Origin of the sequence: Streptomyces sp. AHU1 (genome assembly GCF_045343905.1) — a bacterium.
Classification (GTDB): domain Bacteria; phylum Actinomycetota; class Actinomycetes; order Streptomycetales; family Streptomycetaceae; genus Streptomyces; species Streptomyces triticiradicis.
The window spans coordinates 284,932-341,799 of record NZ_CP174283.1; the positions used below are offsets into that span (position 1 = coordinate 284,932).

47 protein-coding genes and 6 pseudogenes (1 of these 53 only partly in view) are annotated in these 56,868 nt (G+C 70.5%); 23 read left to right on the forward strand and 30 right to left on the reverse strand.

All coding sequences use genetic code 11. The annotated features are described in order from the left end of the window. From ACICHK_RS01350 to ACICHK_RS01360, 3 genes are all read right to left on the reverse strand, one after another. Positions 1–422, reverse strand: the 5' portion of a protein-coding gene (locus ACICHK_RS01350; protein ID WP_406835141.1) for an oxidoreductase. It extends 457 nt beyond the left edge of the window; the window shows 422 of its 879 coding nt (coding positions 1–422); it begins with the start codon at positions 420–422; its stop codon lies off the left edge, out of view. A gap of 1 nt (position 423) precedes the next feature. Further along, a complete protein-coding gene (locus ACICHK_RS01355; RefSeq protein ID WP_406835143.1) occupies positions 424–1,242 on the reverse strand; it encodes an FAD/NAD(P)-binding protein in 819 nt (272 codons plus the stop codon). A gap of 61 nt (positions 1,243–1,303) precedes the next feature. After that, positions 1,304–2,488 (reverse strand): 4Fe-4S dicluster domain-containing protein, encoded by a 1,185-nt coding sequence (locus tag ACICHK_RS01360; protein WP_406835144.1) that lies wholly within the window; start codon positions 2,486–2,488, stop codon positions 1,304–1,306. A 298-nt stretch (positions 2,489–2,786) separates the two neighbouring features. Here ACICHK_RS01360 and acsA point away from each other — a divergent pair, with 298 nt between their 5' ends. The 5 genes from acsA to ACICHK_RS01385 are packed head-to-tail and all read left to right on the forward strand — an operon-like array spanning position 2,787 to position 8,556. Further along, on the forward strand, positions 2,787–4,619 hold the full coding sequence (gene acsA, locus ACICHK_RS01365; protein ID WP_406835145.1) for an acetate--CoA ligase: 1,833 nt from the start codon (positions 2,787–2,789) through the stop codon (positions 4,617–4,619). Next, positions 4,616–5,641 carry a pyruvate dehydrogenase (acetyl-transferring) E1 component subunit alpha gene (gene pdhA / locus ACICHK_RS01370; protein WP_406835146.1) on the forward strand — a complete coding sequence of 342 codons (1,026 nt, stop codon included), beginning with the start codon at positions 4,616–4,618 and terminating at the stop codon, positions 5,639–5,641. Before acsA ends, pdhA begins: the two co-directional genes overlap by 4 nt. Further along, positions 5,638–6,720, forward strand: a complete 1,083-nt coding sequence (locus ACICHK_RS01375; RefSeq protein ID WP_406835147.1) for an alpha-ketoacid dehydrogenase subunit beta — start codon at positions 5,638–5,640, stop codon at positions 6,718–6,720. The genes pdhA and ACICHK_RS01375 overlap by 4 nt, the downstream gene beginning before the upstream one ends. A 1-nt stretch (position 6,721) precedes the next feature. After that, on the forward strand, positions 6,722–8,287 hold the full coding sequence (locus ACICHK_RS01380; protein ID WP_406835148.1) for a 2-oxo acid dehydrogenase subunit E2: 1,566 nt from the start codon (positions 6,722–6,724) through the stop codon (positions 8,285–8,287). 5 nt (positions 8,288–8,292) lie between these two features. Continuing rightward, positions 8,293–8,556, forward strand: a complete 264-nt coding sequence (locus tag ACICHK_RS01385; RefSeq protein WP_406835149.1) for an acyl carrier protein — start codon at positions 8,293–8,295, stop codon at positions 8,554–8,556. Positions 8,557–8,601: 45 nt separating this feature from the next. On the opposite strand, the gene ACICHK_RS01390 is transcribed toward ACICHK_RS01385, so the two are convergent. Together ACICHK_RS01390 and ACICHK_RS01395 are read right to left on the reverse strand one after the other, a co-directional pair. Next, complete coding sequence (locus ACICHK_RS01390; protein ID WP_406835150.1) at positions 8,602–9,630, reverse strand: alcohol dehydrogenase catalytic domain-containing protein; 1,029 nt, start codon at positions 9,628–9,630, stop codon at positions 8,602–8,604. Positions 9,631–9,704: 74 nt separating this feature from the next. Further along, positions 9,705–10,980 (reverse strand): annotated as a pseudogene (locus ACICHK_RS01395) (AAA family ATPase). A gap of 424 nt (positions 10,981–11,404) precedes the next feature. Between ACICHK_RS01395 and ACICHK_RS01400 the strand changes: the two are divergent. From ACICHK_RS01400 to ACICHK_RS01440, 9 genes and pseudogenes are all read left to right on the forward strand, one after another. Further along, positions 11,405–11,763, forward strand: a pseudogene (locus ACICHK_RS01400) (universal stress protein); the annotation flags it as partial. Positions 11,764–12,101: 338 nt separating this feature from the next. Beyond that, positions 12,102–12,762, forward strand: a pseudogene (locus tag ACICHK_RS01405) (helix-turn-helix domain-containing protein); the annotation flags it as partial. A gap of 240 nt (positions 12,763–13,002) precedes the next feature. Next, the gene (locus ACICHK_RS01410; RefSeq protein ID WP_406835151.1) at positions 13,003–13,878 is read left to right on the forward strand and encodes a universal stress protein; all 876 of its coding nucleotides are present in this window, start codon (positions 13,003–13,005) and stop codon (positions 13,876–13,878) included. Between the two features lie 56 nt (positions 13,879–13,934). Further along, positions 13,935–16,346: a glycoside hydrolase family 65 protein gene (locus ACICHK_RS01415; protein ID WP_406835153.1), complete on the forward strand. Its 2,412-nt coding sequence runs from the start codon at positions 13,935–13,937 to the stop codon at positions 16,344–16,346. 268 nt (positions 16,347–16,614) lie between these two features. Next, positions 16,615–17,073 carry a Crp/Fnr family transcriptional regulator gene (locus ACICHK_RS01420; protein ID WP_406835155.1) on the forward strand — a complete coding sequence of 153 codons (459 nt, stop codon included), beginning with the start codon at positions 16,615–16,617 and terminating at the stop codon, positions 17,071–17,073. A gap of 26 nt (positions 17,074–17,099) precedes the next feature. Further along, positions 17,100–17,753, forward strand: a complete 654-nt coding sequence (locus ACICHK_RS01425) for a CBS domain-containing protein (RefSeq protein ID WP_406841134.1) — start codon at positions 17,100–17,102, stop codon at positions 17,751–17,753. Positions 17,754–17,914: 161 nt separating this feature from the next. After that, positions 17,915–18,367 carry an OsmC family protein gene (locus ACICHK_RS01430; RefSeq protein WP_406835156.1) on the forward strand — a complete coding sequence of 151 codons (453 nt, stop codon included), beginning with the start codon at positions 17,915–17,917 and terminating at the stop codon, positions 18,365–18,367. Between the two features lie 174 nt (positions 18,368–18,541). Continuing rightward, positions 18,542–18,826, forward strand: a complete 285-nt coding sequence (locus ACICHK_RS01435) for an SHOCT domain-containing protein (RefSeq protein WP_406835158.1) — start codon at positions 18,542–18,544, stop codon at positions 18,824–18,826. 170 nt (positions 18,827–18,996) lie between these two features. Continuing rightward, positions 18,997–19,896, forward strand: a pseudogene (locus ACICHK_RS01440) (nitroreductase). 6 nt (positions 19,897–19,902) lie between these two features. On the opposite strand, the gene ACICHK_RS01445 reads toward ACICHK_RS01440, so the two are convergent. From ACICHK_RS01445 to ACICHK_RS01485, 9 genes are all read right to left on the reverse strand, one after another. Further along, positions 19,903–22,266, reverse strand: coding sequence for a heavy metal translocating P-type ATPase (locus ACICHK_RS01445; RefSeq protein ID WP_406835159.1), 2,364 nt, complete (start codon positions 22,264–22,266; stop codon positions 19,903–19,905). 200 nt (positions 22,267–22,466) lie between these two features. Then, positions 22,467–23,363 carry a universal stress protein gene (locus ACICHK_RS01450; RefSeq protein WP_406835161.1) on the reverse strand — a complete coding sequence of 299 codons (897 nt, stop codon included), beginning with the start codon at positions 23,361–23,363 and terminating at the stop codon, positions 22,467–22,469. Positions 23,364–23,440: 77 nt separating this feature from the next. Continuing rightward, positions 23,441–24,343: a universal stress protein gene (locus ACICHK_RS01455; protein WP_406835162.1), complete on the reverse strand. Its 903-nt coding sequence runs from the start codon at positions 24,341–24,343 to the stop codon at positions 23,441–23,443. Between the two features lie 124 nt (positions 24,344–24,467). Continuing rightward, complete coding sequence (locus ACICHK_RS01460) at positions 24,468–25,349, reverse strand: universal stress protein (protein WP_406835163.1); 882 nt, start codon at positions 25,347–25,349, stop codon at positions 24,468–24,470. A 413-nt stretch (positions 25,350–25,762) separates the two neighbouring features. Then, positions 25,763–26,185, reverse strand: a complete 423-nt coding sequence (locus tag ACICHK_RS01465) for an Hsp20/alpha crystallin family protein (protein ID WP_406835164.1) — start codon at positions 26,183–26,185, stop codon at positions 25,763–25,765. A gap of 423 nt (positions 26,186–26,608) precedes the next feature. Continuing rightward, complete coding sequence (locus ACICHK_RS01470) at positions 26,609–26,803, reverse strand: hypothetical protein (RefSeq protein WP_406835165.1); 195 nt, start codon at positions 26,801–26,803, stop codon at positions 26,609–26,611. Between the two features lie 136 nt (positions 26,804–26,939). Continuing rightward, positions 26,940–27,332 carry an MBL fold metallo-hydrolase RNA specificity domain-containing protein gene (locus ACICHK_RS01475; protein ID WP_406835166.1) on the reverse strand — a complete coding sequence of 131 codons (393 nt, stop codon included), beginning with the start codon at positions 27,330–27,332 and terminating at the stop codon, positions 26,940–26,942. Positions 27,333–27,882: 550 nt separating this feature from the next. Beyond that, entirely contained in the window at positions 27,883–28,593 is a 711-nt protein-coding gene (locus ACICHK_RS01480) for a CBS domain-containing protein (RefSeq protein WP_406835167.1), read from the reverse strand. Between the two features lie 393 nt (positions 28,594–28,986). Further along, the gene (locus ACICHK_RS01485; RefSeq protein ID WP_406835169.1) at positions 28,987–30,705 is read right to left on the reverse strand and encodes a GAF domain-containing protein; all 1,719 of its coding nucleotides are present in this window, start codon (positions 30,703–30,705) and stop codon (positions 28,987–28,989) included. A gap of 462 nt (positions 30,706–31,167) precedes the next feature. Between ACICHK_RS01485 and ACICHK_RS01490 the strand changes: the two genes are divergently transcribed. Continuing rightward, a complete protein-coding gene (locus ACICHK_RS01490) occupies positions 31,168–31,488 on the forward strand; it encodes a hypothetical protein (RefSeq protein WP_406835170.1) in 321 nt (106 codons plus the stop codon). A 194-nt stretch (positions 31,489–31,682) separates the two neighbouring features. Next, entirely contained in the window at positions 31,683–33,254 is a 1,572-nt protein-coding gene (locus ACICHK_RS01495) for an oleate hydratase (RefSeq protein ID WP_406835172.1), read from the forward strand. A 233-nt stretch (positions 33,255–33,487) separates the two neighbouring features. Here ACICHK_RS01495 and ACICHK_RS01500 read toward each other — a convergent pair whose 3' ends face one another. From ACICHK_RS01500 to ACICHK_RS01520, 5 genes are all read right to left on the reverse strand, one after another. Then, positions 33,488–34,318, reverse strand: a complete 831-nt coding sequence (locus ACICHK_RS01500) for a universal stress protein (RefSeq protein WP_406835173.1) — start codon at positions 34,316–34,318, stop codon at positions 33,488–33,490. Between the two features lie 217 nt (positions 34,319–34,535). Next, positions 34,536–34,955 carry a pyridoxamine 5'-phosphate oxidase family protein gene (locus ACICHK_RS01505; protein WP_406835175.1) on the reverse strand — a complete coding sequence of 140 codons (420 nt, stop codon included), beginning with the start codon at positions 34,953–34,955 and terminating at the stop codon, positions 34,536–34,538. Between the two features lie 112 nt (positions 34,956–35,067). After that, entirely contained in the window at positions 35,068–35,742 is a 675-nt protein-coding gene (locus tag ACICHK_RS01510; protein WP_406835176.1) for a helix-turn-helix domain-containing protein, read from the reverse strand. A gap of 19 nt (positions 35,743–35,761) precedes the next feature. After that, complete coding sequence (locus tag ACICHK_RS01515) at positions 35,762–36,832, reverse strand: zinc-dependent alcohol dehydrogenase family protein (RefSeq protein WP_406835177.1); 1,071 nt, start codon at positions 36,830–36,832, stop codon at positions 35,762–35,764. 183 nt (positions 36,833–37,015) lie between these two features. Continuing rightward, on the reverse strand, positions 37,016–38,005 hold the full coding sequence (locus ACICHK_RS01520; protein WP_406841135.1) for an Acg family FMN-binding oxidoreductase: 990 nt from the start codon (positions 38,003–38,005) through the stop codon (positions 37,016–37,018). 255 nt (positions 38,006–38,260) lie between these two features. Here ACICHK_RS01520 and ACICHK_RS01525 point away from each other — a divergent pair, with 255 nt between their 5' ends. Next, on the forward strand, positions 38,261–38,842 hold the full coding sequence (locus ACICHK_RS01525) for a hypothetical protein (protein ID WP_406835178.1): 582 nt from the start codon (positions 38,261–38,263) through the stop codon (positions 38,840–38,842). Between the two features lie 234 nt (positions 38,843–39,076). Here the strand turns inward: ACICHK_RS01525 and ACICHK_RS01530 are convergent, their stop codons facing one another. The 8 genes and pseudogenes from ACICHK_RS01530 to ACICHK_RS01565 form a co-directional block, all read right to left on the reverse strand. After that, positions 39,077–39,574: a flavodoxin domain-containing protein gene (locus tag ACICHK_RS01530; protein ID WP_406835180.1), complete on the reverse strand. Its 498-nt coding sequence runs from the start codon at positions 39,572–39,574 to the stop codon at positions 39,077–39,079. A 16-nt stretch (positions 39,575–39,590) separates the two neighbouring features. After that, positions 39,591–40,328: a CBS domain-containing protein gene (locus ACICHK_RS01535; protein ID WP_406835181.1), complete on the reverse strand. Its 738-nt coding sequence runs from the start codon at positions 40,326–40,328 to the stop codon at positions 39,591–39,593. Positions 40,329–40,340: 12 nt separating this feature from the next. Continuing rightward, a complete protein-coding gene (locus tag ACICHK_RS01540) occupies positions 40,341–43,085 on the reverse strand; it encodes a GNAT family N-acetyltransferase (RefSeq protein WP_406835183.1) in 2,745 nt (914 codons plus the stop codon). Between the two features lie 151 nt (positions 43,086–43,236). After that, positions 43,237–44,250 carry a type I glyceraldehyde-3-phosphate dehydrogenase gene (gap, locus tag ACICHK_RS01545; protein WP_406835184.1) on the reverse strand — a complete coding sequence of 338 codons (1,014 nt, stop codon included), beginning with the start codon at positions 44,248–44,250 and terminating at the stop codon, positions 43,237–43,239. A gap of 33 nt (positions 44,251–44,283) precedes the next feature. Continuing rightward, entirely contained in the window at positions 44,284–46,668 is a 2,385-nt protein-coding gene (locus tag ACICHK_RS01550; RefSeq protein ID WP_406835186.1) for a phosphoketolase, read from the reverse strand. 139 nt (positions 46,669–46,807) lie between these two features. Next, positions 46,808–47,529 (reverse strand): annotated as a pseudogene (locus tag ACICHK_RS01555) (universal stress protein). Positions 47,530–47,552: 23 nt separating this feature from the next. Next, positions 47,553–48,458 carry a universal stress protein gene (locus tag ACICHK_RS01560; RefSeq protein WP_406835187.1) on the reverse strand — a complete coding sequence of 302 codons (906 nt, stop codon included), beginning with the start codon at positions 48,456–48,458 and terminating at the stop codon, positions 47,553–47,555. 150 nt (positions 48,459–48,608) lie between these two features. Next, positions 48,609–49,229, reverse strand: coding sequence for a hypothetical protein (locus ACICHK_RS01565; RefSeq protein ID WP_406835189.1), 621 nt, complete (start codon positions 49,227–49,229; stop codon positions 48,609–48,611). A gap of 171 nt (positions 49,230–49,400) precedes the next feature. On the opposite strand from ACICHK_RS01565, the pseudogene ACICHK_RS01570 reads away from it, so the two are divergent. Beyond that, a pseudogene (locus ACICHK_RS01570) lies at positions 49,401–50,443 on the forward strand (SulP family inorganic anion transporter); the annotation flags it as partial. Between the two features lie 324 nt (positions 50,444–50,767). Continuing rightward, positions 50,768–51,472 (forward strand): response regulator, encoded by a 705-nt coding sequence (locus tag ACICHK_RS01575; protein WP_406835190.1) that lies wholly within the window; start codon positions 50,768–50,770, stop codon positions 51,470–51,472. 59 nt (positions 51,473–51,531) lie between these two features. Here ACICHK_RS01575 and ACICHK_RS01580 read toward each other — a convergent pair whose 3' ends face one another. After that, positions 51,532–51,675: a universal stress protein gene (locus ACICHK_RS01580; protein ID WP_406835192.1), complete on the reverse strand. Its 144-nt coding sequence runs from the start codon at positions 51,673–51,675 to the stop codon at positions 51,532–51,534. Between the two features lie 336 nt (positions 51,676–52,011). Between ACICHK_RS01580 and ACICHK_RS01585 the strand changes: the two genes are divergently transcribed. From ACICHK_RS01585 to ACICHK_RS01595, 3 genes are all read left to right on the forward strand, one after another. Further along, positions 52,012–52,449, forward strand: coding sequence for a hypothetical protein (locus ACICHK_RS01585; protein WP_406835194.1), 438 nt, complete (start codon positions 52,012–52,014; stop codon positions 52,447–52,449). A 108-nt stretch (positions 52,450–52,557) separates the two neighbouring features. Further along, positions 52,558–53,775 carry an NADH-ubiquinone oxidoreductase-F iron-sulfur binding region domain-containing protein gene (locus tag ACICHK_RS01590; RefSeq protein WP_406841136.1) on the forward strand — a complete coding sequence of 406 codons (1,218 nt, stop codon included), beginning with the start codon at positions 52,558–52,560 and terminating at the stop codon, positions 53,773–53,775. Next, complete coding sequence (locus tag ACICHK_RS01595) at positions 53,772–53,984, forward strand: ferredoxin (protein WP_406835195.1); 213 nt, start codon at positions 53,772–53,774, stop codon at positions 53,982–53,984. Before ACICHK_RS01590 ends, ACICHK_RS01595 begins: the two co-directional genes overlap by 4 nt. A 216-nt stretch (positions 53,985–54,200) precedes the next feature. Here the strand turns inward: ACICHK_RS01595 and ACICHK_RS01600 are convergent, their stop codons facing one another. Beyond that, positions 54,201–55,109 (reverse strand): universal stress protein, encoded by a 909-nt coding sequence (locus ACICHK_RS01600; protein WP_406835197.1) that lies wholly within the window; start codon positions 55,107–55,109, stop codon positions 54,201–54,203. A gap of 180 nt (positions 55,110–55,289) precedes the next feature. On the opposite strand from ACICHK_RS01600, the gene ACICHK_RS01605 reads away from it, so the two are divergent. Continuing rightward, positions 55,290–55,520: a hypothetical protein gene (locus ACICHK_RS01605; RefSeq protein WP_406835198.1), complete on the forward strand. Its 231-nt coding sequence runs from the start codon at positions 55,290–55,292 to the stop codon at positions 55,518–55,520. Positions 55,521–55,602: 82 nt separating this feature from the next. Here the strand turns inward: ACICHK_RS01605 and ACICHK_RS01610 are convergent, their stop codons facing one another. Further along, positions 55,603–56,706, reverse strand: a complete 1,104-nt coding sequence (locus tag ACICHK_RS01610; RefSeq protein WP_406835200.1) for an ABC transporter ATP-binding protein — start codon at positions 56,704–56,706, stop codon at positions 55,603–55,605. Positions 56,707–56,868 lie beyond the last annotated feature (162 nt).

A 56,868-nucleotide genomic window follows, 5' to 3' on the forward strand; every position in this document is an offset into this window, starting at 1 on the left:
GTCGAGGTCTCCAGCGTGGAGATGTACTCGGGGCGGGCGTAGACCGCGGCGAGGAACTCGTCGACGTCGGCGAAGTTGCGCAGCGCCTGGATGCCGCCCGCGGTGGCGCAGGCTCCGATGGTCACCAGATACCGGGACACGCGGCGGATGTGCTGGATCCGTTCGGCGTCCTCGGTGGTGGTGACGGACCCTTCGACCAGGGAGAGGTCGTACGGTCCCCGGCCTTCCAGCCGCGCGCGCTCTCCGTCGGAGCCCTCGACCGGGGACATCTCCAGGAAGTGGTCGATCCGCACGCGGTCGGCGAGAGCAAGGAGTTCGTCCTCACAGTCGAGCAGGGTCAGCTGGCAGCCGTCGCAGGAGGCGAACTTCCAGACGGCGAGCGTCGGCCGCGTATCGGTGCCTGTTCCCGGATCGCTGGTCATGTCACAACTCCCTCACCTGGAGCAGACGTGCCACGCGGTCGTAGCCGACGACCGGCCCGTCCCGGCACAGCAGGAGCGGGCCGAGCTGGCAATGGCCGCAATGACCGGTGGCGCAGCGCATGTTGCGTTCCAGGGACAGCTGCACGCGGTGCGGCGCCAGGCCCCGGACCAGGAGGTCGCGGGCGGTGTGACGCATCATCACCTCGGGCCCGCACACGAGCGCACAGCTGCGTTCGGGCCGCAGTTCGAGGCGGTCCAGGAGCGTGGTCACCACGCCCACGTCACCGCGCCAGCCCGCTTCGTGGCGGTCGACGGTCACCTCCACCCGGGCCGGCCCGCGCCAGCTCTCGATCTCGTCCCGGAAGACAAGGTCGGCGGGGGTACGTGCGCCCACCAGGACGACGACCCGGCCGTACGCGTCCGGCCGGCCCAGAACCTCGTGCACAACCGGCCGCAGCGGAGCCAGCCCGATGCCTCCAGCGATCACCAGCACGTCGTACCCGGCAGCCGCTTCCAGGTCCCAGCCCGATCCGTACGGCCCGCTGAGCCCGACGGTGTCGCCTGGGCATAGCAGGTACAACGCGGCCGAGGCCGCGCCGACCGCGCGCACGGTGTGCACGAGACCCCCGTGACGGCCGCGCAGGCAGCTGACCGAGATGGGCACCTCACCGACCCCGAACGCGTAGATCATCGCGAACTGCCCCGGCACGAAGGGCGGGAGTTCCCGTCCCGCCGGTACCAGTTCGATCGACCGGGTGTCGGCGGTCTCGGCCTGTGTATCGGCGACGCGATACGGCAGCGGGGGCAGCACGGCGGTCATGACCGCCTGCTTTCCGGCAGCCGTGCGGTCGAGCGGGAGGCCTGGGACACGGGTACGCCGGTCACGTCACCGCCTCCTGCGATGCCGGTGGGTCAGGACTAGTCCAGTCATGCAGGGCGGCGGCCTCCTCGGTGATGTCGATGCCGACCGGGCACCACACGATGCAGCGGCCGCAGCCCACACAGCCGGACGAGCCGAACTGATCGTGCCAGGTGCCGAGTTTGTGAGTCATCCACTGCCGGTAGCGGCTGCGCGTGGAGGCACGGACCGGTCCACCGTGCAACTGGGAGAAGTCGAGGTCGAAGCACGAATCCCACAGCCGCCACCGCTCCGCGTGGTCGCCGGTGAGGTCAGTGACGTCCTCCGTGGTCGTGCAGAAGCAGGTGGGGCACACCATGGTGCAGTTGCCGCAGGTCAGGCACCGCCCGGCGACGTCGTCCCAGCGGGGCGCGTCGAGCGTTCCGGCCATCAGCTCCCGCAGATCGGCCTCGGGCATGGTCCGCCCCATGCGGTCCGCGGCAGCCGTGACGGCGATGCGAGCCGTTTCCCGGGAATCCGGGTCGGCCGGACGCGCGGGCAGCTCCGCCAGGATCTCCGCGCCTTCCCGGCTACCGCTGCGGACCCAGAAGCGGTGCCCGTCGTCACCGGCCACTTCGGTCATCACCAGGTCGTAGCCGGGACCGGAGGCGGGCCCGGTGCCCATCGACACGCAGAAGCACGTGGCGCCCGGCTCCGTGCACTCGACGACGATCAGCAGTGCTCCGGAGCGCCGCTCCTCGTACACGAGGTCTTTGTACACCCCACCGGTCAGGACCCGGTCCTGCATGGCGATGGCCCGCAGATCACAGGGCCGCACGCCCAGGAAGGCATACCGAGGAGGCTCATCCCGGTCGGCCGTGAGGACCAGCTCCCCCTCCACCCGGTCGGCGCTCCACTGCCGCACCCGTGGTGGATGCAGGAACTGTTTCCACGACTGGGGCCCCGCCGCGTTCGCGAAGGCGGCGCCGTCAGGACGTTCCTTCAGCCGGTACCGCCCGGCCGCCAGCTCCACGCCCCATCCGTACGGCAACTCGTCGGCCGAACGCAGCTCCGCCAGTACGATCGCGCCGTCCCGCACCGTGGGCCCGACCACGATGAACCCGCGCCGGATCAGCACGTCGACGAGCACGGCCATCCCGTCCTTGCCCATCACCTGCCCGTCCGACTCGGCAGGAGGGGAGGAGTCCATCTCGGCGTCCGACCTCATCACCGATCTCCTTCAGCATCACGGACGACAGGTGGGATATTTCACCCTTAACCCCATTACCGCAGCATTTCGGCTGAGGCGGCGCACCGACAGAGCCATGCGGGGAAGGGCCAGGGGCCATTGGGCCCTGGTGTTCTCCGGTGCCGGCAGCGGCGGTCCCTGACGGACCTGCCTCGTCTCGATCGAGCGGTTGCCAGGCACCTGGGCCGACCGGCGACCCGCCAGGGCCATTGGACCCAGTGCGAACAGGCCGGCGCAGACGGATGGTCGAAGAGAGCCCGACGAAAGGAGGGCCGACATGCCGTGGGAGACCATTCGAAAGGACGCCCCGCCTCGAATCGCCCCTAACCTGGGCGAATACGCCAAAGAGTGTGCGGACTTCTCGTGGTCCAGCGCACGGGCCGGGCTGGAGGGGCTGCCCGGCGGACGGGGACTGAACATCGCGCACGAGGCCGTGGACCGTCACGCGGCATCAGAGCGCGCGACGGCGATCGCGTTGCGCTGTGTGGGGCGGGACGACTCCGTGACCTGCGTGACCTACGCGGACCTGGCCCGTTCCACGGCACGGTTCGCCAATGTGCTCCGTACCCTCGGTATCGGACACGGCGACCGCGTGGTGACACTGCTGGGCCGGTGCCCCGAGCTGTTCACCGTCGTCCTCGGCACGCTCAAGAACACCAGCGTCCTGTGCCCGCTGTTCTCCGCGTTCGGACCGGACCCCGTGACCCAGCGGGTGACGCTGAGCGACGCGCAGGTGCTGGTCACCACTGCGGACCTGTACCGCAAGAAGGTCGCCGGACGACGACCCGCACTGGCCGCGCTGCGCCATGTGCTGATCGTCGGCGAGGGCGCGGACGAACTGCCCGGCGCGGTGTCCCTCACCGCGCTCATGGCCGACGCGGACGACACCTTCACCATTCCGCCGACCTCCCCCCACGACATGGCCCTGCTGCACTTCACGAGCGGCACGACAGGCATCCCCAAGGGCGCGGTGCACGTGCACGAGGCCGCCGTCGCCCACTACGTCTCCGCGCTGTACGCCCTCGACCTCCACCAGGACGACGTCTTCTGGTGCACCGCGGACCCGGGCTGGGTCACCGGCATGTCCTACGGGATCATCGCACCGCTCATGCACGGGGTGACGGTCGTGGTGGACGAGGGCGACTACGACGCCCGCCGCTGGTACCGGATCCTCGCCGAGCAGCGGGTGAACGTCTGGTACACGGCACCGACGGCCCTGCGCATGCTGATGCGGACGACGCCGAGGACCGGACCCTACGACCTGCCCCGCTCCTTCGACCTGAGCGCGCTGCGGTTCATCGCGTCGGTGGGCGAGCCCCTCAACCCGGAGGCGGTGATCTGGGGACGTGATGTGCTCGGACTGCCGGTGCACGACAACTGGTGGCAGACGGAGACCGGCGCCATCATGATCGCCAACTTCGCCGCCTGCGACATCCGCCCCGGCTCGATGGGGCGTCCGCTGCCCGGTATCGAGGCAGCTGTTCTCCAGCGCGGCGAAGACGGCCGGGCCGAGGTCACCGACGGGCATGTCACCGTGCTGGAGGAGCCCGGCCTGGAGGGCGAGCTGGCGCTCCGGCCCGGCTGGCCCTCCATGTTCCGCGGATATCTGCACGACGAGCCGCGCACCGCGGCGGCCTTCGCGGACGGCTGGTACCTCACCGGCGACCTGGTCCGACGGGACGCGGACGGCTGGTACTGGTTCGTCGGGCGGGCCGACGACGTCATCAAGTCCGCGGGGCACCTCATCGGGCCCTTCGAGGTCGAGAGCGCCCTGATGGAGCATCCCGCGGTCGCCGAGTCCGGGGTGATCGGCCGGCCCGACCCCGTCGCCGGGAACATCGTCAAGGCGTTCGTCACGCTGAGGCCCGGCTTCGACGCGAGCACCACGATGCGTCAGGAACTGCTGGCCTTCGCCAGGCGTCGGCTCGGCCCCGCCGTGGCACCCCGCGAGATCGCCTTCGACCAGCATCTGCCGCACACACGCAGCGGCAAGGTCATGCGCCGCCTGCTGCGGGCACGCGAACTCGGCCTCCCCGAGGGCGACGTCTCGACCCTGGAGGACTCCACCCGGGAGGTTTCCTCCCCTGCGAGGACGGAGCAGTCGGCATGAGCACCACCCGCAGCCCGCGCGCCCGGCGGCCCGTCTCCCGGCAGAGCCGTGCGCTCGCGCACCGCATGGCCCTCCTGGAGTCCATGCTCCGCGTCCGCCGATTCGAGGAACGCTGCGTGGAGCTGTACAGCGCCGCACGGATCCGGGGTTTCATGCACCTGTACATCGGTGAGGAAGCCGTCGCCGTCGGCGTCAACGAGGCGCTCACGGACGACGACGCGGTGGTGTCGACGTACCGTGAACACGGGCACGCACTCGCCCGCGGTGTTCCGGCCGAGGCGATCATGGCGGAGATGTTCGGCAAAGCCACCGGCTGCAGCGGCGGCCGTGGCGGCTCGATGCACCTGTTCGACGCCGGCCGACGCTTCTACGGCGGCAACGCGATCGTCGGTGGCGGGCTTCCGCTCGCGGCCGGCCTCGCCCTCGCCGACCGCATGACCGGCCGTAACCGGGTCACCTGCTGTTTCTTCGGCGACGGCGCCTTCGCCGAAGGCGAGTTCCACGAGACCGCCAACCTCGCCGCGCTCTGGGGACTGCCCCTGCTGCTGGTCTGTGAGAACAACTTGTACGCGATGGGCACGGCCCTGGCACGCCACCAGGCCCAGACCGACCTCGCGCTGCGTGCCGCCGGATACGGCATGGTCTCCTGGTCCGTCGACGGGATGGACGTCTTCGCCGTCGAGGACGCGGCCCGTCGAGCGGCCGAGGGAGTGCGCGCCGGAGCCGGACCGCACTTCCTGGAGATGCGCACGTTCCGCTTCCGCGCCCACTCCATGTACGACTCCGACCGTTACCGCGACAAGGCCGAGATCGAGCGCTGGAAGGAACGCGACCCGGTCGAGGGACTCGCCCGGCGGATGGAGACGGCCGAAGAACTTTCCGACAAGACCCGCACGGACCTGGAGGACCGCCTGATCGCCGAGATCGACGGCGCCGTCGAGGCCGCCGAACAGGCTCCCGAAGAGCCCGTCGAAGATCTGCTGAAGTACGTCACCAGCCCGGTGGAGGCGAGCCGGCCATGACCGCGACCCACACTCGTACCGCCAAGCCCACCACCGCGCCGTCCGACCGGAAGACGACCTATCGGGAGGCGATGCGCGAGGCGATGCGCGAGGCGATGCGCACCGACGAGCGGGTGTTCCTCATGGGCGAGGATGTCGGCCGGTACGGCGGCTGCTTCGGCGTCAGCCTCGGCCTGCTGGAGGAGTTCGGACCCGAACGGGTCCGGGACGCCCCACTGTCGGAGTCCGCGTTCGTCGGCGCCGGCATCGGAGCCGCTCTGGCGGACATGCGGCCGATCGTCGAGATCATGACGGTCAACTTCAGTCTGCTGGCCCTGGACCAGATCCTCAACAACGCCGCGACCCTGCTGCACATGTCGGGCGGCCAGTTGCCCGTACCCATCGTGATCCGCATGACCACGGGTGCGGGACGGCAGCTCGCGGCCCAGCACTCGCACAGCCTGGAGGGCTGGTACGCACACATCCCCGGCCTGCGCGTCCTGGCCCCGGCGACCCTCACCGACGCCCGGTACATGCTGGCCCCCGCACTCGCCGACCCCGACCCCGTCCTGATCTTCGAGCACGGGAGTCTCTACAACGTGTCCGGCGACCTGCCCGCCGATGCGGGGCCGGTCGACATCGACCGCGCGGCGCTCCGCAGGCCCGGGACGGACGTCTCCCTGATCACCTACGGTGGCTCGCTGCCCAAGGCACTGGCCGCCGCCGACGACCTCGAGACCGACGGCGTCAGCGCGGAGGTCGTCGACCTGCGTACTCTGCGCCCGCTGGACGACGTCACCATCGGCGACTCGGTCGCCCGTACGCACCGCGCCGTCGTCATCGATGAGGGCTGGCGGACCGGCAGCCTCGCCGCGGAGATCTCCGCACGCCTCACCGAGCAGCACTTCTACGACCTCGACGCTCCCGTGGAGCGGGTGTGCAGCGCCGAAGTGCCCATCCCGTACGCCCGCAGACTGGAGGAGGCAGCGCTGCCGCAGGTCGACGGGATCGTCACGGCCGCCCGCCGCGCCGTCGGCGGACCCGTTCCGACCGGAGCCGACGAGCCCGCACGGCAGCCGGTCACCGAAGGGGCGGACTGATATGACCGCGTTCACCATGCCCTCCCTCGGCGCCGACATGGACGAGGGACTGCTGCAGGAATGGCTCGTGAGCCCTGGGGACCACGTTCACAAGGGTGACGTCGTGGCGGTCGTGGAGACCGACAAGGCCGCCATCGAGGTCGAGTGCTTCGAGTCGGGCACCGTGGGTCGACTGCTCGTCCCGCCCGGGACCCGCGTGCCGGTGGGAGCACCACTCGCGATGATCGAGGACGACGCCGCGCCCGGTGCGCCGACGGGCGCTCCGCTCGCGCCGAAGGCGGCTGGTGCCGAGACAGCGCCGGCATCGGCACCCGAGCCGGTCGAAAAACCTGTCACCCACGAGCCGCCCGAACGCGCGACAGCCGATCGAGAACCGACCGCGCGGCACGAACGCCCGAAACCTCGGCGGAAGGCGGTTCGGAAGGGCGATCTCGCCCCGGAGCCCGAACCCACGGAATCCCGGGAAAGGGCGACGGAGCATCCCACCCATGCGGCACGCCCCCCGGCGCGCCCGGCGCCGGAGCCGTCCGCCGAGGCCGGCTCGGCCTTCGGGGCAGGACCACTCGTGCGGCACCTCGCGGTGCTCCGCGGCGTGGACCTGACCACACTGCACGGCACCGGCCGCGGCGGACGCATCACCCGTACCGACGTGGAGCACGCCGCGCCTCCCGTCGCAACCCGGCCGCGAGTCACCCCGTACGCGCGACGGCTCGCCCGTGACCTCGGCATCGACCTGACGGAAGTACGAGGCACCGGAGAGGACGGAGCCGTACGAGCCGCGGACGTGCGCACAGCCGTGCGTACGCGGTCCGGAGGCGATGAACCCGAGGAGCCCGACCGGCGCCGACGGGACAGCCGGGAGCGGGCACCCGCAGCCGTGACGAGCGCCGGCCCGGAACAGCGTACGGACGCCATGCGCCGTGCCATCGCCGACCTGATGAGCCGCGCCAAGCGGGAGATCCCGCACTACTATCTGTCCACCACCATCGACCTCACGGCGGCCGAGGACTGGCGTCGCCGGACCAACCGCGGTCGTACGCCTGCCGACCGTCTCGTGCCGGCCGCTCTGTTGCTGAAGGCCGCCGCTGTGGCGGCCCGCGACGTGCCGGAGCTCAATGGCCACTGGCAGAACGACGGGTTCGTGCCGGGGACCGAGGTCAACCTGGGTGTCGCCGTGTCGCTCCGGCAGGGCGGACTGCTGGCGCCGGTGATCCACCGCGCCGACACGTTGCCCCCCGACGCCCTCATGGCCGGCCTCAAGGACCTGGTCCAGCGCGCCCGTCGGGGACGGCTGCGCGGCAGCGAGACGACCGGCGCCACCCTGACCGTCACCAACCTGGGCGAGCAGGGAGTGGAGACCGTGTTCGGTGTCATCCACCCACCTCAGGTGGCCCTGGTCGGCTTCGGCGCGGTCCTCGAGCGGCCCTGGGCCACCGCCGGCCTGCTCGGCGTACGCCCGTTGGTGACGGTGACCCTGGCCGCCGACCACCGAGCCACGGACGGTGCCGTGGGGGCGCGCTACCTCACGGCGGTCGACCGACTGCTGCAGAGACCGGAGGAGCTGTGAACCCCATGAAACCTCTGACCAACGCAGAAGCCTTGACTGCGGTCAAGGAGTCGATCACACAGATCATCCCCGACGCCGACTTCACCCGGGTCGAACCGGACGACAAGTTCCGTGACGTGCTCGAATTCGATTCGCTCGACTTCCTCGGCCTGGTGGAGCGGCTCACGGAACGCACAGAAGTCCGGATCGACGAGGAGGACTACCCGGAGCTGACCACGCTGTCCGATGCGGCACGGTTCCTCGTCGAGAGAACCGCCCACCGGTCATGATGCCTTCGAGGCCCGCACAACGGCGAAGCGACGACCGGTGAGCCGTCACTCGCGATGCAGCACGACCTTGAGGGCTCCCGTGGTCGCGCCGCGTGCGAACACCTCGTAGGCGTCTTCCATCCCGTCGAGGCCGAAGGTGTGGGTGACCAACGGGGAGACGGGCAGGTGTCCGGACGTCATCAGCTCCAGCAGCCAGGGCGTTGAGGAGGTGTCCACCTGACCCGTACTGATCGTGATGTTCTTGCGCCACAGGGATTCGAGGTGCAACGTCGCCGGTTTACCGTGCGTACCGATATTGGCGATGTGCCCTCCCGCGCGGACGGCGCGCGTGCACAGGAGGAACCCGTCCGGATCTCCGGAGGCTTCGATGACCGTGTCGGCACCCGGTCCCTCCGACAGGTCGGCGATCATCTTCCCCGGCGATTCGGCAGCATCCGCCCCCGCACGAACGGCGGCCTCCAGCCGGGCGCCTTCCAGGTCCACGACGATGATCCGGCGGGGCAGGTACAGCCGCGCGATGATCACCGCGGCGAGGCCCACGGGCCCCGCACCCACTACGGCGACTGTGTCTCCCGGGCACACATGGCCGTTGCGCACCCCGACCTCGTAGGCGGTCGGGAGCACCTCGGCGAGCAGCACCGCGTCATCGAGCGGGAGGCTGGAGGGGCGTCGGGTGGTGGAGTGATCGGCAAAGGGGACCCGTACCAGTTCGGCCTGGGTCCCGTTGATCAGACTCCCCAGGATCCACCCGCCTCCCCCGCGGCACTGTCCGTACATGGCGTCACGGCACTCCCCGCACGATCCACAGGCCGATACGGACGACACGATCACCTGGTCTCCGGTCCGCAGGCGGTGGACTCCGCTACCGACCTCCACGATCTCGCCGACAGCCTCGTGGCCGAGGACCGTCCCCGGCCTCACTTCGTGGAAGTCGCCCTGACGGATGTGAAGATCGCTTCCGCAGACGGTGGTGGCGTCGATGCGCACGATGGCATCGGTGGGGTCTTGGATCGCAGGGTCCGGGACGGTGTCCCACGAGGTCTGTGCCGGGCCGTGGTAGACGAGTGCTCGCACTTACTCACTCCCTCGCTCCCCCACCTCCACGGTCACCCCCACAGTGCTCCAGGGCAACACGGTCAGCGCCCACCTCAGTCCGGTTCCATGTAGGGACGGCGGAAGACCGGCGCCTGACCGCTGCCCCACGGGCGCACGGCAGCCATTGCCCTGGTGACCGCGGATTCCAGCGCGCCGCCGGTGTCGACCGGCACAGCCTCACGCCATGGCGGTTCGCCCGCCGCCATGGCCGAGGCGATGCCAAGGTCGGCGTCGGACACTCCGGGCGCACGTGTGCTCAGGCGGGCGGCTGAGATGTCACCCGGCACCTGGCAGTGAAGAGCCACCAGGTCTGTGCTCGTGCGTTCGGCCACGAGCAGAGCCGCTCGGCGATGTGCGGCATCGGACCAAGTGGCGTCCAGGACGACGGACTCGCCGGAAGACAGCAGGGCGGCCGCGCGGTCGAGGAGAGCCGTGTACGTCTTCGCGGTCCACTCAGGCGTGTACAGGCCCTCGCGATATCCGGCCGCAGCAGACTGTTCGGCGGGGATGCCGGCGAGTTCCTTTCGGATCCGGTCGCTACTGAGCAGGGTGACTCCCAGCCGGTCGGCCAACGCTCCGGACAGGGTGGACTTCCCGCTGCCCGGCAGTCCGCCGACGAGGATCAGGCGGACGGCGGAGGTGCGCAGATGGCGCAGCGTCGCCGAGGTCAGCCGCCGCGACGCCACCTCCGCGCCCGCAGCGCCTTGGCGGGCTTGGATGAGGGAGACTTTGGCGCGGACGAACGCGCGGTAGGCGACGTAGTGGTGCCAAAGGGAGGCGGGTGCGGGATCGGCGGAGTACTCGCCGTACCGGACGAGGAAGTACGCCGCTGCCTCCGGGGCGCCGAGCTGTTCGAGGTCCATGGAGAGGAAGGCCGCGTCGTCCAGGCCGTCGACGTTCGGCGCACAGCTCGCGGACCTGCGCGAAGCTGGCTTCCCATCGCGACGACAGTGCTCCCCGAGTGCCCTGCTCGTCCACCTCCCGTCCTCGGGGTGCCTTTGCGTGCCACGCAGCGACCTGCCGGGCGATGACTCGGAGGACGTCATCGACGCAGACTCCCGTCGTCACGAGGTGGGAGAGGCGGCGGCCCTCCGGCATGCGGCGCATCACCACGATCGGTTCAATTTCCGACGTGCCTGGATCGCGGAACTCTCCCAGACCCAGATAGGCATCGGGAGCGAACCGACGATTGAGGGCGACCTCCCGCTCGCACGCGGCCCGACGCGCCGTCGCCGTGGTGTAGTCCAAGAACCCGAGATCGACCGGCTTCTTGAGCTTGTAAGCACGGTCGCCGACGAAGAACAGGACTGCGGTATGGGTCTCGCACACACCCGCGCGGGATTGCGGATCGCCTTCTTTCCGGGCATCCGGGGAAGCGAGGCAGCGATGTGAAGCCCTGGCCCAGCTGGCGTCCAACCGACGTCATGCTCAGTCATGGGGAACGACGGCATCGGGACAGCGCCCATGCGGAATGGCGGCCTGCGCCACCGGCCCGGCGGACGGCCCCCAGGTTCTCGGACGAGCCGTCGAGGCCTGCGGTGACGACTGATTGCATGGGGCAACCTCAGTCTCGTACGAAGCTGGAACTCACGGTGAACGAGTCCGCGGCCGAGCACTTGGTCCGTGCGTCGCCTGAACGCCTGAGACTGATGCGTTCTCTCCTTCAAGGATCACCCCCAACCTCTTCGTGGCGCATGTGGAAGCGTGGAGACGGAGCCGGAAGCGTGGAATCCGGTACGAGAGGAGACAGGACGTGGTGATTCCGCTCGTGGTCGGCGTCGACGGATCCGAGACGAGCCTGGAGGCGGTCGACTGGGCCGCCGACGAGGCGGTCCTGCACGCGGCGCCGCTCCACCTCCTACATGCGGCAACCGGCGAACCGGAAGTGGCCGATGTGATCGGCGCCGCTTCGGCACGTGCCAGAAAGACTGCGCCCGGCGTGCAGTTGTCCAGCGAGATCTCACACAAGGACGCGGCCTCCGCCCCGGTCGACAAAGGGCGCAACGCTTTCGCCCTGGTCCTGGGCCGAGAGGACTCGAGGACCTCGCCGACATGCTCCTTGGCTCGGTCGGCCTTGCCGTGGCGGCACGCGCCGACTGCCCGGTCGTCGTCACCGTCCCCCAGATATGACCGCCGTGGGACAAGGAGTTGGATCGGCGTCGGTTTCCGGGCCGGTCGCCGGTCCCGCGGGGACCTTCGGCCGTGTGACCGAAGACCGCTGCCGTTCGATCGTGGGAAGACGAAGGACCGGCCGACTCCTGCCGGAGGCCGACGAGCTCTTCCGAGGCATCCCGCCCGTCCGCTGAAGTCGCCTCACGCGCCGCTGGAATCACGGAGCTCAGCAGGACGCGGCCCACCCGGGCAAGGAGAGAGCGATGTCGCACACGGGACAGTGGAACGCACGCCTGAACCTCTTCTAAGTTGATACGGAGGCCCCGTCCGTCGTCGCCCCGCCGAGCGGGGCACACAACCCTGGCGACATCGGCCGGCGGGTGGCCCTCGAACGCCAGAGGCGGCGGCTCAGCCGGAGGGAAACGGCCGACCGCGCCCGCATGTCGACCCCCTACCTCGCCTACCTGGAGGAGCAGCCCGCCGACCCGACGTTGGCGACCCTCATCAGGCTGGCCGACGCACTGGGCACCACCGCCGCCGCTCTGCGCGGTGGCGGCGCAGATGTCCCTCCCGGGCAGGGACAGGCACTGCTTCACCCTCAGCTGCGGGACCTCGGCCCGGACGAATGCCGCACGCTGCTCTCCACGCACGGCGTGGGGCGTGTCTCGGTGTCTGCGTCCGACGGGCACCCGGCAGTGGTCCCGGTCAACTACGAGGTCGTCGATGACGCCATCGCTTTCCGGACCGCCCTCGGCTCCTGCGGCAGCTGCCGCAGGAGCCGAGGGCGCCTTCGAGGTCGACCACGTGGACGACGCTCTGAGCCTGGGCTGGAGCGTGCCCGTGGTCGGCACCGCCGATGTGGTGACGGACCCCGAGGTCACCGGCAGGCTCACCCTGCACGCACACACCACACCCTGGGCGGGCGGTGAGCGCGAGATGTGGATCTCGATCCGGCCCACGAGTCTCACGGGCCGTCGTATCGCACCATCCGATCAGTAGACGTGGTCATCGCCTCTCCCACGATGCGCGGAACAGGGATGGACATGTCCTCGGCCCTCGACCCGTACCGGAGGAGTTGGCTCAGCCGCTGTTTCCAGCAGCATCGCGACCCGGCTCGCCACAATCCGACCGGAACCCCACCCGCCCCTGAATCCGTGGTGTGTCGCGGCGCCGGGCAGGCAGTGCGACGGTGGTCACAGAAACTCTCGGCAGTCCGCCGGAGCGAAGGCGGTGACGGCGATGGCATTCCCCCTGGTCGTAGGCGTCGACGGATCTGACTCCAGTCTGCTGGCGGTCGACTGGGCAGTGGAGGAGGCGGCACGACACGGTCTGCCCTTGCGTCTTGTCCATGCCTCTCGGTGGGAGACCTACGAGGGAGTCCAGCCGTCGTTCAGGACCGACCGCTCCGGTGAAGAGGTCATGGCCCAACACATCGTCGCCTCCTGTCTGGAACGAGCCCGGCGTCGCGATCCTGCGGTCAAGGTGTCAGGCAGTGCGCTCGCGGAGGACGCCGTGTCCGCGCTGCTGCACGCGGGACCCGAGGCGTTCGCCCTGGTCACGGGTTCTCGTGGCCGAGGAGAGATCGCCGGGATGCTGCTGGGATCGGTCAGCCTCGCGGTGGCGGCGCGCGCCGTCTGTCCAGTCGTCGTGATCCGTGGTGCGGAGTCCAACCGCCACGGTACCTTCGGCCGTGTCGTGGTCGGCGTCGGTGCGGCAACCGGCGGCCCGGGAGCCGTACGGTTCGCCTTCCGCGAAGCTCAGGCGCGCGGATCCGAGCTCACGGCGGTGCGAGCCTGGCGCAACCCGTCGCAGGAGCCGGTGGACCACATGCTGCTCGCCGACGACGCCGCCCGGCTGCGTGAGGAGCGGGCTTCGACCGGCCTCGATGACGCTTTGCACGAGGCCGCACGGGAGCACCCCCAGGTCGAGGTCCGTCGCCGTACGGTCGAGGGTCCCGCGCACCGCGCTCTGCTGGAGGCATCGGCCCAGGCCGACCTGGTCGTCGTCGGCGCTCGGCGCCGACACGGCCACTTCGGCCTGCAACTGGGCAGGGTCGCCCACACCCTGCTGCACCATGCGGAATGCCCGGTCGCCGTCGTCCCGCAGCCGGTCTGAGGACAGCCGCGCTTTTCTGGGCCCGACAGCCTCCGGAGGAGAGGGACAGGTGGCTGATGTCGCAGTGGACGTGGGAGTGGACCGGCTACGCACCCTCCGCCGAGCGGTTGCGTGAATCGCTCTGCACGCTCGGCAACGGCTACTTCGCCACGCGGGGTGCGCTGCCCGAGTGCCGGGCCGGCCTGGTGCACTACCCGGGAACCTACGTGGCCGGGTGCTACGACCGCCTCGAGTCGACGGTGGCGGGACGGCAGGTGGTGAACGAGGACCTGGTCAATGTCCCCAACTGGCTGATTCTCCGGTTCCGTCTGCGCCGCGCCGAGGGAGCGTGGGGTTCTTGGTTCTCCCCGGGCAAGCACGCCTTCCTCTACCACCGTCATACTCTGGATCTGCAGCGCGGCACGCTCACCCGGTCCTTCCGCCACCAGAACGGCAAGGCTTCCTCGCTGAGCGTCGAGCAGACCCGCTTGGTGCACATGGGGGATCCGCATCTGGCCGCCCTGCAAACGGTCTTCACCGCCGAGGGTTGGTCGGGGGAGATCGAGATCGAAAGCGCCTTGGACGGCCAGGTGCTGAACGGCAACGTGCACCGATACCGGGCCCTCGAACGCCACCATCTGGCCCAGGTGCGGACCGGTGCGGAGGACCCCCACACCGTCTGGCTGAGCTGCCGGACCAATACGTCGGACATCACTGTCGCCCTGGCAGCCCGGACGACGGTTCGCCCCGACCGGTCTCCGGTCTCATCGGTGCTTCGTCCCGGCCGCCACCGAGCCGTGCACCGGCTGATCGTCCCGATCACGCCCGGACGGCCGGTAGCCGTGGAAAAGACCGTGGCACTGCACACCTCACGGGACCCGGCCATCAGCGATCCACTGGGCGAAGCGGTAGACCGGGTGTCCACAGCCCCGGACTTTCCCGCCCTGCTCGACTCCCACATCGCCGCGTGGGAGCGGCTGTGGCGGCGTACGGACCTGCGGGTGCCGGACGAGGCGGGCCGCATCCTGCGCTTCCACCTCTTCCACGTCCTCCAGACGCTGTCACCGCACACCGCGGATCTGGACGTGGGCGTCCCCGCCCGTGGGCTGCACGGCGAGGCGTACCGGGGCCACGTCTTCTGGGACGAGCTCTTCGTCCTGCCCTATCTCAACCTGCACTTCCCGGAGATCTCCCGGGCACTGCTCGACTACCGCTACCGACGCCTCCCGCGGGCCTGCAGATCGGCCGCCGCGACCGGCCGGGCCGGGGCGATGTTTCCTTGGCAGAGCGGCAGCGACGGCCGTGAGGAGACGCAGGAGTGGCATCTCAACCCCGACTCGGGCCGCTGGCTTCCGGACCACTCCCGGCTCCAGTACCACGTGGGTTCGGCGATCGCCTACAACGTATGGCAGTACTGCGAGGCCTCCGGCGACACGGAGTACCTGCACACGAAGGGCGCGGAGACGCTGCTGCAGATCGCCCGCTTCTGGGCGGACCTCGCCGTCTTCGACCCCTCGACGGGCCGCTACCGGATCCACGGCGTCGTCGGCCCGGACGAGTACCACGACAGCTACCCGGGCGCGGACCGGCCTGGGCTGGACGACAACACGTACACCAACGTCACCGCCGCCTGGGTCATCGCTCACACCCTGGAACTCCTGCGGCGGCTCCCCGCCTGGCGCCGCGAGGAACTGTTCTCCCGGGTGCGGCTGGACGCCGACGAACTGCAGAAGTGGGAGGAGGTCTCCCGGCGACTGCACGTGCCGTTCCATCAAGGTGTCATCAGCCAGTTCGAAGGCTACGACGATCTTGTCGAACTGCAGTGGGACAAATATCGCGCCCGGTACGGTGCCATCCGTCGGCTGGACCGGATCCTGGAGGCCGAGGGCGACACGGTCAACCGCTACAAGGCGTCCAAGCAGGCTGATGTCCTCATGCTCGGCTACCTGTTCTCACCCGCCGAACTACGGGCGCTGTTCGGGCGTCTCGGATACGACCTGGACGACGAGATCTGGTACAGAACCGTCGACTACTACCTGCGGCGCACCAGCCACGGCTCCACCCTCAGCGAACTCGTGCACGGGCTGGTCCTCGCCAAAGCCCGACGGGCCGACGCATGGCAGTACGTACACGAGGCCCTGGAGGCCGACATCGCCGACATCCAGGGCGGGACCACGGGCGAGGGCATCCACCTGGGGGCCATGGCCGGCACCCTCGACCTGGTCCAGCGCGGCCTCACAGGGCTGGAAACCCGCGACGACGCATTGTGGCTGGACCCGGTTCCCCTCCCGGCACTCTCCGAATACGGCTTCACGCTGCGCTATCGCGGTCACTGGGGCATCGGAGTACGGCGCCGGAGCGGACTGCTGGAAATCAGCGTGCCCGAGTCGGAAGAGTCGGCGGTGCGCGTGATGCTGCCCGATCGCGCGGTGACGATCGCGCCCGGGGAAATCTGCTCGCTAGAGGTACCGGACAGTGATTCCCCGTGACGTGGCAGGCCATGGCAATACGCAGCTGTATCAGGAGACGTTCAACGTTTTCCCCTCCGCTGCGTGTTCCTCCAGCATGCGAGGGGAGGGCGAGCAGCACGTCATGGGCCGGACGGTCCACCGACGGGGTCCGTGCGGCCCTTTTCCGGTGAGCATGTGCCGCCGCGCGACCGGGTCCAAGGGCCCCTGGACGGACCCGGGCGGCCCGTGGCGCCGGAACCGGGACGCGCCCAGGCTGGAAGCACCACCCATGAAGGGAGCCGGTGCGATGACCTCCGCCACCACGATGAACGCGGCTCTTGAACCCGTGTACCGCGAACGCCTGATGCGCCTGGCCCGCGAGGTCTCCTTCGAGGCCGGGACCCGTCTGTTCGAGGAAGGCGGGCGCGCCGACCACTTCTGGATCGTGCACACCGGTACTGTCGGCCTCGATCTGCACGTGCCCGGTCGGCGGCCCGATCCGATCGAGACCCTCGGGCACGGCGAACTCATCGGCTGGTCCTGGCACTTCCCGCCGTACCTCTGGCAGCTCGGTGCCGAGGCGATGAGCCCGGTCCGGGCCTGGGAGTTCGACGCCGAGGCCGTACGGGCGCTGTGCGACGAGGACCCCGAGTTCGGCCGGGCCGTCGCGATCTGGGTCGGTCGCGTGGTCGCCCAACGGCTGCACGCCTCCCGCATCCGGCTGCTGGACCTTTACGCCCCCTACGGCAGCGGCGGCCTGACATGACCACCCAGCCTCGTGAGGAGAAGACCATGCAGAGCGGCCCGTACCGGGTGGGTGACGTGATGACGCGTGCCGTCGTCGCGGTGGGCCGCAGGGCCCGGTTCAAGGACATCGTCGAGCGCATGGAGCAGTGGCAGGTCGGTGCCCTGCCCGTGCTGGAGGGCGACGGCCGGGTGATCGGGCTGGTGTCCGAGGCCGACCTGCTGCCCAAGGAGGAGTTCCGGGACAGCGATCCGGGCCGCGTCACCCAGATGCAGCGGCTGTCCGACCTGGCCAAGGCGGGGGCGGTGAGCGCCGAGGAGCTGATGAGCGCGCCGGCCGTCACCGTGCATGCCGACGCCACGCTCCCCGAGGCCGCGCGCATCATGGCCCTGCGGCACGTCAAACGGTTGCCCGTCGTGGACGCCGACGGTGTGCTCGAAGGCGTCGTCAGCCGGGGTGACCTGCTGAAGGTGTTCCTGCGCCCGGACGAGGACCTCGCCGAGGAGATCCGGCGGAGGTTGCTCGACACGCTCTCCCCGGCTCCGGACGAGCCGGTGCGCGTCACGGTGGCCGAGGGGGTCGCGACACTGACCGGGAGGGTCGAGGACGACTCCCTGATACCGCTTGCCGTCCGGCTCGCGCAGGGCGTCGAAGGCGTGGTGAGCGTCGACTGTCTCCTCACCGGGACCGGCGAGGAGTGAGGCTGAGCCGGGCTCCGTCGGCGAGACCGGCTTCAGCCGCGTCCGCGGAACCGCACCAGGGCCGAACGGTCCCGTTCTGACCCGATCGGCTCATCGGGCCGCCGTCCAAACCGCGTTCCACTGGAACCAGGCAGCAGGAGCATCGTCCAGGGAGGCCGGCCATGACGAGCGCAGTACCGGAGACGACGGGCGAGCGGGCGCCGCAGGAAGCGGTCGTGCACGAGTTGGACGTCACCCACGTCGACGGTGACGCGTACGCGGTGGACATCCGAGGTCACCAGCTACGGGTCGACCAGCCCGTGGACACGGGCGGGACGGACACCGCGCCGACCCCCGTCGAGCTGTTCGCCGCGTCACTGGCCACCTGTGTCGCCTTCTACGCGGGCCGCTACCTCCAGCGCCACGGACTGTCTCGGGCCGGCCTGCGGGTCCGTACGGAGTTCACCATGGCCACGGACCGTCCGGCACGCGTCGAGTCCATGCGCCTGGTCATCGTTCCGCCACCCGCGCTGCCCGTCCGACGCCATGCGGCCATGCTCGCGGTCGCCTCTCACTGCACCGTTCACAACTCGCTCCACGAGCCCCCGGTGATCGGCATCGAACTGGAGGCCTGAAGCCGGCCTTGCGTCGGTACACCGGTCGACCTCGCGGGTCAGGGCCCCATGGCCCCTGCGGGTCTGGGCGCTTCGGCCCATGACGGGCGAACGGACAGGGGTGACGGTGAAAGTGGCGCACCGAGACCACGGGCATGGGGCCCGCATCCGGTGACAGTGAGGAAGCAGGCGATCATGATGCTCTGGTACGGCCATGATCCGAGCGGTTGGGGCTGGTTCGTGATGTCGGTCGGCATGATCCTCTTCTGGTCCGTCCTCATCCTCCTCGGGGTCCTCCTGTTCCGGACCTTGTCCCGGCCGGCCGGGACAGGGACGGCCACCGCCCCCGTGCAACACGGGCCCACAGCCGAACAGCTCCTCGCCGAGCGCTTCGCCCGAGGAGAGATCGACGAGGACGAATACCGCCGCCGCCTGAGCGTCCTGCACATGGGCGGTGGCCCCCGGCTCGGCAAGGACTGAACTGATCGATCGAACGAAACCGCGCCGGATCGGAGGCACCCTGCCCGCAGACTCCAGGTTTCACGGTCACGCGTCCGGCACCGAACGCCCGGGACCGCCGTGGAACAGTGGGAGGAGACGGAAATCGCCCCTCCGTGCATGGCCGGTCGGCCTGAAGGGAGGCAGGTCCGGTGTCCGTACGCGAACTCGACGCGACGGCTGTGGCAGCCCTGGTGGAAGACGCCGCCGCAGCCCCGTCCATGCACAACGCGCAGCCGTGGAGATTCCGGTTCCTGCGCGGTGACAGCGCCTTCGAGCTGTACGCGGACCTCGAGCGCGCCATGCCGCACGCCGACCCCACCACCCGCGGCCTTCACCTGGGTTGCGCCGCTGCCCTGCTGAACCTGCGCGTCGCCGCTGCCCACTCGGGCTGGACACCGGCCACCGACCTGCTGCCCGACCCCGCCGACCCACGCCTGCTCGCAGTGGTACGGCTGACCAGCCGTACCACTGCGGTCGATGAACCCGCGGAAGACCTCGCGCCGCTGTATCCGGCGATCCGCCGTCGCCACACGAGCCGTCAGCCGTTCACCGACGAGGTGATACCGCAGGCCATCAAGGACTCTCTGTGCGCCGCCGCACCGGAGCTGAGGCAGTGGACCCGTACCGGCACGGGAACGGGAACGGCGGAAACGACGTACGACGGGGTACCGGAGTACGCCTTCGGCCCTCGCGAACGCTCCGGCAGGGCGCCCGTGCGTGACTTCGCCGGCAGGCACCCCGTTCCGGACCGCACGGCCGCCGCGTTCGAGAACATGCCCCAGCTCGCCGTACTGGGCACCGTGGGCGACCGGCCGAGAGACTGGCTGCTGGCGGGTCAGGCCATGGAACGCGTTCTGCTCCAGGCCACCCTCGACGGGCTCGCCACCTCACTCACCTCCCAGGCCCTCGAATGACCCGAACTCCGCTGGGCCGTGCGCGATCCGCAGTCGGCGATGGGATTCATCCAGATGGTGCTGCGGCTCGGATACGGCCCGGCAGGCCCTGGCACAAGGCGCCGTCCCGTGCACGAGGTACTCGACATCGAATGAGCCTTCTCATGAGTCCGCGCGGCCTCCGTCGGACGGGGAGGTCGCCAGCGAGAAGTAGTTCTCCTCCTCCTGGGTGAAGTGCAGGCGCAGGACGGTGTTCAGGCCATAGAGGCAAGAGCGCAGGTCGTCGAGTTGTCCGGGGGCCAGGCCGCCATCGGCATGGGACAGGTCGAGATGGGTCGCGATCCGGCGGGAGAGGCGTGCGATCTCCGTGTGGGCGCGGCTCATGGTGGCGGTGGCCTCGGGCCCGCCGAGCGCGGGGGCAAGGGCCGGATAGAGCTCGTGCTCCTCGGCGTTCTCGTGCGGCAGCAGCCGCTCGACGAGCAGTTTGTGCGCCTCCTCGACGGCCGCGAGGGCTTGTGGGCCTGGGTTGTCGGAGACACGGTCGGCCGCGCCGCGGACGGCTTCGAGGACGTCCTGGAGGTCGTCGTGTTCGGCCGCGAACCGCTGGACGAGTGCCTCGGCGGCGGGGGTGAGCGCCGGTCGCGCGGCCTGGTCCACGCGCAGGGCCCGCAGGGCGTTGAGAATGACCGCGACGTCGATCCCTTCCTGGAGCAGGGCACCGGCGGCCGGTGGGAGCAGGCCGAACGCGGCCGCGGTCATGGCGGCCAGCGACATCAGCATGCCTGCCAGCGCGCTCTGAACGGCGATCCTCCGGGCTCGTACGGCGATGGAGACGGCGTCCGCCAGACGGTCCACGCGGTCGGTGGTCAGCACGATGTCAGCGGCCTCGGAGGATGCGGTGGAACCGCGTGCTCCCATGGCCACGCCGATGTCGGCCGCCGCGAGCGCGGGGGCGTCGTTGACGCCGTCGCCCACCATCACGGTGACCGCGTGCGCGCTCTCGGCGCGTACCGCGGCGACCTTGTCGGCCGGGCCGAGTTCGGCGCGGACGTCGTCGAGACCGAGGACGGCGGCGACCTCCCGGGCGGGTTCGGCGCGGTCGCCGGTCAGCATCAGCAGCCGTTCGATGCCCGCCGCCCGCAGATGACGCAGCGTGCGGGGCGCGTCGGGCCGGACGGGGTCTCGAAGGAGAACGGCACCGGACAGCTGTCGGTCGACGGTCAGCCAGGCGACGGCCGCGCCGTCGAGAAGAGCGCGGTTGTCGACGGCCCGGGCCCAGGGCGGTCGCGTGTCCGAGGCGGCGACGCGGCCGACCGACACCCGGTGGCCGTCCACCGTGCCGGAGGCGCCCCGGCCGGGTTCCTCGCTCACCGCGGAGGGAGGAGACAGGCTCAGCTCGCGTTTGTGGGCCGTGTCGACGATGGCGCGGGCGAGGACGTGCGGCGAGTACTGGTCGACGGATGCCGCCAGGCGGAGCACTTCCGTGGGTGTTCCGCCGGGCGCGGCGATCACGTCAAGCACACGGGGACGGCCGGCGGTCAGCGTGCCGGTCTTGTCCAGCATGAGCGTGCGGGCCCGGCCCAGGTTCTCCAGGGCGCCGCCGCCGCGGACGACCACGCCGAGGCGTGAGGCACGGGAGAGGCCGGAGACGATCGCGACCGGCGCGGCCAGCAGCAGCGGACAGGGGGTGGCGACCACCAGGACGGCGACCGCCCGGACCGCGGAGCCGCTGACCAGCCAGGCCAGACCCGCCACCACGAGGGTGAGAGGAAGGAACCATGCCGCATAGTGGTCGGCGAGCCGCACGACGGGCGCGGACTCCGCTCCCGCTTCCTGGGCCAGCCGCACGATGCCGGCGTAGGTGCTGTCCCGCTCGGCGGCGGTGGCGCGGAGTTCGAAGGCGGCACCCGCGTTCACGACACCACTGCGCACCGATTCCCCGCGTCCCCGCTCGGTCTGGAGGGGCTCGCCGGTGAGCGCGGATTCGTCCAGGACGGCGATGGTGCTCTCCACCCGGCCGTCGACAGGGACCACTTCCCCAGGGCCCACGACGAGCAGGTCGCCGACACGGACCTCGGCCGACGGCACCACACGCACGCCGGTGGCGGTACGCAGGCGGGCGGAGCGTGGAGCTCGCTCCAGCAGGGCGCGCAGGTCGTGCGAGGCGCGCCGCTGCGCGGCGGTCTCGAGGGTGCGGCCGGTGGCGAGCATCAACGCGATCAGGGCGCCGGCCAGGTACTCCTGGACCGCCAGAGTGCCTCCCAGGGCGAGCACGGCGACCAGGTCGACACCGACGTCACGGTGCCGCAGCGACGCCAGCACCCATCCGACCGCCGGCACGACGGCAGCCACCGTTCCCAGGGCCCAGAACAGGTCCGCCAAGGAACCCGCACCGACGATCCAGGCGACGCCGCCCGCCGAAAGAGCCACAGCCGTGACGGCCAGGAGCACGGCTTCAGCGGATGCGGACACGACCTTCAGAGACAGCCGCCGCGGTCGTGCCGCAAGGGCGGTGACGCGATCCATGGCACACACCTCGGTCCGTCCGAACGTCACGACCTTCACTTCGCTCCCCTTCCATGACACCGCGCCGTCCGGCCTGCCCGGCAGGGGACGGACGGCCCGGTCGCCGGGGCCGTCCGTACGTCGCCTCACCCGTCGCCGGGCCCGGCCAGGACACGTACCCGAGTTCGGGACGGATGGGCGGCGACCGCGCGGCGCGGCTGTCAGTCGTGCGGGACCAGCACGACCGGCTGGGTCATGTGGTGGAGCAACGCATGGGCCACCGGACCTGTGTGGGCTCCGATCGCGGTACGCCGACGACGACGTCCCAACACCAGTAGTCCGGCCCCGCCTGCCGTGCGTACGAGGACGTGGGCGGCACGGCCCTCGTGGAGGTTCTCGTGGACGACCACGCCGGGGTACTTCGCTCGCCAGGGTTCGAGCAGCTCCGCGAGTGCCTGCTCCGCCGCCTCCCGGATCCGCTTACGCTCCTCGACGCCTGGGACACCCCTGGTGAGCGGCACGTGCCAGGCGTACGCGGCGCGGAGCGGAGCCCCACGGAGTTCGGCCGCGCGGAACGCGTGGTCGAGGACGTCGTCGCAGGGCGCGCCGACGTCGACGGCGACCGCTACGTCACGGTAGGGGGTGTCGGTCGACGCCTTTCCCGAAGCGTCGGGGAGGTGTTCGTCCGTCGCAGTATGACCCGCCCGCACGAGAACGACGGGCCTGTCGACGTGAGCCACGGTGGCCATGGCGACCGACCCCGAGACGAACCCGCCGACACCGCTCGTCCCCTGGCTTCCGATGACCAGCAGTTCCGCGTTCTCCGCCTCGGCGAGGAGCGCGGGACCTGGCTGCTTGCGCACCTGCTCGGCGGCTACGTACAGCTCCGGATAACGCTCGTGCAGTACATCGACGGCCCCGCGCAGCACCCGCCGCGCGTGGTACTGCGGTGCCCGGATCTCGGGCAGGTCCGCGACGGTGCCGTCGTCGGGCAGGCCCTCCCAGGCGTGCACCAGACGGAGCGGCAGTCCGCGGCGAAGGGCTTCCCTGGCGGCCCAGTCGGCCGCGGCGAGACTCTCCTTCGAACCGTCCAGGCCGACCACGACCGGCCTCGTCATGACCGTCACCTCCTTCGTCCGTTCCTGCTGTCGCGATTCCTTCGAGAACAAGGTCCGCTCAGCAGGCTCGGGGTCCTCTAGTCATGGGGCACGACGGCGACGGGGCAGCCGACGTGGTGGATCGCGGCGTGCGTGACGGGCCCGGTGCGGGGGCCGAGCGGGCGTTCGGCGAGACGGTGGCCGACGACGAGGAGACTCGCTCCGGTCGCGGCCCTCACGAGCGCGGTCGAAGGTTTGTCGTCCACGACCGTCTCCAGGACCTCCACGTCCGGATACTTGTCGCGCCACGTCTGGAGCACGGCCTTGAGGAAGCCCAGCCATTCCTCGCCCTGCCAGGACTCCACGGCAAGCCCGACGTCGCCGGGCCCGAGACCGATCGGTCCGGCCGTGTGCCAGGCGTGTACGGCCCTCAGGCGTGCATGCCGGAGCCGGGCGGCCTCGAAGGCGAACTCGATGACCTCGTCACAGGCCTCATCGAGGTCTACGGCGAGCACGACGTCCCGGTAGCCGGTGTCTGTGGAGGGGCTTCCGTCGCGTGCCGGCACGTGTTCGTCGGCCGCCTCCTCGTCCGCCCGGACGAGGACGACGGGACGGGTCGCCTTCGCGACCACGCCGAGCGCCACGGAACCCACGAGGAGTCCGGTGAATCCGCTCAGTCCGCGAGATCCCAGGACCATCAGATCGGCCTGGTCCGCTGCCTTCAACAGCGCGGCGCTGGCGGGACCTTCGGTCTGCTCGTCGGTGAGGCGGACGTCCGGGCACTCGGCGCGGACGCGTTCCTCCGCCTGGCGCAACGAAGTCCGCGCCAGATGTCGCTGGGCGGCACCGGCGATCTCGCGCTCCTGCTGGCGGGGGTGCCAGTTCCATGCGTGGACAAGGTGCAGCGGTCGGTCCCGCCGTTCGGCCTCGCGGGCCGCCCATGCCGCGGCGGCCAGGCTCTCGGCGGATCCGTCAACTCCTGCGACTACGGGCGAGAGCATGTCGGCACCTCCAGCATTCGGTCTGCCGTCCGGTACCAGCGTCACGCCGCGGTCCGCGCGGGGGCAGAGGCTGCCCGGTCCTCTCCGGGGGCCGTCCGGCCCTTCTCCATGACACCTGCCGCCGTCAGTCAGAAACCGTGTGCGGCACGATCGCCACCGGGCAGTCCGCGTGGTGGAGCAGGGTATGGCTCACCCGGCCGAGCTGAAGCCCGAGGTGGCCGTGCCTGCGCCGGGCACCGACGATCACCAGGTCGGCGGCTGCCGAGCGGCGCACAAGCACGCTGTGGGCCGGTCCCTCGACCGTGACCCGCCGCACCTGGACGCCCGGATGGCCGGCCATGGCGTCCCGCAGCAGCGCGTCGAGTACTTCAGAGGCCCGCTCCTCGTGTCGGAGCGCCGGTTCGTCCGTGAGCGCGGGATCGTCGGCGCTCTCGTGCATCGGGCGGCGCCAGGCTCGTACGACGTCCAAGGCACATCCGCGCGCCTCGGCCTCGCTGAAGGCGAAGCGCACGGCTTCGGCACCGTTCGCGGGCTCGCTGGCCCCCAGCAGGATCCTCTCGTGGGAAGCGGCCAGACCCGCCTTGTCCCCCCGGACAACGATCACCGGACAGCGCGCCCGGGCTGCCACGGACAGGCCTACGGAGCCCAGGAGCAGGCTCTTGAGCTCACCGCGGCCACGCGCTCCCGTCACCACGGCGAATGCGTTGTCGCCCTCGCGCAGGAGAGCGTCCGCGGCGTCGTCGGCGACGATTTCGGTGGTGACCTTGACGTCCGGATTGCGCCGCCCGACGCGTTCAGCCGCAGAGGCCACGAGGTTCTCGATGAACACGCGTTCGGGCGGGCGGCCGAGACCGCGGGACGGAACGGCTCGCTCGTACCGCTCCCAGCGTGAGGCATGCACCAGCCGCAGCGAGAGACCGTGCCGGGCGGCCTCGTCCACTGCCCAGTCGACCGCCGTCAGGCTCTCATCGGAACCGTCGATGCCCGTGACCAGGGGATGCGTCATCGTCTCCACCGCCTTCGATGCAGCACAGGGGTCCATTCCACGTTCGCACCGGTCGGCGCACCGCACGAGAGGCCACATCGGCCCTTGGTGGAGACGTTCGGCCCATACATCCATGCGTCGCGGAGTCCGCTCCAGGTCTTTTCTCCACGCTGCCGGCCAGATGTCGATGGAATCGTCGACGTCCGCTGCCACCTCACGGGCCCGTTGGTGCTCTGTGGCCCCCGTGACGTTCCGGACGAGTGGTCCGCGCAGCCCCTATCGGACCTGCGGGGCGAGGTCCGCGCACCATCGCGGCGTATGTGCCGTTCTGCAGTCGAGTTGCCGTGGGCCCTCGGGTCATCAAGGGGACAGCGATGTGCGTGGCCGGTGATCCACTGGCCACGCACAATTGATGCGGCCCGACGTGGCCGCCTTCAGCCGCGCCGCACCTGGATGGTCCTGGTCCCCGTCTTCTCCTCCGGGGCCGGGACCGTGATGGTCAGAACTCCGTCCTTGTACTCCGCTGTCGCCTCCTCCCCCTTCGCTCCGGCCGGAAGGCGAACGGAACGGACGAAGGTGCCGTAGCGGAACTCTGTGCGGTGCTTCTCCGTCGTCTCTTCACCGCGTTCCGCCCGCAGGGTCAGAACGTTGTCCTCCACAGTGATCTCGACGTCCTTGTCGGGGTCGAGACCCGGAAGTTCGGCGCGCAAGACGTAGGAACCGTCCTTCAGATACTCCTCGACGCGGATGCCGTGCAGCCCCGGAGCCATGTGCATCCCGGGAAATCCCCCCTCGGCCCAGCCGAACAGGTCGGGCAGCGGCGGAAAGCCGGCCAGCCGCTCCATCACGCCGTTCATGCTTGCCTCCTCTCCTTCCTTCTCCCCTCCAGCGTCCTGCGAAGGAGTCACCTGGCGCGTGGGCCGACCGGGCCCTTGATGGAGCCGTTCGGCTGCGGCCGACAGTCCTCCCCTGCCTGCGAAGCGGTGCGGACGCCGAGGGCCGATCGGCTCCACACGTCAGTCGTGCGGCACCACCGCCAGCGGCGCGGAGGCGTGATGACGCCCGCTCCGCTGCCGGGGCAGCCTGTTCCTCGGCATCCCAAGAGGGGTGAATACCCGCCGCGGCGAATCAGGCTCGGGAGATGGATCCCGCCGGGTGGCCGACGGAGGAAACAAGCCCTCCAACCGGAAAGAGCGGTGGCGGCGACGCCGGTGCCGCACTCAGCAGCATGGGCCGGGGACCAAGTCCCCGGCCCAGTCGGGCAGTTGCCGCACGACACGTCAGCAGTGCACCGACGCGCGGTGGTCCTTCCGAATCGGCCGGTGCGGCGCCTCCGGCGCCTTGGGCGACCGACGGCGCAGTAGTCGGACGGCGAGACTGTCGAAAGCCGCCGTGAGGATCCCCGCCAGACTCGCGGCCAGCACGAGCAGGACCGCGAACTGCCCCCAGAACTCCGGTGTGAGACTCGTACCCACTGTCCTCACCCTCCCTGGTCGGCGCCGTTCTCCTTACTTCCAGCCAACTACGCCACAGGCCGTGGCGCATGAGCCGAAGGGGCCGTGCAGAGGTCCGGATCGACCCTTGGCGCGTAGGGCCGCGCGGGCCGCGTCCTCAGCACACGAGCACGTGTTCCCCGGAGCGAGGTACCGCCGCCGTCCAGCCCAGCGTCTCGTCGATCCTGTCGCGCAGCGCGGCTGCGGCGTCCGGCTCACCGTGTACGGGGTAAGTCGTGCGCGGGGCGGGTGCGCCCCGTGGCCAGTCGATGATCTGGGACGTGTCGGCGTGGGCCGAGAAGTGCGGCACATCGGTGACCGACGCCCGGACCGCCACGTACTCACCGAACGTCTTGAGCGCTTCGGCGCCGTCGACGAGGTCACGGGTGTGATCGCTCTCGACCAGGAACTTGCTTCTCGTGACCGTTCCCACGGCTCCGAGGAACGTGAGCAGCGCCGGAAGCCGACGTGCAGGCGACAGATCCTTGGTCTGAGAGGTGGCGATGTTCATGACGCGGGTCTCCTCGGTGTCCGACCGCCGGTCGCCACGGGATCAGGTCCGGTCGGCCCTGGTGGCCGTGCGGTCCTGGTGGTGTGCTGGAGGTGGCGGGAAGGACCTGACAGAGGCGCGGAGAAGCGGCCAGGAGCCGCGGATCGCGCAATCAGGATCCGCGAGAAGCGGGTGGGGCCCTTCCCGCCCCGTTGTAGCTTGGCCCGCCCCGCTGTGTACCAGTCCCCATTTCCGCGCGGGACCCCGTTGGCGCCGACCGTCTGTCGTCCTTTGCCTCCGCTGAGATTCCGCCACTGCGGGCCGACGCGCTTCCACTCCGCCAGCCGCCGACGTAGCATCCGTGCATCCGTCTGTGTACCAGCCATCCGCCGGCGAGAACCGAGGAGCCGGCGCCGGACGCGACGAGCAGCCCTGTGCGGGCCACGTCCAGCCTCGCCTGCGCTGCCGTAGGAGGGCCTGGAAACCAGGTCGCCCGCGCTGTCGGCCCACGCCGTCACGCGAGTGCCCGCCGAAGCATCGGCTCGACCTTCGTCCGTGAGTGCCGTCAGCGTCACACCACGGTCCCGGGACCGTCGGCCCATTCGGTCCGGACCTCGTCGGGGAGAACCGGCTCGAGGTTGAGGTCACGGGGCGGCCCGTACAGGGCGCAGTCCACATCCACCACGCCTTCCACGGAACGGACCAGCCTCGTCACCACGGGGACGAGCGATGTGTCCCGCACTCGGCCGGTGAGCGTCACGACCCCGTCGCGCACATCCACCCGGATCGGCTCGACAGTCACGCCGAAAAAGCGTGCGACGACTTCCCGACGCACTTCGCCGGCGATCTCCGCGTCCTCGCGCAGGAACACCTTGAGCAGGTCGGTGCGGCTGACGATGCCCTGCAGCACGCCCTTGTCGTCGACGACCGGCAGCCGCTTGAGCCTGTGCTGCGCCATGATGCGCGCGGCACAAGCCACGGTGACGTCGGAGCGCACGGTGACGGCCGGAGCAGTCATCAGATCCTCGGCGGCCGTCGCGTCGGCTTTGGCGATGCCGGGGCGGCCACGCGATCGCGCGTACAAGTCCGGAGCGTCACGGAGCATCTCCTTGGGGAGGAGGTCGGCCTCGGACACGACTCCGACGACCCGGCGGTCTCCGTCCAGAACGGGGAGGGCACTGACCTTCCATCGCCGCATAGTCCTGGCGATGTCCTTGAAAGCGGCCCTCTTGCGCAGGGCGACCACGGTGCGCGTCATCACGTCACTCACGAGGTAGGGCATGGCGTCCTCCAGGTACTCGGATGCCGTCCCGTTTCACCCTCCAGCCTCCGCTACGACGCCGGTGAGGGCATGGGTCCCATGGCCCTGTCCCGAGGCCTGATGGCCTCTGCTCATGGGGCTGCTCGGACTCCGCCAGGCCATGAACACACCGCTGCGAACTGGTGAACGTGTACGGCATCGCAGCCGGCTCCTCCCGAGCACCGGCGCTTTGACCTCCATGACGCCCCCGTGGCGCCCATGCGCCGGCATCGCCGTAACGCGGGCCTGCCTCTTCACCAGCACCGGCGCGCAGGGCCAGTGCGCGCTGTCGCGGCGCGGCAACGGCGCCGCCCGGATCCCGGCCCTTGGACCAACAGTCATCCTTCAAGAGCGGTGCTGTGTACCCTCCAGCCCCTACTGCCTCGGCACCGGTACACGCCACACCAGGATCGTGCCGCCGCCCTCGGGTTCTCCCAGCTCCAGTTCACCACCCAACTGCTCGGCACGCTCCGCCATGTTGCGCAGCCCACTACGACGGCCGTCGGCCGGGATGCCCACACCGTTGTCCGCGACCGACAGCCGTACCTCCCGCCCGTCCGTGGCAAGGAGTACGTCGGCGCGGTTCGCCTGGGCATGGCGGGCGATGTTGGTCAGGGCCTCGGAGAGCACCGCCATCACGTGGTCGGCGATCTCCTTCGGCACGTCGGTGTCCAGCAGGCCCTCCATACGGAGGCCGGGGGCGAAGCCGAGGATCTGCGCGGCCTCTCCGGCCACCCGTACGGCACCAGCCCGCAGGCCGGCCTCCCCCGCGCCCTCGCGGGTACGCAACCCGAAGATCGTCGATCTGATGATCTTGATGGTCTCGTCGAGGTCGTCGACCGCGCGCGCCACGCGCTCGGCGGCCTCCTCGTGCTCGATGAAGCGGCCCGCGCTCTGCAGTGTCATGCCGGTGGCGAACAGCCGTTGGATCGCCAGATCGTGCAGGTCACGCGCAATGCGGTCGCGGTCCTTGAGCACCGCGACCTGTTCGGCGTCCTGTCGGCGCTCCGCCAGCTCCATCGCGATGGCGGCCTGTCCGGCGAAGGCCTGCAAAGTCTCGGTCTCCGTCACGGAGAACACCGGCCGGCCAATCCTTCGTGCCAGCAGGACCACACCCCGCAGATCCGCGTCGCCCGCGCCGATGGGCACGGCCACGGCGGGGCCGAGTCCGCCGAACCGCGGAGGTTCCGGGGAGATGCGCTCGTCCTGGGTGACGTCCGTGCTGGCAACGGGCGAAGCGCCGGAAAATGCCAGGCCCATCAAGGTCTTGTCCATGGCCAGTACGAGGCCGCGGTGGGCCTCGGCGTCCACTCCGACGGCGATCTCCACGGCAAGTGACCTGGTGCCCTCCATGGGCACCGCGACAGCCGCCAGGTCAGATCCTGTGAGTTCACCGGCCCGCTCGGCGATCAGAGCAAGGACCCCGGTCCGCTCGACGCCCGACATCAGGCTGTGGGTGATCTCCGCGTTCGCCTGGAGCCAGCGTTCCCGCAGTCTGGACTCCTCGTACAGCCGGGCGTTGTCGATCGCGATGCCGGCCGCAACGGCGAGCGTCTGCGTGACCGAGACGTCTTCCTCGTTGAACAGGGCACCACCTTGCTTCTCGGTCAGGTACAGGTTGCCGAAGACCTGGTCACGCACCCGGATCGGGACACCGAGAAAGGTGTTCATCGGCGGATGATGCGCCGGGAAGCCGTAAGAGGACGGGTGGTCGGAGATCTTCGCCAGCCGTAGCGGCACGGGGTGGCGGATCAACTCCCCGAGGATGCCGTGACCCTTCGGATACGAGCCGATGTCTGCGATCTGCTCCTCGCTGACTCCCACGGTGTGGAAGGCGGACAAGCGCCTGCCATCCGGGCCGATCACGCCGAGAGCCGCGTATTCCGCATCGACCAGTGCCGCGGCTGCCTCCACGATGTGGTGCAGAACCTGCTCCAGGTTCAGCTCCCGGCCGACTGCCAGCACCGCCTCCAGCAGGCTGTGCACACGGTCACGGGTGCCACGGGCGACGTCCAGCCGCGCCTGGAGTTCCTCCAGCAGCTCGTCCAGCCGCAGCTGAGGCAGCCGCACGCGAGCCTCCTCGGGATTTTCCACCCTGCGCTCCTTCAGGTCCCCTCGACGGACGAATTCGCTGGCTGGTCATGTTCACGGTAGCTGCCAGACGCAGGGGGCGGTATCGCATGGAGCCGCGTGCCGGGACTCCGCTTCAGTCGGTTTCGATCCATCGGGCAGCCAGTCCGGCCCGGACCACACCCTCTATACCCCAGATCTCACGACAGATCACTTCAGACGCACCCTTGGAGAGGCGGGACGTCCCTTCTCCAGAGCCGACCGGCCCAGGGGAGGGGATCGACAGCACCTGCCCCTCCGGTCCCGGCGGCAGAACTCTGGCAGCGCACCCAGCCGGCAGTCCATCAGCAGAGGAGATCGGCGTCATGGTCCGTCATGTGTACGACTTAGCAGAAGGCGGCCGTGACCTGGCCGAGCTGCTCAGCGGCAAGGGAGCGAACCTCGCCGAGATGACCCGGCTGGGGCTGCCGGCCCCACGACGTGGTCGTGGGCAGGCCGGGCCTGCCTGTCGTCACCGGCATGGTGCACATCGCCCGGGCGGCCGCCCACCACGCCGGCCGCCCGTGGTCGGCCACGGCCGACCTGCGCATCGGCGGTCGTCAGGTGGTGGCGACGGCCGAGGAGGCGACGGGCACGGAGGTCGTCGACCGGCTCCAGGACCGGCTGCGCCGCCAGACCGACAAGGCATTCCAGCCCTGGGACAACGGACACCGGTCCCGCCCTGGCGCGGTGCGTCCGGGCGGTCTGCCGCCGCCGCAGGACCCGACAGCGTGGCAGAGGGCTCCCGTACGGCGCGACCAGCTGTGACGACGGGCCTGGCCGGCCGCAGTTCACCGGCCGGGCCACAGGCTTGTCCGCCGCCTGCGGGCGCTCCGCCCAGGCCGGCTTTCAGGGCCGTCCGGACCGATGAGGTGACCAACGGCCCCTGACTCACGGCCGGGCGGCAGGGAACCGTGGGAGGCGCGGTTCCCGATCGGCGTGCGAGGACGAGGAGTTGTGTGATGGCGAAGGCGTATCTGGTGGGCAGCGGAATCGCGGCGCTGGCCGCGGCGACGTTCCTGGTCCGGGACGGCGGCTTCAAGGGGTCCGACATCCACCTCTTCGAGGAACAACGGACCCTCGGCGGCAGCCTGGACGCGGGTGGCACACCGGACGCCGGTTACACCATGCGCGGTGGGCGCATGTTCGAGGCCGAGTTCCGCTGCACCTACGACCTGCTGTCCGGTATCCCCAGCCTCGACGACCCCGCAGTCTCGGTGACCGAGGAGATCCTGGCCGGTCATGAGGACTTCGCCTGGGACGACATCGCACGACTGGTCGACGGGAACGGCAAGATCGTCGACACGACCTCGATGGGGTTCTCCGAACGTGACCGGCTGGAGCTGGTCCGCTGCCTGGCCACGCCCGAAGGGCAGTTGGACGGCAAGCGAATCACCGACTGCTTCGGCGAACACTTCTTCACGACCAACTTCTGGTTCATGTGGTGCACCACGTTCGCCTTCCAGCCCTGGCACAGCGCGATCGAGTTCCACCGCTACCTGCGGCGCTTCATCCACCTGTTCTCCGAGTTCGCGTCCATGTCCGGCATCCACCGGACCCGGTACAACCAGTACGACTCCATCGTCCGGCCCCTGACCGCCTGGCTCCACGAGCAGGGCGTCACCGTGCACACCGGCTGCCGCGTCACCGACCTCGGCTTCACCCCGGGCATCGGGAGCGGCACGGTGGAGACCATCCACCTGAGCCGGGGCGGCGAGGACGAGAAGGTCACCGTCGCACCAGAGGATCTCGTCCTCGTCACCAACGGGTCGATGACCGACGCCTCCAGCGTCGGTTCGCACACGGCGGCGCCTCGGCCGGCTCCGCACCGCTCGGACGCCTGGCTGCTGTGGCACCGGCTGGCCCGCGGCCGCGACGACTTCGGCGACCCTGCCGTGTTCGACAAGCGCGTCAAGGAGTCCCGGTGGGAGTCGTTCACGGTCACCACCAAAGACCCCGCCTTCCTGAGGGCGCTCGAGGATTTCAGCGGCCGCCCGGTCGGCAGGGGCGGCCTGATGACCTTCACCGAATCCAACTGGCTGCTCACGATCGTCGCCAACCGCCAGCCCGTCTACCGCGACCAGCCGGAGGACGTCGGGGTCTGGTGGGGCTACGGCCTGTTCCCCGACCGCGCCGGAAACAGCACGCCCAAGCCCATGACCATGTGCACGGGCCGCGAGATCCTCGAAGAGGTCCTGCACCACCTCCCCTTCGACGAGCGCACGGCCGCCCGGGTCCGGGAGACCTCCACCGTCGTGCCCTGCGTGATGCCGTACATCACCAGCCAGTTCCTGGCCCGCCGCCGCGACGACCGGCCCCGGGTGGTCCCGGAGAAGTCGGTCAACCTCGCCTTCATCGGGCAGTTCGCGGAGGTGCCCGACGACGTGGTCTTCACCGTCGAGTACTCCGTACGCACGGCCTGGACGGCGGTCGCGCAGCTCCTGAGGTCGGACAAGCATCCGCCGCAGGTCTACAAGGGCCATCACGATCCCCACGTACTGGCAGCCGCCTTGGAGACCATGCACCGTCGATGAAGCACAAAGGTGCGCGGGCTGTTCGGCCCACGATGGGGACTGTCGGCACCTGCGCGAAAGGTGTGGTCCGAGAGACAGTGAATGTGTGAGCGGCACCGATCCCCCGCGGTGCCGCTCCGCTCCACGTGGGCACTCGGTCATCCGCGCGATCGAGGGGGCCGTCGTCGCGTACGAGGGAGACGACATCGCCCCCGCCACCCGCCTCGGACAGGGCCGGCTTGCCGGCGGGCCGGTCATCCACAGGGCACGACGACCACCGGGCAGTGCGCCCGGTGCAGCAGCGTGTGGGCGACCGGGCCCAGGCGCGGACCGAGCACACTCGTACGGCGGTGTGCGCCGATGACGACCACGGCAGCCTCCCCGGTGGCCGCCAGCAGTTCGCCCGCGGGAGCGGTCCGGACCGTGTGGGTCTCCACCGTGACTCCGGGGTGCCGGTCCTGCAGTCGGGTGAGGGCGTAGCGCGGTACGGCTTCCTCTGCCCGTGCGTCCCTGACCAGTTGTTCCTGGCCCGGACTGCGCGCCGGTGTCAGGGAGGGAAGTTCGGGGGTGATGTGCCGATGACTCCAGGAATGCAGGACACGGAGCCTCGCGTCGCGCCGCTCCGCCTCCTGGAAGGCATACTCCGCCGCCTTCACATCCGTGTCGTCCGCCAGGCCGAGCAGCACGTCCTGCCCGTCGTCGCACGGGTGGTCCCCGCGGACGACCAGGAACGGCCCCTGCGCGAGCGCGGCCAGCCTCAGACTCACCGAACCGAACGCCGGGCCGGTCAACGCGCCCAAGCCGCGTGTTCCCACGACGGTGAGGACCGCGTCCGCGCTCTCGTCGGCCAACGCGCGCGCCGCGCCTCCCTCCGTCGCGACGGCCTCCACGCGCAGTTCCGGATGCCGCGCGTGTGCGCGTGACACGGCGTTGGCCAGGACCGGTGCGGCCTCGTCCCGGTCGGCAACCGCGTACAGCACGCGCAGGTCGGCGCCGTGCCGTACGGCTTCGGCCGCGGCCCGGTCCAACGCCCTTACGGAGATCAGAGAGCCGTCCACTCCGACGACTACGCGATGCGAGGTCATGGCCGCATCCGTCCCTTCCTTGAGTGACCGTTCGGCGGAGGCGACCGCTCGGCGAACGCGTCGGCCCCCTCGAACGATGCTCCTCGTGGACCATCACCCCGGGCAGAAGCCGCGAGGCCCGAAGGGATGCCGAACGGCCCCTGTTTCAGGGGCCGTTCGGTCAGAACCAGGACAGGGGTGACGGAGTGCTGTTGCCGACGGGCGTGATGACGGGGGTTCAGGAGGAAAAATGCACGCCGTACAGGGTGCGTCCGCCCACGAGTCGGCGTCCGGTGACCAGTTCCTGGGCGATGCGTACGAAGACCTCCCGCGACGTCGGCGCCCAGGAACGCGGTCCGGTCCTCAGAAGTCGTGCGTGCTCGACGGGGTCGGTGACGAGGGTGGCCGGCCCCAGGGCCACGACGCTCCAGCCGGAGTGTGCGGCGGCGGCGACCTCGTCGGCCTCGAAGGCCACCACGGCCCCGTCGATCGCGCTCGCCAGTTCCGAAGAGACCGAGGTGCGCACCACCACCGTGCCGTCACGGTCCAGGCAGAAGTTGACCGGCAGGACGGCGGCGATGCGCCCCACGGACACTGTGGCCAGCAGGGCCAGGCATTCCCACCGGTCGAGCTCTCGAAATCCGTCGTTGGCGTACATCTGACTTCTCGTCTCTCACCTGGCAAAGCGGTACCGCACTGGTCCGCCCTCGAGCAGTGGGGCATTCTGAGGCCAGGGGTTACGGCCCCCTGCTCCACACGTCAGATCCTGTTCAGACCACGATGCGGCGTCCCGTGACGGCATACGGTTCGATGCGCACCCACATGTCACGCTGTCCACCGCTCCACGGCTTGCTGTACGCCTGCTCCGCGAGTCGATGCTCTTCGTCGGAGTCGGTCACCGTGTGCGCGTACCCGCGCGTCACCACGCTCCAGCCCTGACTGAAGGTGTCGTCGACACGATCGACCTCGAAGGCGACGATGCATCCGGATGCCAGCGACGGTGTCGCGCCACGGGCGGTTCTGAAGACGATCGCGTCATCGACGATGCTGTAGTTGACAGGGACGATCACCGGCCCGAGTTCCGTGGACACCGAGAGCCTTCCGACGCCGTGCGTCGACAGCAGCTCCGCGCACTCGGCCCTGCTCAACTCGGTCAATTCGGGAGCGCGCCCGGCCTGTTCACGACCGGGTGGCACATCGGCATCGCCGCCGGCGAGCGCCGAGACCGTGGTCCGCAGCGCTGCCGCGAGGCTGAGCAGCGTGCCTCGGCCGGGCGCGGCGCCGGGGTGCTGTTCCAGGTGCGTCACGTAGCTGGGAGCCACGCCCGCTCGAGCAGCCGTCTCCTCTGCCGTCAGACCGAGCTGGACACGGCGTGCGGCAAGTCGCCGGCCCAGGTCGCCCGAGGACAGGCCCTGCGTGACGTTCGCCTGCGCGTGTTCGGTCATGGCCCCTCACGTCCTCTCGTCAGGCCGCCGGTACGGCGACCTCGTCGTGCGATGGTTCGCCCAGCACCACCTTGAGGGCCCCGGTGTCGGCGGCACGGGAGAAGATGTCATAGGCCTCCTCCATGTCGTCCAGCGGGAAGGTGTGGGTGATCAGCTGCGCGGTGGGCAGCCGGCCGGCAGTGGTCATGCGGAGCAGGGTGGGCGTGGAGTGGGTGTCCACCAGGCCGGTGGTGATGGTCACGTTCTTGATCCACAGGTCTTCCAGGTGCAGCGTCGCCGGCTTGCCGTGGACGCCGACGTTGGCCACGTGGCCGCCGGGCCGCACCATGCGCGTGCACAGTTCGAAGCTCTCCGGCACCCCGACCGCCTCGATGACCACGTCCGCGCCGAGGCCGTCGGTGAGATCGGCGATCAGCTGCTCCGGTTCCTCGCGGGCGTCGGCCACGACATCGGCACCGAGCCGCTTGGCGGCCTCCAGCCGGGAGGCGGCCAGGTCGACGGCGACGATCCGCTCGGGCGAGAACAGACGTGCCGTGGCGATCGCCGCCAGGCCGATGGGTCCGGCGCCGACGACGGCGACCGTGTCGCCCGGACGTACCCGCCCGTTGAGGACACCCACCTCGTAGGACGTCGGGAAGATGTCCGCGAGCAGGACGGCGTCCCTGCTCTCCACCGCGCCGGGCAGTGCGTGCACGGAGAGGTCGGCGAAGGGAACGCGGACGTACTCGGCCTGGGTGCCGTCGATCAGGTGCCCCAGGATCCAGCCTCCACCACCCCGGCACTGGCCGTACATGCCCTCCCGGCAGTAGCGGCAGCGCCCGCAGGCGCTGATGCAGGAGACCAGCACGCGATCGCCCGGACGTACGGTCCGAACCTCGCTGCCGACCTTGACGATCTCGCCGACGGCCTCGTGGCCCAGGACCGTTCCCGGACGCACCTCGGGGACGTCTCCCTTGAGGATGTGCAGGTCCGTGCCGCAGATGGTGACCGTGCCGATCCGCACAATGGCGTCGGTGGGTTCCTTGATGGCGGGGTCCGGGACATCCTGCCAGGCGGACTGCCCGGGGCCGTGGAAGACGAAGCCTTTCATGACGCTCCTCCCCATCCCTCTTCAAGTAACGAGATTGCCCCACACATCCAGCTTGTGCCGTAATGGTCCGCCTCGCTTGGGCCGTCCGGCCCCATCATTCGCCGAACGGTCCTTGCCGTCGGTCCGGTGGTGACGAGAGGGGCCGGCCGGCTCGGCACGATGGCGGTCCGGCAGCCGAGCGGCCTACGGCAGGTCCACACCTGGTGTGCGGCGGGGAGTGGCCGGGCCCTCAGGACCGTATCCGAGGCGTATGAGCAGCTGCGGATGCGCGGTCGCATCGAATGCGCTGTCCAGCGCGTCCCGCAGGTCTGCCCATTCGACCGCCTGATGCAGCAGAGAGGCGCGCAGGCCGTATGCCGTCGCGACGAGCCATACGTGTTCGAGGCCTTGTCCGGCGCGCAGCCAGTCGACTCGGCGGTCGTGCTCGGTGGCCAGCAGGGCGACGACCGGGTTCGCCTCGAAAGGACGCGCGGTGAGCCGTTCGGGATGCCGCTGTGCGCTGAAATCGCGTAGCGGGATCCTCTCGTGAGCGTCCTGCGGTCCCAGAGCTGTTCGCGGCAGGCCTGTGTCGGGCGTCGGTTCCAGGTCCCGGTGGACCCAGCGGCGGCCCTCGGTTGCCCGGTCCGCTTCGAGGCGGTTGCGTCGCTCGGCCTCGGCTGTCAGGCGCAGCATGCGGGTCACGTCGACCTCGTCGGGGAAGCGCAGTGATGCGCCTTCCGCGAGGGCCGCCGCGGCGAGTTCGTCGCGCACAGCCGCGGGAAGCGGTCGGCTCGTGAAAGGGAAGCGGCTGCTGTGCCTGCACCAGACCGCCTCATAGAGATCCTCGCTCCGCTCCTGCTCCGGCTCCTGCCTGGCGGTGAGTCCGGAGGGACGCACCGTGGCGAGCAGGTCGGGGTCGTCGGGACTGGGCAGCAGACGTGTGACAGGTGACCAACCGAAGTGGGCGAGCGCAACCCGGAGATTGAACACGCAGGCTCCTACGGAAAGGAGCAGGGCCCGGCCCTCGGGGTCCGCGTACCGCAGGCCTCTTTCGGGATCGGCACGCACCTCGAATGTCACTGTCTCGGAGTCCAGCCCGAAGCGCCACGGCTGGGTGTTGTGGATCGAGGGGGCGGCGACCGCGGCGGAGACACAGGTCTCCAGAAGCGCGGCGCCGAAGGTCGCGTTCTTCATCATGCCCTCCTCGCGTGCGGGCGTCGGACGGCTGGTTCCGTATGACGAGCATGGGCGCCGCGCCTTACTGCCGGCACGGGGCGAAAGACCCGGGCAGGGCTGCGTCGGACCTCGTCGCCTGTTGGGCTGAACGGCCCCTCCCGACCGTGGATTTGGTCCCGCGCGGCCCTGCGGCGGCACCTGCTCGGCCCATGCCTTGGCACGACCTCGGCTGTCACGGTCGGAAGTGTCACGACAACGAGGAGGTGCGGACTGATGCCCAGTGGCACGTACGCGAAGAAACGGTTGTGGCGGTGGCGCAGCAACCCGTTGCGACGACGCGATGACATCGTCGAGGCCTGGACCGTGCTGGCCGTGTGGGCAGTCTTCGCCGTGGGCGGTTCCGTCGCCGGGCTGGTGACCGCCCGTGCCGCGGACGAGGCGTTCGCGGCGCAGCGAGCCGAGCGACAGCCCGTCCGGGCCGTGGTCCTGAACGACGTCCCCGTCAACGCCCCCGCGATCGGCGGCGCTTACGGTCGCCGGATGACAACCGTGCGTTGGGCGGCGTCCGACGGCTCGACCCGCACCGGCCGAACCCAGGTGGACACCGGTCTCAAGGCCGGATCCAGGGTCACGGTCTGGCAGGACGGCCACGGCCGTCTCACCGCCGCGCCGCTGAGCTCGACCGAGGCGGCGATCGAGTCGGACTTCCTGGGCGCTGCGGCGGCGGCCGGGCTTGCCGGCCCGGTGTTCGGAGCCGGAGCGGTCATCCGGTGGCGGCTCGACCGCCGCCGCGTCGACGAGTGGGGCAAGGAATGGGATCAGGTGGGACCACGCTGGGGCCACAAGACCAGCTGAACGCACGACGGATTCGGGCTCCAGGCTTGCGAAGAGCGGCCTGGAGCTTTTCGTGTGTGGTCGTAGTGGGCCAAAGAACCGGCGTGGAGTGGCGAGGCCGTCAGGGCTGTCCTGCACGAGGCTGCCGGCCCCGTTGTCGTGGTACCGGCCCGCACGATCCTCGAGGCCGCCCCGATGCCCGGTTCGCGTCGGGTACCGAGGTCGACCTGAACGGGCCGAAGAACTCCTCTCCTCCTATGCGTGCGTCAGCGCGTCGGCGATGCCTTGTGCCCATGCCTCGATCGCGCCGAAGTCCCGGAAGTCGCCGCCCTTCCCGGAGCTGACGATCATCTTGGCGATCCGCCCCTCGGCTCCTTCCTTCAGGCACCCTCCGAAGGTGATGTGCCCCCGCGCGTCCAGCCGGGTCATGGCCCGCTGCACGCCCCGCACGGGCGGGACGTCCCGCCCCGCGACGGAGTCACCGAGCGGTCCACTGCTGAAGAACCACACCGGACGCTGCGCGAGTGCGTCTCGATGACGGCGGGCGAACCGCCGCGCGTCCTTGTGCCAGCGCCCCGCGTAGAGCCCGCCGCCGACCACTACGGCGTCGTAGGGCACCACGCTCCGCACGGACCGCGCCGGACACGACTCTACGGCCAGCCCGTCCTTGCGCAGGATGCCCGCGACCGCATCGGCGATCTCCGCGGTCGAACCGTTCGTCGTTCCGTAGGTGACCAGCACGGTGCCGGTCATGATGGCCCGCCTCCTCTCACAGCCGGCGCAGCCAGTCCTCGGTCACACCGTGCGGTACCTGTGTCTGTTCCCCGGGACGCAGGTGCGCGTCGTCCAGCCGGTAGGTGAGATCGGCGACGACGTCGACCACGCCGTCGATCCGACGGGTCATGGATACGGCGATCTCCGTCTCGCTCCTGCGTTCCATCTGGCCGGCCAGGGTGACGACGCCTTCGGTCACAAAGACGTTGATGCTGCGCGGTGACTGCCACAACGCACGTACCAGGACTTCCTCGATTACCTCGTCACGGATCTCCTGATCGGACCGCAGGAAGATCTGGAGAAGGTCGCGGCGGGTGACGATGCCGACGAGCCGGTCCTCCTCGTCGAGGACGGGAAGCCGTTCCACGTGCCGCTGGGCCATGACGCGGGCGGCCTGGACGATGGTGTCGTCGGCGTGCACGATGACGGGGGGCGTCGTCATCAGCCCACCGGCTGTGCGTGCCCGGCCCTTAGCGGTCTGGCGCTTGGCACCGGGCGTCAGCTCGGAGAGCCTCGCACGGCGCTTCGGCTCGTAGGGGTCCGGGACGGTCGCCTGGTGCATCATCAGGTCCGTCTCCGACAGGACACCGATGACCTTGTCATCCTCGTCCACCACCGGCAGTCCGCTGATCCGGTGGTCCGCCAGCAGCCGGGCCACCTCCTTGAACGGTGTTCCGTACTCGGCACGGACCACGTCCGCGGTCATCACGGATCCGACCTTGTCGTGTCGCACGGCCGTTCCTCCTCAGCGCAGTCGGCGCAGGTAGGGGTCCTGGGGGCGGCGCGGTAGCAGACGCACCCGTGCGTCGAGCACGGTGACGCCGCCCGGTGACGCCAGGACGGGATTGAAGTCGGCCTCGGCGAGCTGCGGCAGGTCCACCGCCATCCGGGACAGCCGCAGCAGCAGCTGTTCCAGTTCCTCGAGATCGACAGGGGGGTTTCCGTTCGCGCCCAGCAGCAGCGGAGCGCACCGCGGCGAGGTGATCAGCTCGTGCACGTCCCGGTCGGTCAGGGGGGCGAGGCGCGCCGCGTGGTCGGACAGGACCTCCGTGGCCGTGCCACCCAGCCCGAACAGGACGAGCGGACCGAAGACCTCGTCCTGGACGACGCCCGCGAACAGTTCGGTGCCGCGGTCGGCGAGGGGCTGCAGGACCACGCCGGTCATGAGGCCCGCGAAACGGGTCTCCAGGTCTCGGAACGCGGCCCTCACCTGGGCGTCACCGCGCAGGTCCAGGTGGACCGCCCGCTGCTGCGACTTGTGCAGCAGTCCGGGCCAGTGGGCCTTCATCACGACCCGGCCGTCGAAGCCGCGCAGCCGGTCGGCGGCGAGCACGGCGTCGTCCTCGGTCTCGGCCCAGGCCCAGGGCATCTGCGGGATGCCGTAGCAGGCGAGCAGGTCGGCGCAGGTACGTGGATCGAGCCAGCCGCCGCCGTCGAGGGTTCCTCCGGCCGGGCGGAGCCGCGCGAGGGAGAGCTGGGACAGGTGATCCGCCACGACTGTCCGTGCCCGGTCGCTCTCGACGCCGGTGAGCGCCGGGACAACGCCGGCTGGCCTGGCGAGCCAGGCGGCGCGCTTCGCGGCGTGCGCCAGGGCGCGGGCCGCCGCCTGCGGTTCGGCGTACGAGGGAATCGTGCCTCCGTCCGCGGCGGCCATCAGCCGCACGGACCGGTCCTGCTCCAGCCGTACGGCGACCACGGGCCGCGCCCGTCGGCCGGGAGCCGAGGTGAGGGCCCGCACCAGGTCGTCGCCGGTGGCCGCGGCGACCGCGGTGGGGACCAGCGCCACGACGACGGCGTCGACGCCGGAGCACCGGGTCAGGCGGTCGACGCACTCCGTGAGCTGCTCCTCGGACACGGCAGCGGTGGCGTCGACCGGGTTGCCAACGGAGGCGCCGTCCGGCAGCACCGCGAGGAGATCGTCGATCACCGCGGGGGTGAACGGCGGCAGGACGAGTCCCGCCTCGGCGCAGGCGTCCGCGGTGAGCACTCCGGCTCCACCCGCGTTGGTGACGACCGCGACGTGGGGGCCTTCCGGCAACGGCTGGGAGTGCAGCAGGGCCGCGGTTTCGAGGAGTTCGCCGACCGAGCGGGTCGCCGTGATACCGGCCTGGGTGAACAGCGCCTGGCGGGTCATCGTGCGGGTGGCGGCGGCGGCCGTGTGGGAGGCGGCCGCTTTCCGACCGGCGTCGGTACGGCCGGCATCCACGGTCAGCACCGGGATGCGGCGGGTCACCCGCCGGGCGGTGCGGGAGAAGGCACGGGGGTTGCCGAAGGACTCCAGGTGCAGCAGGGCGAGGTCGGTGCGGCCGTCGCTCTCCCACCACTGGAGCATGTCGTTGCCGCTGACGTCGAACTTGTCGCCCAGCGAGGCGAACGAGGAGACCCCGATGCCCAGCCGGGACAGCCCGTCGAGCAGGGCGATGCCGATGCCGCCGGACTGCACGGCGACACCGGCCGTCCCCGGGCGGGGATGCTCGGCGGCGAAGGTCGCGTCGAGGTTCAGCTCCGGGTCGGTGTTGGAGACGCCGAGGCAGTTGGGTCCTACGAGCCGCATGCCGTAGGTGCGGCAGGCGGTCAGCAGGGCCTGCGCCTGGGCGTGGTCGAGGCCGGCGGTGACGACGACGAGCGCGCGGACCCCGGCCTTGCCGCTCTCCTCGGCGACGGCCGCGACGGCGGACGCCGGTACGGCCACGACCACCAGATCGGGCGTCATCGGCAGCGCCGCGACCGACGGGTGGGACGGCACGCCGAGCACCGAGTCGACACCGGGGTTGACGGCGAAGAGACGATGCTTGAAGCCGCCCGAGCGCAGATGGTGCAGGACGGCTCGGCCCACCGATCCGGGGGTGCGTCCGGCGCCGACCACGGCGACCGCGGAAGGCCGCAGGAGAGGCAGCAGGCTGGCCACGTCGGCGGCGCGGCCCCGGGCCTCGACGGCCGACAGGTAGGTGTCGTCCTCGTCGAGGTGGATGGTGCAGCGCACCTCGGGCCCTTCGAAGCGGCGGGAGGTGGTCAGGCCGAGGTCGGCGAAGAGGCGGAGCACCTCGTGGTTCTCGCTCAGCGCATCGGCCGTGAAGGTGGTGATGCCCTCCGCGCGCGCGGCCGAGACGAGGTGCTCGACGAGCAGGGTGCCCACGCCCCGGTGGTGCAGGCCGTCGGCGACGGCGATGGAGATCTCCGCGCTCCTCTCCTCACCGCCGTCCGCCTCGCCGCCGGTGTCGTACTCGGCGAGGCCGATCACCCTGCCGTCCACCTCGGCCAGCAGGGCCCGGTAGCCCGGGCGGGCGGGGGCGCAGGCGCGGTCGGCGGCCATGGCGGCCGACCGCCGGCTCACCGAGAAGAACCGCAGCCGAAGGTTCTCCGGCGACATCTCCTCGTAGAACCCCTGCAACTGTTCGTGGTCAGCCGGCCGAGCGGGGCGTACGCACACGGTGGTGCCGTCCGCGAGCAGGGCGTGGACCGTAGGCCGGTCGAGCAGGTCGTCCGTCATCGCAGCTCTCCTCCATCGCCTTCGCTCCTTCGATCGTCCGGCGGAACCCGGAACGATCCCATGGGCTGTACGGGGCCGCCCCGGGGCCGGTCGGCCCTCCTGTGGTACCGACCGGCCCGCCTCCGCCGTCACGGCCGACGGCCGGGACAGATCAGTCGTCGGCCACGAGGGCCGTCAGGTCCAGCAGGCGATTGGTGTAGCCCCACTCGTTGTCGTACCAGCCGAAGATCTTGGCCAGGGTGCCGTTGGCCTGGGTCAGGGCGGGATCGAAGATGCAGGACGAGGGGTCACCGATGACGTCGCGGGAGACGATCGGCGCCTTCGAGACACGCAGGATGCCGTTCAGCGGGCCGTCCGCGGCCGCTTTGAACGCGGCGTTGATCTCGTCCACGCTCGTCTCCCGGGCGAGGACCACGGCGAGGTCGGTGAGCGAGCCGTCCTCCACCGGCACCCGGACCGCGATCCCGTCCAGAGCCCCCGCCAGCTCCGGCACCACCAGGCCCACGGCGCGGGCGGCGCCGGTGCTGGTGGGAATGATGCTGAGGGCCGCGGAGCGGGCGCGGCGCAGGTCCTTGTGCGGGCCGTCCAGCAGTGACTGATCGTTGGTGTAGCCGTGGATGGTGGTCATCACCCCGCGCTCGACACCGAAGGCGTCGTCGAGCACCTTGACCATCGGGGCGACGCAGTTGGTGGTGCAGGAGGCGGCGGAGACGATCCGGTCGCTGTTCCGGTCGTAGGTACGGTCGTTGACGCCCATCACGATGGTGGCGTCCACGTTCTTGCCGGGAGCCGACAGCAGCACGGTGTGGGCGCCGCTCTTCAGGTGCAGGGCGGCCGAGTCCCGGTCACGGAAGCGCCCGGTGGACTCGATCACGACGCCGGCTCCGTGGTCGGCCCAGTGCAGGGCGGCCGGGTCACGTTCGGCGGTGACGGCGATGCGGCGTCCGTCGACCGTGATGGAGCTGTCGTCGTGCTGGACATCGCGTCCGATGCGTCCGAACGTCGAGTCGTACTCCAGCAGATGGGCCAGGGTGGCGGGTGAGGTGATGTCGTTGACGGCGACCACCTCGACGTCCTGGGTGCCTTGTTCGGCACGGTCGAGGGCGGCGCGCAGGTAGGTACGGCCGATGCGGCCGAAGCCGTTGATGCCGACGCGTACGGTCATGGCAGTGAGTTCCTTCCGGGAGTGAGGTGCGGGTCAGGGGTTCCAGGTCCAGTCGGCGACCTCGGGGAGGTCGGTGCCGTGCTCGCGGATCCAGACGGCGTGCCGGGAGCGCGCGTCGGCCATCTTCTGGCGCAGGGCGGCGGCGCGGACGCCGAGGCCGGGGACGCGGTCGACGACGTCCATGACCAGCCGGTAGCGGTCCATGTCGTTGCGGACGACCATGTCGAAGGGGGTCGTGGTGGTGCCCATCTCCTTGTAGCCGCGCACGTGCAGGTTCCGGTGGCCGGCGCGGCGGTAGGCGAGCCGGTGGACGAGCCAGGGATAGCCGTGGTAGGCGAAGATCACCGGCTTGTCCGTGGTGAACAGCCCGTCGTACTCGAAGTCGCTCATCCCGTGCGGGTGTTCCTCGCGCGGCAGCAGCCGGGTCATGTCGACCACGTTGACGACCCGGACGGCGAGTCCGGGCAGATGGCGGCGCAGCAGGCCGGAGGCGGCCAGTACCTCCTGGGTGGGGACGTCGCCCGCGCAGGCGAGGACGACGTCGGGGTCCCGGTCGCCGTCGGCCGTTCCCGCCCAGTCCCAGATGCCGGCGCCGCGGGCGCAGTGGGCGCGGGCCTGGTCCATGGACAGCCAGTCGAAGCAGGGCTGTTTGCCGGCGACGACGACGTTGACGTAGTCGCGGCTGCGCAGGACGTGGTCCGCCACGGACAGCAGGGTGTTGGCGTCCGGCGGGAGGTAGACGCGCACGACCTCGGGGCTCTTGTTGAGGACGTGGTCGACGAAGCCGGGGTCCTGGTGCGAGAAGCCGTTGTGGTCCTGGCGCCACACGTGCGAGGTGAGCAGGTAGTTGAGGGAGGCGACCGGGGCGCGCCAGTGCAGTTCGCGCGAGGTCCTCAGCCATTTGATGTGCTGGTTGACCATGGAGTCGACGATGTGCACGAACGCCTCGTAGCAGGAGAACAGCCCGTGCCGGCCGGTGAGGGTGTAGCCCTCCAGCCAGCCCTGGCAGGTGTGTTCGGAGAGGATCTCCATGACACGGCCGTGCCGGTCGAGGTGCTCGTCGACCGGCAGGTGTTGGGCCTGCCACGCCTTTCCGCTGACCTCGAAGACGGCCTGAAGCCGGTTCGAGGCGGTCTCGTCCGGGCCGACGACGCGGAAGTCACGGCGCCCGCCCGTGCTCTTCACCACCTGGGCCAGGAGGTCCCCCAGAACGCGGGTCGGCTCGTGCAGTGTGCTGCCCGGCTTGTCGACCGGCACGGCGAACTCGTCGAGCGGTGCGATGGGCAGGTCGCGCACCAGCAGACCGCCGTTGGCATGCGGGGTGGAGCCGAGCCGCTTGGTGCCGTCGGGCACGCAGGCGAGGACGTCGGCGGTCGGGCAGCCGTCCGGGCCGAAGAGCTCCTGGGGCTTGTAGGAGCGCAGCCAGGCCTCCAACTGCCGCAGGTGTTCGGGGTTCTCGCGGACCCCGGCCAAGGGCACCTGGTGGGCGCGCCAGGTGCCCTCGACGGGCTCGCCGTCGACCTCCGCGGGGCCGGTCCAGCCCTTCGGTGTACGCAGCACGATCATGGGCCAGTGCACGCGCTCGCTGACACCGTCCTCGCGGGCGGTCCGCTGCATCAAGGTGATGCGGTCCAGCGCGTCGTCCATCGCGGCCGCCATGGCCCGGTGCACCTGGAGCGGGTCGTCGCCGGTCACGTGGATCGGCTTGTGGCCGTATCCCCGCAGCAGAGCATCGAGTTCGGCCTCCGGGAGCCGGGAGAGCACGGTCGGGTTGGCGATCTTGTAGCCGTTGAGGTGCAGGACCGGCAGGACGGCTCCGTCGTGCACCGGGTCGAGGAACTTGTTGGAGTGCCAGGACGCGGCGAGCGGTCCCGTCTCCGCCTCGCCGTCGCCGATCACGCAGGCGACCAGCAGTCCCGGGGTGTCGAACGCGGCGCCGTAGGCGTGGGACAGCGAATAGCCGAGCTCACCTCCCTCGTGGATCGAGCCGGGTGTCTCCGGCGCGACGTGGCTGGGCACTCCGCCGGGGAAGGAGAACTGCCGGAACAGCCGTGCCATCCCCGCCGCGTCACGCGACACGTCCGGGTAGGTCTCGCTGTAACTGCCCTCCAGCCAGGAGTTGGCCAGGATCGACGGACCCCCGTGACCTGGACCCCACACACACAGCGCGTCGAGTTCCCGCTTCTTGATCACCCGGTTGAGGTGCGTGTACACGAGGTTGAGGCCGGGCGAGGTGCCCCAGTGGCCGAGCAGCCGGGGCTTGATGTGTTCCGGCTTCAAGGGCTCGGTCAGCAGTGGGTTGGACATCAGGTAGATCTGTCCCGCGGCCAGGTAGTTGGCGGCCCGCCAGTGCGCGTCCAGGGTGCGCAGTTCCTCGTCGGTGATCGCGGGGGCGTCCTGATGTTCGGCGTGGGACATGGGTACGACTCCGTAAGTCGTCGGCGGTTGGGTCATCGGGTGGTACCGGCGGTCTGACCGGCGAAGAACTGCGGCGAAGCTGCTGCACGAGACACGTCCACGATCACGGGGCGGACCTATGCGCGGCCGTCCGCCTCTCTCACGCCTGCTCGGGTACGGCCGCGACGGCGCAGGCGGAGTGGTGCAGCACCGCGTGGGCGACGCGCCCCAGTTGGCGTCCGAGGTATCCTGGATCGCGCCGCGCGCCGACCACCAGCAGATCGGCCTTGTACGAGGCGTCCAGCAGGACCCTGCGTACGGGACCCTCGACCGTGCGCTGGCTCAGGTCCACATCCGCGGGTACGTCCTCCAGCGCCTTGTCCAGTACCTCAGCGGCGTGCAACTCGTGGAGACGCGCGGGCTCACCGGCCATCAGAGGGTGGTCGGTGCTCTCGTACGCCGGACACCGCCACGCCCGTACGGCGTCCAGGGGCGCATGGCGCAGCTTCGCCTCCTGGACGGCGAAGCGCAGGGCGGCGGAGCCCGCCGCCCTCTCGCCGATACCCACGACGACCCGGCCACGCGTGCCGGCGCGGACCTGGTTGTCGTGACTGCCGCGCAGCACGATCACCGGGCAGTGCGCGTGGGCGGTGACGGTCAGACTGACCGACCCCAGCAGCATCTCGACGAAGCCGCTGCGACCGCGGGTACCGAGCACCAACGCTGCAGCCTCACGCCCCTCGCGGACGAGCGCGTACTCGGGTTCCTCCGGCAGCACGTCGGTGGAGATCTTGATGTCGGACCGGCGCAGGCGGCCGCCCAGTCGACGGCCCGCAGGCTGGATTCGGAGCCGTCCACGCCGACGACGATCGGGAGGTCCATCTGCCTCTTCCCCTCGGGACGGGTCAGCTGTGCGGGACGACGGCGACCGGGGCGGTGGAGTGGTGCAGGACGGAGTGCGTGACGTGTCCGATGTGAGCGCCGAGGGGACTGCGCCGGATGCGCCGGCCCACGACGACGAGGGAGGCATCGCGCGAAGCCTCCACGACGTGGAGGGCCGCGCTGCCGTAGCGGGACACCTCGACGACCCGCACGTCCGGGAACTTCTTCCGCCAGGGGCGCAGCACCTCGGCCACGGCCTCGGACGCGCTCAGGGCCAGGGCCTCGTGCAGCGCCAGGTTGGCGGGGGTGCCGTACGCGTAGAAGGGCGGCGGGTTCCAGGCGTGGACGACCCGCAGGGATGTCGCGCGGCGTTCTGCGGCGTCGAAGGCGAACTCGATCAGCGTCTCGTCCGGGTGCTCGACGTCGAGCCCGAGCACCACGGGCCGGAACGGGGTCGCGGCGGACGGAACGCCCGCCGGGTCCAGCTCGTGCTCGTCGGCGGCGGCCTCCAGCGCGCGGACCAGTACGACAGGGGTGTCCGTGTGCGCGACGGCGGACAGGCCGACCGAGCCGACCATGAACCCACCGATCCCGCCGAAGCCGCGCGAGCCCAGGACGAGGAGTTCGGCGCTCTTCGCCGCCTCGGCCAATGCGTCACCCGGGTGACCGGAGAGCTGCTCCGTGCGCACCTCGATGCCGGGGTGGTGCCGCCGGATCCCCTCGGCGGCTTCCCGGGGAACCCTCTCGGTCCAGTGCTGCTGGGTCTCGGTGCCCAGAAGAGGTGCCTGGGCCATCGGTTCCGGCACCGGCACCCAGACGTGCACGATCTTCAGCGGCAGGCCGCGCAGCTTCGCCTCGCGAGCCGCCCATTCCGCGGCGGCCCTGCTCTCCTGCGAGCCGTCGAGACCTACGAGGATGGTGCGGAGCATGATCTCCACCTCCTGGGGCGAGGGTTCCGATTCCAGCGTCGTCTTCGAGCCGTTGCTCGTGCAGGGGCCACTGGTCCCGGATTCGGGCCGGCCGACTCCCTGCACAGCGGTGCGGTGGGCCGGGTGGCCGGCCCACCGCACCGTCGGCACTCAGCGCAGCCAGCTGTGGTCGCGGACGAAGGGCAGCTTGGCCCAGAACCTGCCCGCGCCCAGGGTGTCGCCCGCGGCAACAGCCGCCACGACGATCAGGGCGACGGCGTAGATCACGTGGTAGTCGACGAACGGGTTCGTCGACATGCTCGGCGAGCCGTCCGATACGTGCTTGGCCGGCGGCCACTCGGCGATCCACATCAGCGCCATCATCGCGGTGCCGGCGACGGCGGCGATGCGCAGCGCGACACCACCGACCAGGGCGAGACCGATCCCGAGCAGACCGAGCATGAACAGCCAGTCCGCCCACGGGTCGCCCGCCCAGGAGTGGAAGGTCGACTCCATCGGCCCGACGGCGACGGAGCCGAGGAAGCCCTTCGTCGGCGAGCCGCCGTCGATCCAGCCCTTGCCGGAGGGGGTGGCGTAGCCGAAGCCGAAGGTCTTGTCGAGGAACGCCCACAGGAAGACGAACCCGGTGAGCAGGCGCAGGGACGCGAAGGCGTAGGCCCGCGCGGTGTACGTGCCGACGCCTGCCGACTCGGACGCGGAGGCATCCCGGTTCTTGCGCAGCGACGGCAGGTGGAAGCCGGAGCTCCGGCGAGGGTGCTCGTGCACGGCCATGGTCATGGTTCCCTTCGAGGGCGGTCGGCTCGGTGCCTGGCACCACTCACTCTGACCGTGCACGCCGGTCGGCGACGGATGCCGAAAGTCCGCAGCCTCGGGGCCGAACGGCCCTGCTTCCAGAGGCTGTTGGACGGAGAGCGGCATACCGGCATGGGGGCTCTGGCCACGGCCCGTCACGCCCGTGCCGTGCCCGGCCCACTGGTCGCCTTCGGCCTCGGGACCGCCGCCGTGGTGGTCCTCGACCTCGACGGGCGGTACGGGCTGAAGGTGATCGGCGAGATCCCGTCCGGTCTGCCGGCCTCGCCGTTCCGGACCTGAGCGAACTGCCGCGGCTCGCGCTGCCCGCACTCGGCGTGCTGCTGGTCGCGTACACCGACTTCATCCTCACCGTGCGGGCGTTCGCCGACCACGACGACGAAGGTCCCGGACTGGACGCCGACCAGGAGTTCCTGACCCCGGACGCCGGAGCCCTGCACGGCTTTCCCGTGAGCAGCAGTGCCAGCCGCACCGCCCTCGCCTCCTAGGCCGACGTCCACAGCCAGGCGTATTCGCTGGTGACCGGCGTGACGGTGCTCATCCTGCTGCTCTTCCTCAGCCCGCTGCCGACACGCACGCCCTCGGCCGTCCTCGGCGCGCTCGTCGTCTACGCCGCGGTCCGCATGACCGACCTCGCGGGCTTCCGTCGGCTGGCCTCGTTCCGCCGCCGGGAACTCCTCCTGGCCCTCGGCTGCTTCACCGGGGTGCTCACCCTGGACATCCTGTACGGGGTGATCGTGGCCGTAGGCCTGTCGGTGGCCGAGCTGCTGACCCGGGTGACACACTCGCACGACGCCGTCGAGGGCCTCGCCCCCGGCGTGGTCGGCATGCACGACGTGGACGACTACCCGCAGGCCCGCACGATCCCCGGCCTGCTCGTCTACCGCTACGACTCGCCGCTGTTCTTCGCCAACGCGGAGAACCTCCGGCGCCGTGCCCTGGCCGCCGTCGACGAACAGAGCGAGCCTGTCCACTGGTTCGTCCTCAACACCGAGGTCAATGTCGAGGTCGACATCACCGCGCTCGACGCGGTCGACGAACTGCGCCGCGAACTGACCCACCGTGGCGCCGTGTTCGCCCTCGCCCGGGTGAAACGGGAACTGCTGGAGGACCTGGAGGCATACGGGCTGGTGGACTCGGTCGGCAAAGAGCGGATCTTCCCGACCCTCCTGACGGGTCAAGGGTTCCTCGTGGCAGGGCCGAACGTCCCTCTCCGAGGGCCGCTCCGGCCGATAGTCCACGACCAGCCGACTCGGTCCGGGTGCAGGACAGTTCGCCGCCTGAATGCACCCCACACACCGTCGGTACCTGTCGACTCTCCGCGTGCGGTCGGTGGCCGTCGGCTTCGACCTCTTGGGCCCCGAACACCACCGGACCGGTGAAGCGGCCGCTACGCTCGAACGGAACAGGTCGGCCTTGGTGCGTCCAGGCCGCGAGGGACGATGTTCGAACCGGGCCGGGTGCACGGTACGTGATCCATTACTGAACAAGGGGTCGGCATGGCCGAGGCGCGTACGTTCTCCGAGCAGAACCCGATCCGGGTCTTCCTGCTGGACGACCACGAGGTGGTGCGCCGTGGTCTGACGGATCTCCTGGACGCCGAGCCGGACATCTCGGTCGTCGGTGATGCCGAGAGTGTCGAGCACGCCCTGGTGCGCGGCCCCGCGCTGCGCCCCGACGTGGCGGTCCTCGACGTACGCCTGCCGGACGGCGACGGCATCAGCGTCTGCCGGGAGCTGCGCAGCCAGATGCCCGAGCTGTCCTGCCTGATGCTCACGTCGTTCGACGACGAGGAGGCGCTGCTCGACGCCATCATGGCCGGTGCGGCGGGCTATGTGCTGAAGCAGATCAAGGGGTCGGACCTGATCTCGGCGGTCCGTACCGTCGCCTCCGGCCAGTCGATGCTGGACCCGACGACGACCGCCCGGCTGATGCGCAAGCTGCGCACGGACCCGGCCGAGGAGCCTGCCCTCCCGCCCGAGCTGGCCGGTCCCTCGCCGCGCGAGCGGGACATCCTCGTACTGATCAGTGACGGGCTCACGAACCGTGAGATCGGCAAAAAGCTCTATCTGTCGGAGAAGACGGTGAAGAACCACATCTCCCGGCTGCTGGCCAAGCTGGGCGTCCAGCGCCGCGTCCAGGCCGCGCTTCTGGTCAACCAGCTGGAACACCCCGAAACCGCCGACCGCCACCCGACACGCTGAATTTGCTCACCCCGGTCAGCGTTGACGAACTCGCCACTCGGCAGGCCGTCCCGGGAGGTTCATTCGAGTGCGAGGATGCCCACCACGGGTGCCTCGGCGTGCTGCACACAGCGCAGGCTCACCGAACCCAGGAGCGCTTCGCTGGACCGCCCGTGTCCACGGTTCCCGACCACCAGGAGCTGAGCATCCCGTGACGCGTCCACCAGTGCGGACGCGGCGTTGCCTTGCGTGACGTCGTACGGTTTTCCACAGGCGGGTCAGTGCCTGCCCACCTCCGTGCCGATTGCCTCCAATCGCCCCCAGGTCTCCGCGGCGACCGGCTTGTCGTCGGTCCGCGGTGCCAGGCCGTACCAGTCGACGGGCGGCTCCAGGGCGGCGACGACTGCCCCGAACGCCCGTCCCCTGCTCCACCGCTCAGCGCAACGCCGCTTCAGAAGCCTCCGAGCCGTCCGCACCCACCACAATTCTGCTGTTCAGCCTCCCGCTCTCCGTCTCCACGCATACCCTTCGAAACCATCATCGAGCAGAAGGATCTCGCGGTGTCCGTGGTGCCGTTCGGTGCGTCCTATCGTCCGCTCTGGCTCGGGCTGGGCACCGGCGGACTGGATCTGCTGCTGGCCGTCGCGGTCACCAGCGCGCTGCGCCGGCACCTGGGTGCGCGCCGCTGGAAGGCCGTGCACTGGCTGGCCTATGCCGCCTGGCCGCTCGCCCTCTTCCACGGCGTGGGCACCGGCACCGACACCCGGCTCCCCCTCCAGCTGTGGCTGTACGCCGGCTGTCTCGGCGCGGTGGTCGCGGGCGTGTGGTGGCGGCTGATGAAGGCCGGTCCGGGGCGGGTCGCCGGGCGCCTGACGGCCGCCGTCGCCGCGACCGCCGTACCGGTGGTACTCACCGCCTTCCTCGCCACGGGACCGCTGCAACCGGGCTGGTCCCAGCGCGCCGCATCGGCGGCGATCCTGGTCAGGGGTGGACAGTGAACTCTGCCGCCGTTCCCCTCACCGCCGGGCACCTCGCTCCAGGACCGTACGATCCGGCCACTGCCCGCCTGGTACGCCATCGGCCGGCCCGCGACCCTCGCCGATCACCTGAAGCACTACGGACCTGCCCCCTTCAGCTCAGCGTTCTCCAGCAGCGCCTGCTCACCACTGGTCGAGGCCGTGGCGGAGGCGGGACTGACCGGCCGGGGCGGCGCCGGATTCCCGACGGCCCGCAAGCTTCGTGCCGTCACGGCACAGAGGGGCCGGCGCGTGCTCGTCGTCAACGCCATGGAGAGCGAGCCGGCAAGCCGCAAGGACCAATTCCTGATCGCCGTCGCACCCCATCTCGTCCTCGACGGCGCCGCGCTGACCGCCGCAGCGGTCGGCGCCGACACCATCCACGTGTGCCTGCCACGCGACCGCGTGGCCCAGCACCGGCAACTGAGCGCCGCCGTGGACGATCGGCAACGCGCCCACCTCGATCCCGTACGGCTACGACTGCACGCCCTTCCGGACGCCTACGTCTCCAGTGAGTCGACCTCCCTGGTGCGCTGGCTCAACGGAGGCCCCGCCCGGCCCGGGGGCAGCCCGCCGCACACTCACGAGCGGGGCGTCCGCCGACGCCCCACCCTGGTCCACAACGCCGAGACCCTCGCACATCTGGCCATGATCGCCCGCTACGGGCCGGCCTGGTTCCGGCAGGCCGGCACACCGGACGAACCCGGAACCCTGCTCGTCACCGTCTCGGGCGCCGTCCGCACCCCAGCCGTGCTGGAAGTACCGCTGAGCACACCGCTCGCCACGGTCCTCGACCGGGCAGGCAGTGCAACGCAGCCCTTGCAGGCGGTCCTGCTCGGCGGCTTCGGCGGCTCGTGGCTCCCCGTCGAACATCTGCACACCCTCCTGACCCGGCACGATCTGGCCCCGCTGGGTGCCTCACCCGGCGCCGGTGTGCTCGTCGCACTGCCCTCAGCGTCCTGCGGCCTGCTCGAAACAGCCCGCGTCCTCACCTACCTGGCCGCACACAGCGCACGCCAGTGCGGTCCCTGCCACCTCGGCCTGCCCGCCGTGGCCGACGACTTCACCGCTCTGGCCACGGGACGGGCTGACGCCGCCCTGCTGTCCCGGCTACGCCGGCGCGCCGGTCTGCTGCCCGGCCGGGGAGGCTGCCGCCATCCCGACGGCGCCGCCCGCCTCGCCGCTTCCGCCCTTCACGCCTTCGCCGACGACGTCGACCGCCATCTCACCCACGGCACCTGCAAGGCCGCCCATCAGCCGCCCCGGCTCCCCGTGCCGCCGGCCACCGCCCCGGAGACCTGGCTATGAGCCCCGCCCGCACCCTGCGCATCGACCGCATCGCCTGCACCGGGCAGGGCCTGTGCGCCGAACTCCTCCCCGAGCTGATCGACCTCGACGAATGGGGATACCCCGTCCTCAAGGACAAGACCGTCTCCGACCGACTGCGTACTCATGCCCGCCGGGCTGTCGCCGCCTGCCCCGTCCTCGCTCTGCACATGGACGACGACCGGACCTGACCGACATACGTCCACACCGTCATCCGGCAGATCTGCACGATCCGTTCCGCAGAGGATGCCCGACGGAGAAGGATGCAGCCGTCCGGTCACGGGCCAGACCGACCGGCCCGTTCCCCACCGCCCACAGCCTCAGCCGACACAGTCACGTCTGTCATCAGGTGCCACTCCACTTTCAAGATCTACCGTCGACCGTACAGGCCCCTTCAGGGGGTGCGCTCAGTCGTGCGCGATGACGGCGACGGGGGCGGGGGCGTGGTGCAGCACAGCGTGCGTGACGGGGCCGATGCGGGCGCCGAGTGGGCTGCGGCGGATGCGGCGGCCCACGACGACCAGCGAGGCCCCGCGGGAGGCGTCGACCAACTCGACGGCCGGGCTGCCGCAGCGGGACTCCTCGACGACCTGGACGGCCGGGTACTCCTCCTTCCAGCGGTGCAGCACCTCGGCCAGCGTGGCAGCGTCCTGCTTGCCCAGCACGGCGTTGAGCTCGGGGTCGGCGGGCAGACCGTAGACGAAGTACGGCGGCGGGCTCCAGGCGTGGACGACCCGCAGGGGTGTGACCCGGCGGGCGGCCGCCTCGAAGGCGTAGGCGATCACCGTGTCGTCGGGGTGATCGGTGTCGAGCCCGAGGACGACGGGCCCGGACAGGGCCGCCGACGACGGGAGTCCGGACGGATCCACCGCATGACCGTCCGCGGCCCGCTCCCCGGCACGGACCAGGACCACCGGCTGCTGCTCGGCGCCCGCCACGACGGCCTGGCCCACGGAGCCGACCAGGAATCCGCCGATGCCGCTCAGCCCTCGGGAGCCGAGAACCACCAGCTCGGCGTCCTTCACCGCCTCGGCCAGCACCTCGGCGGGCCGGCCCGCGACCTGCTCCACGGTCACGTCCAGGCCGGGGTGACGCGCCCTGAGCCCTTCGACCACCGCGCGCGCGACTCGCCCGCCCCACGGTTGCCGCGTCTCGGCACCGAGGAACCGCGCCAGGGCCAGGGGCTCGGGCACCGTCTCCCAGACGTGGACCAGCTTGACCGACAGCCCACGCCGCTTCGCCTCGCGGGCCGCCCACTCCGCCGCGGCACGGCTCTCGGCCGAGCCATCGAAACCTACGACAACACTGCGAACCATGGCTTCTGCCTCCTCATCGGGGATTCGATGCCAGCGTGGTGGTGCAGGGAGCGGTGGTGCAGGGGCCGCAGGTCCCCGACCGGGGCCGGTGGGCCCTGTGGACCGACAAGGGTGGGGGCAACCGCCCCCTTCACAGGGCCCGTTGGGCAGCCGGACTCGATCATGAGGGGGGCCGCATCAGTGGGCCGTCCGTCCGGCGCGGACCGGCCCCGGCTCCTGAACGCTCCTGCAGGACGCAGCGCCACCACCGTCCACGGCAGCTGCGCCCGCCGCGGTGAACCGTCCGGACAGGGCGTCGCGGGCGCAGAGGGACGCGCGAGCCGGGCCCGGCAGCAGGGCGACGGTGGCGTCGAGGCCGGGCCGGTACGCCGCGACGCGGAGGACGGCGCGTACCGCCTGTTCGGTAGGTGACCGTCACCGCCCGAGGCCGTCCCATGGCGGCGCTGTGACGCCGCCCTCCCCGGACGCGGTCCTTCGGTGTCGCCGGAGCCGTTCAGCCTTCCAGGCGCAGGCCGGTCTCTGCCGAGAAGAGGTGAACGGTCTGCGGGCGCGGAACGACGTGCAGCTCCTGGCCCTTGTCCGGTGTGTGCCGTCCGGGCACACGCAGGATCACGGGTTCGGTGTCCTCGCCGAACCGGGCGGTGCCGTAGACGTAGGCGTCGGAACCGAGCTCCTCGACCACGTCGACCCGTACCCGCAGGCCGGTCGGCTCCGCCTGGCCGCCGCCCGGCAGCACCTCGAGGTGCTCCGGGCGGACGCCGAGGACGACCTCCCGGGCATGGGGCCCGGCCGCCTCCAGGATCTCGCGGGGCAGTGGGACGACGGTGTCGCCGAACCGCACGCCCTCCGGGGCAAGAGGCACCGTGAACTGGTTCATGGCCGGAGAGCCTATGAACCCACCGACGAACGCGTTGGCCGGCCGCTCGTAGACCTCCTTCGGGGTGCCGACCTGCTGCAGCACGCCGTCCTTCATGACGGCCACGCGATCGCCCATGGTCAGCGCCTCGACCTGGTCGTGGGTGACGTACACCGTCGTGATCCCGAGACGGCGCTGCAGCGACGCGATCTGCGTACGGGTGCTGACCCGCAGCTTGGCGTCGAGGTTCGACAGCGGCTCGTCCATCAGGAACACCTGCGGCTCGCGCACGATCGCGCGGCCCATCGCCACGCGCTGCCGCTGACCGCCGGAGAGAGCCTTCGGCTTGCGGTCGAGGTACTCGGTCAGGTCCAGGATCTTCGCCGCATCGGCGACCTTCTGTCGGATCTCCTCCTTCGGCATCCCGGCGATCTTCAGGGCGAAGCCCATGTTGTCGGCGACCGTCATGTGCGGGTAGAGCGCGTAGTTCTGGAACACCATGGCGATGTCCCGGTCCTTCGGCGGCAGATGCGTGACGTCCCGCTCACCGATCCGGATCACCCCGGCGTCCACGTCCTCAAGGCCCGCCAGCATCCGCAGGGAAGTGGACTTCCCACAACCCGACGGACCCACCAGAACCATGAACTCGCCGTCGGCGATGTCCAGGTCGAGCGCGTCCACCGCCGGATGGTCCATCGTGGGATAGACGCGGGTCGCCTTCTCGAAGCTGACCGATGTCATGACCGCAACTCCTCTCCTCCCGCTGGCCGCGAAGGCCTGGCAGCGCGCTGACCCCACCTTGCAGTCGGCCCCTTTTTGACAACTCACAGCCTCCCCATGTCTCATGACGTTGCATCAGGGCCGCACCGGCCCCGGCTGCGGGCCGGTGGACCCGTGACCGTG

Bases quoted from the DNA above. Each gene is read 5' to 3' on its own strand.
- ACICHK_RS01355 (WP_406835143.1), bottom strand. From the start codon at position 1,242: ATGACCGCCGTGCTGCCCCCGCTGCCGTATCGCGTCGCCGATACACAG.
- ACICHK_RS01360 (WP_406835144.1), bottom strand. From the start codon at position 2,488: ATGAGGTCGGACGCCGAGATGGACTCCTCCCCTCCTGCCGAGTCGGAC.
- acsA (WP_406835145.1), top strand. From the start codon at position 2,787: ATGCCGTGGGAGACCATTCGAAAGGACGCCCCGCCTCGAATCGCCCCT.
- pdhA (WP_406835146.1), top strand. From the start codon at position 4,616: ATGAGCACCACCCGCAGCCCGCGCGCCCGGCGGCCCGTCTCCCGGCAG.
- ACICHK_RS01375 (WP_406835147.1), top strand. From the start codon at position 5,638: ATGACCGCGACCCACACTCGTACCGCCAAGCCCACCACCGCGCCGTCC.
- ACICHK_RS01380 (WP_406835148.1), top strand. From the start codon at position 6,722: ATGACCGCGTTCACCATGCCCTCCCTCGGCGCCGACATGGACGAGGGA.
- ACICHK_RS01385 (WP_406835149.1), top strand. From the start codon at position 8,293: ATGAAACCTCTGACCAACGCAGAAGCCTTGACTGCGGTCAAGGAGTCG.
- ACICHK_RS01410 (WP_406835151.1), top strand. From the start codon at position 13,003: ATGGCATTCCCCCTGGTCGTAGGCGTCGACGGATCTGACTCCAGTCTG.
- ACICHK_RS01415 (WP_406835153.1), top strand. From the start codon at position 13,935: ATGTCGCAGTGGACGTGGGAGTGGACCGGCTACGCACCCTCCGCCGAG.
- ACICHK_RS01420 (WP_406835155.1), top strand. From the start codon at position 16,615: ATGACCTCCGCCACCACGATGAACGCGGCTCTTGAACCCGTGTACCGC.
- ACICHK_RS01425 (WP_406841134.1), top strand. From the start codon at position 17,100: ATGCAGAGCGGCCCGTACCGGGTGGGTGACGTGATGACGCGTGCCGTC.
- ACICHK_RS01430 (WP_406835156.1), top strand. From the start codon at position 17,915: ATGACGAGCGCAGTACCGGAGACGACGGGCGAGCGGGCGCCGCAGGAA.
- ACICHK_RS01435 (WP_406835158.1), top strand. From the start codon at position 18,542: ATGATGCTCTGGTACGGCCATGATCCGAGCGGTTGGGGCTGGTTCGTG.
- ACICHK_RS01445 (WP_406835159.1), bottom strand. From the start codon at position 22,266: ATGGATCGCGTCACCGCCCTTGCGGCACGACCGCGGCGGCTGTCTCTG.
- ACICHK_RS01450 (WP_406835161.1), bottom strand. From the start codon at position 23,363: ATGACGAGGCCGGTCGTGGTCGGCCTGGACGGTTCGAAGGAGAGTCTC.
- ACICHK_RS01455 (WP_406835162.1), bottom strand. From the start codon at position 24,343: ATGCTCTCGCCCGTAGTCGCAGGAGTTGACGGATCCGCCGAGAGCCTG.
- ACICHK_RS01460 (WP_406835163.1), bottom strand. From the start codon at position 25,349: ATGACGCATCCCCTGGTCACGGGCATCGACGGTTCCGATGAGAGCCTG.
- ACICHK_RS01465 (WP_406835164.1), bottom strand. From the start codon at position 26,185: ATGAACGGCGTGATGGAGCGGCTGGCCGGCTTTCCGCCGCTGCCCGAC.
- ACICHK_RS01475 (WP_406835166.1), bottom strand. From the start codon at position 27,332: ATGAACATCGCCACCTCTCAGACCAAGGATCTGTCGCCTGCACGTCGG.
- ACICHK_RS01480 (WP_406835167.1), bottom strand. From the start codon at position 28,593: ATGCCCTACCTCGTGAGTGACGTGATGACGCGCACCGTGGTCGCCCTG.
- ACICHK_RS01495 (WP_406835172.1), top strand. From the start codon at position 31,683: ATGGCGAAGGCGTATCTGGTGGGCAGCGGAATCGCGGCGCTGGCCGCG.
- ACICHK_RS01500 (WP_406835173.1), bottom strand. From the start codon at position 34,318: ATGACCTCGCATCGCGTAGTCGTCGGAGTGGACGGCTCTCTGATCTCC.
- ACICHK_RS01505 (WP_406835175.1), bottom strand. From the start codon at position 34,955: ATGTACGCCAACGACGGATTTCGAGAGCTCGACCGGTGGGAATGCCTG.
- ACICHK_RS01510 (WP_406835176.1), bottom strand. From the start codon at position 35,742: ATGACCGAACACGCGCAGGCGAACGTCACGCAGGGCCTGTCCTCGGGC.
- ACICHK_RS01515 (WP_406835177.1), bottom strand. From the start codon at position 36,832: ATGAAAGGCTTCGTCTTCCACGGCCCCGGGCAGTCCGCCTGGCAGGAT.
- ACICHK_RS01520 (WP_406841135.1), bottom strand. From the start codon at position 38,005: ATGAAGAACGCGACCTTCGGCGCCGCGCTTCTGGAGACCTGTGTCTCC.
- ACICHK_RS01525 (WP_406835178.1), top strand. From the start codon at position 38,261: ATGCCCAGTGGCACGTACGCGAAGAAACGGTTGTGGCGGTGGCGCAGC.
- ACICHK_RS01530 (WP_406835180.1), bottom strand. From the start codon at position 39,574: ATGACCGGCACCGTGCTGGTCACCTACGGAACGACGAACGGTTCGACC.
- ACICHK_RS01540 (WP_406835183.1), bottom strand. From the start codon at position 43,085: ATGACGGACGACCTGCTCGACCGGCCTACGGTCCACGCCCTGCTCGCG.
- gap (WP_406835184.1), bottom strand. From the start codon at position 44,250: ATGACCGTACGCGTCGGCATCAACGGCTTCGGCCGCATCGGCCGTACC.
- ACICHK_RS01550 (WP_406835186.1), bottom strand. From the start codon at position 46,668: ATGTCCCACGCCGAACATCAGGACGCCCCCGCGATCACCGACGAGGAA.
- ACICHK_RS01560 (WP_406835187.1), bottom strand. From the start codon at position 48,458: ATGCTCCGCACCATCCTCGTAGGTCTCGACGGCTCGCAGGAGAGCAGG.
- ACICHK_RS01565 (WP_406835189.1), bottom strand. From the start codon at position 49,229: ATGGCCGTGCACGAGCACCCTCGCCGGAGCTCCGGCTTCCACCTGCCG.
- ACICHK_RS01575 (WP_406835190.1), top strand. From the start codon at position 50,768: ATGGCCGAGGCGCGTACGTTCTCCGAGCAGAACCCGATCCGGGTCTTC.
- ACICHK_RS01595 (WP_406835195.1), top strand. From the start codon at position 53,772: ATGAGCCCCGCCCGCACCCTGCGCATCGACCGCATCGCCTGCACCGGG.
- ACICHK_RS01600 (WP_406835197.1), bottom strand. From the start codon at position 55,109: ATGGTTCGCAGTGTTGTCGTAGGTTTCGATGGCTCGGCCGAGAGCCGT.
- ACICHK_RS01610 (WP_406835200.1), bottom strand. From the start codon at position 56,706: ATGACATCGGTCAGCTTCGAGAAGGCGACCCGCGTCTATCCCACGATG.